The following is a 57,671-nucleotide window of genomic DNA, read 5'->3' as shown; positions in this document are numbered from 1 at the left end:
CTGAAAAATTTAAAGCAAACTTTTAAAGGGCAAAACTTTGATGTACTGCTTAATATGCAGGTGGCATTAAGGGCCGGGTTTGTTGCACGTTGTATTCCTGCAAAAGTTAAAATAGGCTTTGATTGGGCGCGCTCAAAAGAACTGCATAGCCTATTTATAAATAAACGCATTGCAGCGCAGCCACATGCGCACGTGTTAGAAGGGTTTAAAGGCTTTGCTAAAGCCATTGGCGTAAATGATTATCAGCCAAGTTGGGAAATGCCTTATACACAGCAAGATCAAAACACAGCCGATGAATTACTCACTGCAGAATATTTATCTAATAAGCTGTTTGTTATCTCTCCAGCAGCAAGTAAAGCGCAGCGTAATTGGCTTCCCGAACGTTATGCCGCGCTTGCTGATTATGCCCATCAGCAGGGATTTAAAGTGGCCTTGACCGGCGGCCCTACCGAGCTGGAAATAAACCTTGCCAATAATATTATTAAACACAGCCAACACAGCATTTTAAACCTAGTTGGTAAAACTAAGCTTAAAGAATTGTTGTGCGTGTTAAAACGCGCCAGTGTAGTACTAGCCCCAGATACTGGCCCTGCCCATATGGCAGTAACGGTAGGCACTCCTGTTATTGGGCTATATGCCCATTCAAACCCAGCGCGTACAGGGCCGTATTTATACCAAAACTATGTGGTTGAGGTATATCATCAAAACTTGCTTAAACAAACGGGTAAAACAGCGCAGCAGCTGCCTTGGGGCACACGTATTAAAGGTGACGATTTAATGAGCCAAATTACCATTGATGCGGTAAAAGCTATGTTTGATCATGTTGTGCAAAAAGAGTCGTTATAATGAATCAATCACAAAAAAATAAAGCGCTATTTTTAGATAGAGATGGCGTAGTAAACGTTGATCATGGCTATGTGTATCAAAGTGAGCGGTTTGAATTTATCGAAGGAGTATTTAGCACGTGCAAGGCATTTTATGATGCCGGTTATAAAATTATTATTGTAACTAATCAGTCAGGTATTGGCCGTGGTTATTACACCGAGGCTGACTTTATAGCACTGACCAGCTGGATGAAAGCACAGTTTAGCGCACATCAGATATTGATAAGCGACGTTTATTTTTGCCCTCATCATCCTAAAAATGCATTGCCTGAGTATTTAAAACAGTGCGCTTGCAGAAAACCAGCCCCTGGTATGCTACTACAAGGTATTAGTGAGCATAATATCGATCCGCAGCAAAGTATTATGGTAGGCGATAAAAAAAGTGATATGCAAGCTGCAGAACAAGCTGGCATTGCCACGCGCGTATTGGTGCACTCTGGCCAGCAGTTTGATGACAGCGCCAAACAAACTGCAGATTTTATTTTCAATTCAATTAATGATTTACCAGCACTTTTATAAATTTAAATACGCCCCCCAATTCAGGCACTGTAAACTGGCAGGAATTGCTGCCAAATTTATAATTTGCGATGAACTGCAAACAGTGCATTTTATTCGTTAAACTTTTACAATACCCCACATAATAAACAGTAGCTTTGTTTTGCTGTTTAACCTGTTAAATAAAATGGAGACTAAAGATGAGAGCATCTGCTTTTTTTAGCCAGCTACAACAGCAAATTGAAGACGTAAAAACTGAAGGTTTGTATAAAAGCGAGCGTATTATTTTATCGCAGCAGCAAGCTCAAATTGAAGTTGCATCAGGCAAAGTAATTAACTTTTGTGCTAATAATTACCTAGGCTTAGCAAATAGCCCTGAGCTAATAAAAGCAGCGCAAGATGGCTTAGACGCACATGGTTTTGGTGTGGCCTCAGTACGCTTTATTTGTGGTACGCAAGATATTCACAAAACGTTAGAGAAAAAAATCAGTGAGTTTTTAGAAACTGAAGATACTATTTTATACTCATCGTGCTTTGATGCTAATACAGGTCTGTTTGAGACTATTTTAGGCGCAGAAGACGCGATTATTTCGGATTCACTTAATCATGCTTCAATTATCGATGGCGTACGTTTATGTAAAGCTAAGCGTTTTCGTTATGCTAATAACGATATGGCTGACCTTGAAAAGCAGCTTATTGCCGCGACCGAAGCAGGTGCTAAAACTAAGCTAATTGCTACAGATGGCGTGTTCTCTATGGATGGCGTTATTTGTGATTTAGCCACTGTGTGTGATTTAGCTGATAAATACGATGCATTAGTAATGGTTGACGACTCGCATGCTGTGGGCTTTGTTGGCGAAAATGGTAAAGGCACACCAGAGTATTGTAACGTGCTTGATCGCGTAGATATTATTACCGGTACCTTAGGTAAAGCATTGGGCGGTGCATCAGGTGGTTATACATCAGGTAAAAAAGAAATTGTTGAGTGGTTGCGTCAACGTTCGCGTCCTTACTTATTTTCAAATTCATTAGCTCCGGCAATTGTGACTGCATCGATTAAAGTGCTTGAAATGCTAGAAAGTGGTGGCGAGCTTCGCGCTAAGCTTTGGTCAAACGCTAAATACTTCCGCGAGCAAATGGAAGCAGCTGGCTTTACCTGTGGTGGTAAAGATCATGCCATTATTCCAGTTATGCTAGGCGATGCTAAAGTTGCATCATTAATGGCTGATAAGTTATTAGTTGAAGGTATTTATGTAACCGGTTTTTCATTCCCTGTTGTACCTAAAGGTCAGGCACGTATTCGTACCCAAATCTCAGCTGCACATAGCATTGAACAACTTGATACCGCCATTGCTGCCTTTACCCGTATTGGTAAAGAAATGGGCGTTATTTAATTTTATTGTAAACCGCGCTATAGCCGCGGTTTTTTAGTTGAGTGTGAATTATGAAAGCATTATCTAAATTAAAAGCAGAACCGGGTATTTGGATGACAGATGCGCCAAAACCAGAAGTTGGCCATAACGACCTGCTAATTAAAATTCGTAAAACTGCAATTTGTGGCACCGACGTTCATATTTATAAGTGGGACGAGTGGGCGCAAAAAACTATTCCTACACCTATGGTTGTTGGCCATGAGTATGTTGGCGAAGTGGTCGATATGGGCCAAGAAGTACGTGGTTTTAAGGTTGGCGACCGAGTATCTGGCGAAGGCCATATTACGTGTGGCCATTGTCGTAACTGTCGTGCAGGGCGCGTACATTTATGTCGTAACACCACAGGTGTAGGCGTAAATCGCGAAGGTGCATTTGCTGAATACTTAGTTATACCAGCGTTTAATGCGTTTAAAATTCCTGATAATATTTCAGACGAATTAGCATCAATTTTTGACCCTTTTGGTAATGCCGTACATACCGCGCTGTCGTTTGATTTAGTCGGCGAAGATGTATTAATTACTGGTGCAGGCCCCATTGGTATTATGGCAGCAGCAGTGGCAAAGCACGTAGGCGCACGTCACGTAGTTATTAGCGATGTAAACGAATACCGCTTAGAGCTAGCACGCAAAATGGGTGCAACACGCGCTGTTAACGTAGCCAACGAAAAGCTTGAAGATGTAATAAAAGAGCTAGGTATGACTGAAGGCTTCGATATTGGTCTTGAAATGTCGGGTGTACCAAGTGCTTTTAATTCTATGCTAAATAATATGAACCATGGCGGTAAAGTTGCCATGCTAGGTATTCCACCATCAGATATGGCGGTAGACTGGAACCAAGTGATTTTTAAAGGCTTAGTGATCAAAGGTATTTATGGCCGTGAAATGTTCGAAACCTGGTATAAAATGGCAAGTCTTATTCAATCAGGTTTAGACTTAAACCCAATTATCACTCATCAATATTCAATAGACGACTTTCAAGCTGGTTTTGATATGATGATTTCAGGACAATCAGGCAAAGTGATACTAAACTGGGATTAATTTAGTTTAATACGGTTTTATAAATGGTATTAAAAGGGCGGCTTGAGTCGCCTTTTTTATTGATTTAATTATTTTTAAAAGAGATTTCAATGGCATTTAAACATATATCAATAGCACAAACTCTTGAATTATTAGATAAAGAAGACGTAGTAATTGCAGACATCCGCGATCCAAATTCATATCAAGCGGGGCATATTCCAGGTTCTGAAGCGCTTTCGAACGCTAACATTGCACACTTTATGATGGAAAAAGAGTTTGATCAGCCAATAATTATTGTTTGTTATCACGGTATGAGCTCGCAAGGCGCAGCAAGCTACTTAGTGGAGCAAGGTTTTGAAGATGTGTACAGTATGGATGGTGGTTTTACAGCATGGGAAGCGGCCTACAGCGAGAAAGTTGAACGATGATAGAGCTTGGCAGTTTAAATAATCCGCGTGCTGCACAAGGCTTTATAGACTATTTAAAAAGCCAAGACTTGCAAGGCGAGTTACGCTCAACAGATGGTAGCACAGTAATTATTAGCGTTTTACCTGAGCACTTTCATCAAGTGCAACCGCTTTGGGCTGAGTTTACGCAAAATCCTAATCATGCCCGCTACCAGCAAGCATCTTGGGAAGTTGGAAGCACGCAATCACCGCTTAAGTATCAAGGGCAATCGCTGAATTTAGTGGCGCGATTTAAAGCGCTTAGCTGGCTTAATCAAACGGTTAGCATTTTAAGTATTGTTATTTATATTGCATTTTTATTGGGTGGATTTGAAACAATATATACCACGTTGCAGTTTAATCCTGCCGAGCCATTAACGTGGATTACCCCTGCTATAGTGCACTTTAGCGCCATGCATATTGTATTTAACTTAGTTTGGTGGGTGTCGCTTGGCGATAATATCGAAAAACAATGTGGCAAGCTCAGCTTAATCGGGCTGTTTGTGGTAAGCGCCTTAATCAGCAATTGGGCACAATATTTAATGGTTGGCCCTAACTTTGGTGGCCTAAGTGGCGTGGTATACGCGCTGCTTGGCTTTTGCTGGATCCACAGCGCCTTAAACCCTAAACAACCTGCATTAGTAAGTACTGCAATTATTGGTTTTATGCTAATTTGGTTGGTGCTCGGTTTTGCGGATGTGTTGTTTATAGGGATGGCTAATTGGGCGCATTTAGGCGGGTTAATTAGCGGTATGGCTTATGCCGTTACCACGTCTATATTAAAAACTAAAAGCCACAATTAATGATATAAATACTTGGTGAACAAGACTTCACGGATGATCTCTTGTCCCGTTTCTTCTTTTAATAAGCTTTTAAGTTTTGCTGCACTTTTTACTCTTATTTCTTCACGCCCACTGAGCGATTTTATTTTATCTTCAGGTTCTTTAGATAAAATTTCAACTAAGGCGTCGCGCAGCAATGGCGTATGGTGCTCTACGGTTGCAATATCTGATGCGTTATTTAGCATTAAATCGATAGTAATGCGCACATAGCCCATTTTTTTACTCGATGCGCCAATATAGTTGGTAATAATGTCTGGCTCAAAACCAAAGTAACCCACAGTCGAATCTGCTCGTGCGGTTAAGCTTACTAAACTTGCGATAAGTACAAAAAGGCCGGCGAATACTGTTTTTTTCATGTTAAATGCTGTTTTTTATAAACGTGTTGTAAATAGTCTATACCTTATAGTGCCTAATATACAGCGCAGAGCAACTATTAGTGGCAGTAAATCGTACTTTTTCAAATGCTTTGGCAATGTTATTATTCAACTGATTTTTATTAAGTAGAGCAATTGTGATTACTTTCCCTGTTTCATTATCTGCCGATTGGCAATGTGCCTCACTGTTTAGTGATTTATCGAGTGCAGAGCAAGAGTGGTTATTTGAACCGCATTCATTAACAGCCAAATTAAAAAGTCGCTCACAGTGTTTTAGTGTAAAAGTACTTAGTGAGCAAGAGTTTGAGCTTAGTGCAGAGCAACAACAATTATTAGGCTGTACGCAAACTACTGCGCTTAACCGTGAGGTACTTTTACTTTGCGACAATAAACCGGTTGTATATGCGCAAAGCTGGTTGCCAGCAAGTGTAAACGCCGCAAATAATAAATTACATAATATGGGGGAGCGACCATTAGGCGATGTGATTTTTCAAGATCCACAATTAACCCGCACAGATATAGAAATTGCGCGCTTTAATACCCAGCATTCATTACAACAGCTTGTTGCACAATTAAAGTTACCATCGCAAAGTTTACTTGGCCGTCGCAGTCTATTTTCGCTTAAAGACTATAAATTTTTAGTGTGTGAAGTGTTTTTACCAGGAGCGTATTTGTACTCATGAAATTAGCGCGTTTAACCCCAAGCCATATTCCTTATTATATTGCGCTCATGCGTATAGATAAACCAATAGGTACTTTACTATTACTTTGGCCAACATATTGGGCGCTGTGGTTAGCAAATGCAGGAATGCCAAGTTTAACTAACTTTATAGTATTTACGCTGGGTGTTGTGATAATGCGCAGCGCCGGATGCGTTATTAATGATTTTGCCGACAGAAAAATAGATGGTTCGGTTAAACGTACAATGCAGCGGCCATTAGTTTCAGGACAGGTTAGTAGTGGTGAAGCGATTAGTTTGTTTATATTATTAATAACAGTCGCATTTTTACTGGTGTTAATGCTTAGTGTAAATACAATATTACTCTCTTTTGGTGCACTTGCTTTAGCGTTTTGTTACCCGTTTATGAAGCGTTATACACAATTACCGCAAGTGGTGTTAGGCGCAGCATTTGGTTGGGCTATTCCTATGGCTTTTATGGCGTCAATTAATGCACTTCCTATACAGGCTTGGCTGTTATTTATTGCTAATATTTGCTGGACGGTAGCCTACGACACTATGTATGCCATGGTCGACAGAGATGATGACTTAAAAATAGGGGTTAAATCTACCGCTATTTTATTTGGTAAATACGATCGTCACATTATAGGGTTACTTAATTTAGCCTTTATAGCGTTAATGCTCGCTATAGGAGCACTTAATAATATTGGGCTGAGTTATTGGCTTGGTCTTAGTGTTGCTATTGTATTGTTAGTTTACCAACAAGTGCTTATTCAACAACGCGCACGCACCGATTGTTTTAAAGCGTTTTTAAACAATCATTATGTAGGATTAGCCTTTTTTATCGGCTTATTGTTTTCCTACCCTGTCGCATTTTAATAACAGGGTAGAGTATTGTTAGCGGGGTGGATCAATAATGCCACTGATTGACGTGTTTTTTCTGAACCAACCAGCAATCGAGTAGCGTTCATCAACCGCAGGTAGCACTTCATGAACAAAGCGTTCGCTTTCAAATAATACTAAGGTGCCAGCTGTTGGCCTAATAGTAATTTCAATGTCTTTACTTTTAGGTTTATAAATAACTAACTCGCCGCCTTGCTGTGGCGTGTTTAAGTATAAAACGGTGGTAAAAACACGGTTAGAACGACCTTTAAAAGCATCAACATGCTTTTTATAAAAATCACCTAAAGTATATTTTGCGTAGTGGCATTCATAATCAAATAACCCCATAAAAAAACACCGGTTAAGTGTTGTTCTAATGCCTTCCATCGCAGTTTGATAATTTTTTTGGGCTTGCGAACTGCCATCAAACCAGTATGTTTTGTCTTTGCGAATAGTGCTATCAATTTGCTGATTATTTAAGCGGCCAATTCCAGCTAAGCTAAAGTGCGGGTTTATCCGGTAACAATCGGCCATTAAATCAGACATTAAGCCTTCATCAATGGCGTTTTCAACAATAGCGTAACCATAAGCTTCAATATGATCTAAATATATTTCTGAGGTAATAAAGTTGCCCATTGATACTAATTATTAAAATAAAGAGCTGCTAGTCTAGTGCAAAGCAACTTAATAGCCATCATTTATATGTTTAAAGGCACTTATTTTATTTATTAATTTACCGTCATAGCCATTTTTTTTATCAGTGATAACAGGTGCTCTATATGCTCACCCACTTCAATTTTTTGACTCGTTTGTACTATAAGTTGCTCACGGCTTAGGTCTTTATTGGTTTTTAACTGAATAAGATTACTATTTTCAGCAATAGCATTGGTGTGCTCAATGCCTGCTATTGCAAAATGATCTGACTTTTCAAGACCTGCCATTACTTGCTCTATGCTGCCAACTTTAATGCTAGATGATTTGTTTAATCCATCAATGGCTTCATTAAGCATAAGTTGTACGGGTTTAGATTGTGAAAAACAACCAAACATAGGGTAGTGATCTAGCTCTTGTTTGCTAATGTCGGCTTTATGCGCAAGAGGGTGGTTTTTAGAAACAAATAAAATTAGCTGATCAGGTAAGTGAATATCACTACCAATGCTATTAATGGCTTGCGAATAAACACTAATATCTATTTCGCCCTGTTGCAGTTTACGCGAAAGTTCTTGTTTATCTTGGAGTTGCATTTCAATTTTAATATGCGGATATTGATTTAAAAATTGCCCACACGAAATAGGTACAACACTACTTGCTTTGTTGGTGTAGCCAATAATTAGCTTTTTTTCAATAGTGCCATTAATAGATTGAAAAATACGCTGCTTAGTTAATGCCAACTCACTAAGCGTATTTTTAGCATAATCAAGAAAAAGTTCACCAGCATCGGTAAGGTGTACCGAGCGAGTAGAGCGTTTAACTAACTCGTAGCCTATTTCTTCTTCAAGAGTTTGAATGCTACGTGTAAGCGCCGACGTGCTTATTTTAGTTTGTTCTGCGGCTTGTCTGAAGTGGCGTAACATGCCAAGTGCTATGAATTGTTCCAGTTGTTCAAATCTCACTTTATAGTCCCTTTTTATAAGTAAGTCGCATATACGCGAACATAGTAATATTACTTATTAATCTATTAAAATTAATAAGTAATATTTAAATGCGATTGTAAATTTATAATAAATTTCAATCAGCATATCCCTCTTTTAGTATTAATTAAAGAGTGAAATTGTTAAATAGTATTATCCTTTAGGTTAATAACTAATAGTTTGTTATGTGTTTTAAGCTTTTATTATGCAAGTAACATATAAAGTAGCTTTGCCTTAAGGGTTAATAAACCACTGTGCAAAAATTATTATTTGAAACTATAAGCTTTTATTCAACAAAGTTACGACTAACCCGGTTGCTCAATGGTTTATTTTCAATGCTTTGCAGTTCTATTTCAATTGCATCGCAAGAAATATGAATTTCAAATAACGAGGTTAATAACGATAAACTTAAGCAAGTAAGACTAACGCCAAATAAAATAATTCCAGTAGTATTGAGCTCTATAAATAACGCAAACATGGAAAGTGTGCATAGTAAAAAAGATACAACTCCATATACCTGCATGGTTCTTATAAGTTTTATACGCTTTCTTAAATTGGTTATTTGCGCAACAACAACCGGGCGAATTGATTCACCTTCACGGGCGTTTAATCCTCTAATTAATTGCGCTATTACTAAAAATCGGTTTGTATAGGCAAGTAGTAACAATGAAATAGCCGGAAAAAGTAATCCTGGAGTTGTAAGTGTCATATTTATTCCTGCAAGCTGGCTAGTTTATGAATTAACACATTAATGAAAGGCATTGTAAACACAAATAAATGAGGTGAAAATTGCAAAATACTAATAGTGATAACTTAACCGCTGACCCTTTCACATGGATAACAATATATCGCGCTGAAAATAGTTTAGAAGCGAATATAATTAAAGGCTTAATCTTAAATGATGGCATAGAGTGTCAAATTAAAGGTGAAATGCTGCAAGGAGCTTTAGGAGAAATACCGTTTGATCAGGCTCAAGCCAGTGTGCAGGTTTATGCGATAAAAGAGCGCCATGCGCGACAAATATTGGTAAACTACCAGCAAGTAAAACAATCAGCTCCAGATTGGGTGTGTCCTAATTGTAATGAGCATAATGGATCAACATTTGAATTTTGTTGGTCATGCGAGACGTTAAAAAATGACAAAAGCAAATAACTTTCAGCGTATTAGAGAGCTAAACTACTTACAAAAAGCAGTGTTAGCCAGTGCCTTAATTGAACGTATGCTACCTAACTATGGCCTATTTAGTGAAGCAACAGGGTTTGGTGACGAAACCGTTTTACGCAGTGCTTTAAATGTTTGCTGGGAGAAAATACTGCTACCAAAAAGTAAGATTGATCTTGAAAAGCAAATCGAGAAAATAGAACCCAATGTGCCTGAGCTAGCTGACTTTGATATGTTTGGTACGTATCCGGCAATTGATGCCGCGACCGCATTATTAAGTCTTATGCATGGTTTAATGGCGCAAGATGAGCAAGAGCTCATAAATATAAGTAAAATATCGCAAGCAACGGTTGCCCGCTTTATTGAGTATCAAATGACTGTTGAAGGTGAAGTTGCCGATAACAAAGCAATACGCGAACACCCACTAATGCAATACGAAATGGATGTATTAGGTGAGCTAATTGATTTTGTAGAAGCCATGGGCCGTGTGACCTCTGATAATGTTAAAGAACTTAAAAAACATGTGCTTGCTGATGGGCAAACCAATATTGGTTTAACATTATAAAACGTAAATAATTTAGTTTAAAAAGCACCTAAATAGGTGGCAGGAGAAAAACAGTGCGAATTTTGGGCATTGAATCGTCATGCGATGAAACCGGTATTGCTATATACGATGACGAAAAAGGTTTATTGGCGCATCAATTATATAGCCAAGTAAAAGTACACGCAGACTATGGCGGTGTAGTGCCAGAGCTGGCATCACGGGATCATGTACGTAAAACGCTGCCCCTTATCGACGCTGCATTTGCACAAGCGGGTTGCGGACCTGAAGATTTAGATGGCGTTGCGTATACAGCAGGCCCTGGTTTAGTTGGCGCACTTTTAGTCGGTACCTCAATTGGTCGCTCTCTTGCTTATGGTTGGGATATTCCTGCTGTAGCAGTGCATCATATGGAAGGGCATTTATTGGCGCCCATGCTTGAGGAAAATGTTCCTGAGTTTCCGTTTATTGCTTTGCTAGTATCGGGCGGACACACCATGATGGTTAAGGTAGCCGGTATTGGCCAGTATGAAGTGCTGGGTGAGTCGGTTGATGATGCAGCAGGCGAAGCATTTGATAAAACAGCAAAATTACTAGGACTTGATTACCCCGGTGGCCCACGTTTAGCTAAAATGGCAGAGCAGGGGGTGGCTAAGCGATTTATATTTCCACGTCCGATGACAGACAAGCCTGGTCTAGATTTTAGTTTTAGCGGTTTAAAAACAGCAGCGTCTATCACTATTCGTGAAAACAATGATGACGAGCAAACTAAAGCCGATATAGCACATGCATTTCAAACCGCGGTTATCGATACCTTGGTAATAAAATGCAAACGTGCACTTAAGCAAACCGGTATTAAACGACTAGTAATTGCTGGCGGCGTAAGTGCTAATACGCAGTTACGTTTGCAGTTGGAGCGTGTAATGCAAGGCATGAAAGGGCAAGTGTATTATCCGCGTACCGAATTTTGTACCGACAATGGCGCTATGATTGCGTACGCAGGGATGCAAAGGTTAAAAGCAGGGCAATTTGCTACCCTTGATATGAAAACTAAACCGCGCTGGCCAATTGACAGCCTAGAAGCTATTTAATAGCAGTTAAATATCGCTTTTTTCATCAGTGGGTGCTTTTTTAGCGCCCACTTTTGGCTCGTTACCACTAAATAATCGTGCGATATTAGAGCGATGCCTAAAAATAATTAGTACCGTAATAAAGGTAACGGGTAGCGTATAAAGTGGCTTTATTAACCAAGTGTATAAAGGTGCAAGCGAAACCGCAATTAAGGCAGCAAGAGAAGAGTAGCGTGTTATTGCTACCATAATAAACCAAGTACAAATTAATAAACCCGCCAAAGATAACCCTATAGGTAATAAAGAACCAAAAGCAGTTGCTACCGCTTTGCCCCCTTTAAAACCAAAAAATAATGGGAACATGTGCCCCAAACAGGCGGCCACAGCGACTAAACCAAGCGCAAGCGGCTCAAGATCTAAAAAGTAGGCCCCCCAAACGGGAATAGTGCCTTTTAAAACATCAAATATCAGTACTAAACAAGCGGGTAGTGCGCCCCCCAGCCGGTAAACATTAGTTGCCCCTGGATTATTAGAGCCATTACTACGCGGATCGGGGAGTTTAAATAACCGCGAGACGAGTATGGCCGACGAAATCGACCCAAGTAAATAGGCTAAAATAAACATTAAAGTGGCTAACACGTGCTTCCTTATTTTTTAATTGTACTTTTTCGGCTATTATTGACGTCAAAATTTATAAACTGCTTTAATTACTAACTAGTATAGCTACCTTGTTATTGTAGAAGTAATTTATATGTATTTAAACACTGATTAAAGTATATACAGTATTAATTTAATTGATACATTATGCAGTTAACTCAGTGGCTTGTTACTGTCATTAGGAGCATTAATGGACAAGGTATTTATATCGCAATTACACGTCGACACTATTATTGGAGTGTACGACTTTGAAAAAGAAAGTAAACAAAGCCTTTACTTTGACGTTGAAATGTTAAGTGATATTAAACCTGCAGCTGCAAACGATGATATTAACTTAGCACTCGATTATGCAAAAGTAAGTGAGCGGATCATTGAGCACAGTACGGCAAAACCGGTAGAGCTGCTCGAAACCTTAGTTGAGCAATTAGCGCATATAATTTTGACTGAGTTTAATACCCCACAAGTTACTATTCGAGTAAGTAAACCTGCAGCCGTTGCTCAGGCGCAAACTGTGGGTGTTGAAATTACGCGTACTAAGGCAAGCATTTAAATGGCGCAAATTTATATCAGTTTAGGGTCAAATATTAATAAGGCGCATTATATGCGCTGTGCGCTTATAGCGCTCAAGCCGCACTTTAACGACTTAGTGCATTCCTCAGTATTTGAAAGCGAAGCGGTTGGATTTGCTGGTAATAACTTTTATAACTCGGTGGTTGGTGCTACAACCGATATGCCATTAGCAGATGTATGTAGCTTACTAAAGCAAATTGAGCGCAATAATGGCCGTACTGCAAACGATAAAAAGTTTAGCCCGCGGACTCTCGATTTAGATTTACTATTTTATGATGATGTAATTTGCGACTCTCCCGCACAATTACCACGTGACGAAATTACAAAAAACGCCTTTGTATTACAGCCCCTAGCTGAAGTGGCCCCGCATTTTTATCACCCTGTTGCACAGCAAACCATTGCCGATCTTTGGCGCGAGTACAACAACCCTCAACAAAAACTATGGAAGGTGGAGTTTTCTAACCCATGAGTATTATTGAAATTATTGTTTTAGCTCTTATTCAGGGGTTTACTGAATTTTTGCCTATTTCTAGCTCTGCGCACTTAATTTTACCATCGCAAATATTAGGCTGGGAAGATCAAGGGTTAGCATTTGATGTTGCAGTACACGTAGGTACTTTAATTGCAGTAGTGATTTATTTTCGTAAAGAAGTAAGCAGCATACTTAGTGCGTGGTTTAAGTCGTTTGGTGCGCAAGGTAGCACAGATGACAGTAAATTAGGCTGGTGGATAATTTTAGGCACAATTCCGGCCGCTATTTTAGGTTTGCTTTTAAAAGACATGATTGAGCTTTATTTGCGTAGCGCATGGGTGATCGCGGTTACCACCATTATATTTGGTTTATTGCTTTGGTATGCGGATGCAAAAGGTAAGCAAATTAAAACGATTTATCAGCTAAATTGGAAAACCGCGCTTATTATAGGCCTAGCACAAGCCGTTGCGATGATCCCAGGTACATCACGTTCAGGTATTACTATGACCGCGGGTTTAATGCTTGGCATGAATAAACAAAGCGCTGCACGCTTTTCGTTTTTACTGGCAATACCTATCATTTCAATGATGGGACTTTACTATACCGTTGAGCTTGCACTAGGGGATCATCTAGTTGACTGGAGCACCTTATTATTAGGTGTTGTGTTGTCATTTTTATCGGCTTATGTCTGTATTTATATGTTTTTAAAAGTAATAGAACGCATGGGAATGTTGCCATTTGTTATCTACCGATTATTGCTAGGGGTCGGGTTAATTGTATTTTTAACGCTGTAATTAATATTTTTTACTCGTTTAGTTTAAGCGTTTAAAAGCCTTCCTAGTGTGGAAGGCTTTTTTGTCAGTGATACTTTTAACGTTAGTGGCTTAATTATTAAGTTACTTAGGCGTTTTTGGCAACAGTGAAATGCGCATGCGCAATGGTAACGAAGCACGAATTTTGGCATTATAGCGCCATTAAACTTTGCTGTTGTGCAAAGTAAGCACACGATTAAAGGAAAGTAGATGCATATTCATATTTTAGGTATTTGTGGCACCTTTATGGGTGGAATAGCTGCGATTGCTAAATCGCTTGGCCATAAAGTAACTGGGTCTGATCAAAACGTTTATCCACCTATGAGCACGCAGCTTGAAGATCTCGGAATTGAGTTAACCCAAGGCTACGAGGTAACCCAATTAGAGCCAGCGCCAGACATGGTGGTTATTGGCAATGCTATGAGCCGAGGCAATCCATGTGTTGAATATGTACTTGATAAAGGTCTGCCTTATACATCTGGGCCTGAATGGCTAAAACATAACTTATTACAAAATTCATGGGTACTTGCTGTTGCTGGTACACATGGTAAAACCACCACAGCGAGTATGCTTGCATGGATTTTAGAGTATGCGGGTTTAAAACCGGGCTTTTTAATTGGCGGCATAGTACAAAATTTTGGCGTGTCGGCCAAAGTAGGCGAAACCCCCTTTTTTGTTATTGAAGCAGACGAATACGACACTGCATTTTTTGATAAGCGCAGTAAGTTTGTGCATTATTTACCGCGAACACTTATTTTAAATAATCTTGAGTTTGATCATGCCGATATTTTTGAAGATTTAAACGCGATTAAAAAACAATTTCATCATTTAATACGTACAGTACCACAAAGTGGCAAAGTTATTTGGCCAAAGGATGATCAAGCACTTAGTGATGTAATAACTCAAGGGCTATGGAGCGAAAGTGAAACCTTGGGTATTGATTGGAATTATGAACTAATAAAAGCCGATGGCAGTGAGTTTAAAGTGCTTTTAAATAATGAAAAACAAGGCACCGTTAATTGGCAGGCAATGGGTGAGCACAACGTTAAAAATGCTATTATGGCAATCGCAGCTGCGCGCCATGTGGGCATTGCCGTTGAGCATAGTATAGCGGCACTTGGCGAGTTTATTAGCCCTAAACGACGCATGGAGCTCAAAGCCGATATTAATAATATAAAAGTGTATGACGATTTTGCACATCATCCAACGGCTATTCAAACCACATTAGCAGGGCTGCGCGCTAAAGTAGGCAGTGATAAAATAATTGCTATTTTAGAGCCGCGATCAAACACCATGAAAATGGGCGTGCATCAACATACATTGCTTGCCTCGTTGAGTGATGCTGATGAGGTACTGCTTTTTGAGCCAGAAAACCTAAGCTGGTCGCTGAGCGAACAAGCGGCTACAGCCGGTATGCAGTGTTTTACCAGTACCCAGGTAATTATTGATACCGTACTTGATAATATAGCAGCTAATCAACATATTTTAATAATGAGCAATGGTAGTTTTAATGGCCTGCATCAGCAACTAGTCGATGCACTGGCTAATAAATACAGCGGAGAATAATTTGCAATTTAAAGACACAATTACCTTAGCATTTAGTGGCGCGTCGGGTGCGCCTTATGGCTTGAGATTATTAGAGGTATTAATAGAGCAGCAATTTCAGGTGTATGTGCTTATTTCAAGTGCAGCGCGAGTGGTATTTGATATTGAATCTGGTATTAAGCTCTCAGGTAATGAAACCAAAGCCAGTGAGCAATTAAGTGCGCTATATAACGCCAAGCCAGAACAGCTAAAAGTATATGGTAAAGACAACTGGTTTAGCCCGGTAGCCTCAGGATCAGCTGCCCCTAAAAAAATGATAGTGTGCCCTTGTAGCGCGGGCACGGTTTCGGCTATTGCTGTAGGTGCATCTGACAACTTACTAGAGCGCGCCGCTGATGTGGTAATTAAAGAGCGTGGCCATCTTATTTTAGTGCCACGCGAAACACCATTTAATCAAATTCATCTGGAAAACATGCTTAAGCTTTCACGCTTAGGGGTCACCATTATGCCCGCGTCGCCGGGTTTTTATCATCAGCCACAAAGTATTGCCGATTTAGTTGATTTTATGGTGGCGCGAATTTTAGATCATTTAAACATTGAACATAACCTAACAAAGCGTTGGGGTTATGGTGAGGGCAAGTCATGAGTAAGCAACAAATTGCTTTAAATATAGCAGGCCTTACTAAGGTTTATACTAATGGGGTTGAAGCTGTAAAGGGTATTGATTTACAAGTGCGTGAGGGCGATTTTTTTGCCTTACTTGGCCCTAATGGAGCGGGTAAGTCGACCACAATTGGTGTTATTTCATCACTGGTAAATAAAACTAAAGGTAAGGTAGAGGTGTTTGGTTGCGACATAGACACCGACCTAGAGGCTGCTAAAGCGCATTTAGGCTTAGTGCCGCAAGAGTTTAATTTTAGCCAATTTGAAACCCTAACCCAAATATTAGTAACTCAAGCGGGTTATTATGGTGTACCACGCGGCGAAGCACATAAACGCGCCGAAAAATATTTAACCCAATTGGGGTTACTAGATAAAAAAGATAAACAAGCGCGTACGCTTTCAGGTGGCATGAAACGCCGTTTAATGATTGCTCGCGCACTTATGCATGAGCCTAAATTACTGATTTTAGATGAGCCAACGGCTGGTGTTGATATAGAGCTGCGTCGTTCAATGTGGGATTTTTTACGCCAAATTAATGAGCAGGGCGTCACCATTATTTTAACCACTCATTACTTAGAAGAAGCAGAGTTATTGTGTAAAAACATAGCCATAATAGACAATGGCTTGATTGTTGAAAACACCACAATTAAAGCACTGTTATCTAAGCTTGATAAAGAAACCTTTATTTTAGATTTAAAAACACCGGCTAAGCCAGTTACGCTTGAGGGTTATAAATTTACTATGGACGACGAGCATACTATTGAAGTTGAAGTGGCTAAATCGCAAGGCTTAAACGCTGTATTTAGTGCGCTAACTGAGCAAGGTAATACCGTATTGAGTATGCGTAACAAAGCAAATAGATTAGAAGAGTTATTTGTTGGATTATTAGAACAAGGTCGAGGCAAGTAAATGTTTAAATATGGCGTAGCCTTAAAAAGTATTTGGATTAAAGAGTGTATTCGTTTTTTACGTATTTGGGTGCAAACCTTAGTACCTCCAGCAATTACCATGAGTTTATATTTTGTTATTTTTGGTAACTTAATAGGCTCACGTATTGGAGATATGGGCGGCTTTAGTTATATGGAGTTTATAGTACCTGGACTGATAATGATGTCGGTTATTACTAACTCTTATTCTAATGTAGCCTCAAGTTTTTACTCGACTAAATTTCAAAAAAGTATTGAAGAGCTACTTGTAGCCCCAGTGCCAAACTATATTATTGTGCTTGGCTATATGGGCGGTGGTATGACGCGCGGAATAATGGTGGGCTTTATTGTTACCTGCGTATCGTTATTGTTTGTTGATATTCAAATTCATAATATTTTTATCATTATGGCTACCGTTATTTTAACCTCTGCAGTATTTGCACTCGGTGGCTTAATAAATGCTATATATGCAAATAGCTTTGACGATATTAGTATTATTCCTACCTTTATTTTAACGCCGCTAACTTATTTAGGTGGGGTGTTTTATTCAATTACATTACTGCCAGAGTTTTGGCAAAATGTATCACAAGTAAATCCTATTATTTATATGGTTAACGCGTTTAGGTATGGGTTTTTAGGCGTGTCGGATGTTGATTTAAGCTTGGCACTTGGTGTTATTTTAGTATTTATTATCGCGTTATTTACCTTAGCGCTGACATTAATTAAAAAAGGTGTGGGGCTAAGACACTAATGACTGATGCAAATTCGCGTAGTATTGTATCTAATCAAGCGGGTATTCACGAAAAGCTGGATGACATAGTTAGCAAGCATTTAAACGCAGAGTTTAAAAAGCCAATAGCAGCGCATACACAAACAGCGTTTGATGAGGTGAATGCTAAAGTACAGGCGTTTAAAGGCCCACTTATTTTAGATTCGTGTTGTGGTGTAGGAGAAAGTACCGCTAATTTAGCTAAGCGCCATCCCGATGCGCTGGTAATTGGTATTGATAAGTCGTCGCACCGGTTAGATAAGCACGATGTAGAGTATAAACAAACCGACAGTGGGCAATATATTTTGGTGCAAGCAGATTTAAACGACTTTTGGCGTTTAGCCGTGGCTGCAAACTGGCAACCTAGTCACCATTATTTGCTTTACCCCAATCCGTGGCCTAAATCTAAACATATTCGTAGGCGTTGGCACGGCGCGGCTATTTTTCCGTTTATTGTAAAGTTAGGCGGTAAATTAGAGGTTCGCAGTAACTGGGATATTTACGTTAAAGAGTTTGCCAGAGCACTTGAACTAACCGGTAATGCTTGTCAGGTTTCTGCTTATGGGGCAGATGAAGCAATCACCCCATTTGAGCGGAAATACTGGGCCAGTGGCCAACAAAGCCACCGCTTAGTTATTAATTTAACTCAGGGTTGATTAACTTTACTACTCAAATAATGGATTAACATGTGGCGCTGGGTGGGCAATGAAATTACCCTGCATTAGCGTCACATTTACTTTTTTGAGTGCCGTAGCAATAGCTTTGTTTTCTACCATAGAGGCAATTAGTTGAATATTTTGCTGCTTTGCAAAATTGGCCGTGTAATTAACAAATAGCGCCGTGTTCTCATCATTAACTATTTGCTTTATTAGCATGCCATCTAACTTTATTGCGTCAATTTCCAATTTTAAAATATTGAGTGTATTTGCAAAGTCATTGCCAAAACTGTTAATCATCACCTTGATCCCCTTACTTTTAACCATAGTTATAAATGCCCTTACGCTTGAATAATTGGCGATAACTTGTGGTTCAAATAAAACTAAAGTGATATTTGCAGGGTACGGATAGCGCTGTAACTCGTAAGCAATGTATTCATTTATGCTAGGGTCTAATATATCTTCAATAGTAATATTTAAACTCCAGCTAATTTGTGTTTTACGAAAGCGGCTAAGGCACTGTGAAAATAATGTACGGGTTAATAAGCCATCCATACGCAAGCGTATTACGGTATTTGAAAATGCATCGGGTTTTAAAATTTCGCCCTGTGAAGTCACTATTCGTGGTGTGCACTCGTAGTGTAGTGTTTGTTTAGACTCTATATCAATAACAGCCTGAAAATAGGGCACAACGCGCTTTTGCTCAAACGCTTCACGTACTTCTTTTGCTATTTCTAAATTATATAAATACAGCGACTTTGAGTCATTTATAGCCTCAGAGTAATTAACAACACTAAGGTTACCTTGTTTTGCCTGTAAAGCCGCAATATGGGCATTTTTTAGCAGTAACGACTTGTTTCCTCGGGCAATACCTGCACATAACGTAATGTAAATAAAGGGGTTGGTTAAAAATGGCGTATTAAAATTATATGATTGGATTAAATTACTTAGCTCTTCGTATGGGGTTTCTTTGGGGGTTAGTAACACCAGTTTATTGGTTGCTACACGATAAATACGATAATTTACATTGCTGTGCTTTTTAAAGTGTATTAGTAATTTTTTCATTACTTTGTCACCCACTTTAGTACCGTAAAAGCGGTTTATATTTTCAATTTCGTTCACCCAAATTATGGCCATTTGCATATGGTGAACAGGGGTATTTAAAAAATATTTTTCAAGCGCAATATGATTAGCAAAACCACTACCAGAGTCTCTCATGGCAGCGCGTTTAGTCGCGTAGTTATACATAATCAGCAACAATATAATAATAACTAAAAAAAAGCCGCCTAAAACAGCCGATGTTGAGGCGCTTTGCGCTAACTTATTATTAATAGTTTTAAGGCTTATATCGGCAGCAGTTAAATATGTAATGCCATTTTTATCAATATGCGGGATAAAAATAGTTTTAAAGTCGCCCCATTGATCACTCGATATTTCAAAAACAGGCTCAGTAGATAAAAAGGCACCAATATTAGCTTTAGTTGCCTCTGGGTATAAATCTAAAAACTGGGTTACCTTGCCACTATTTTGATCCTCTTGGGTGTAGCTAGAGGCGCTAAAATGAACCTTGCCATTAATTAACACCATAGAATACACGTAAGCAATATCGAGTGCTTGTGCAAGCTCAGAAAGCTGCTTACTTTTACTTTCGTAAGTTGCAAAGCTAATAGTTTGGGTTTTATTTATTTTACTGTGATAGTCATCGCCCAAAATATATTTAACGCTGGTGGCTGCATTAATAAGGCGATTATCGAGAGTGTTAATTACATCACTGCGAATGGTGCTATAAGTATAATAAACACAGATAATTAAACTGATTAAAAACAGCATAAAAGCGCTTATTAACCCATTTATTCTTAGTTTTCCTTGTAGCATATAATTCCCTTTTTATTGTTAAATTAATTATACGCAAAAAAAAAAAATGCCCAATGACTTAATTGATTTTGAATTAAAAAGATAAAAAACAGCCAAAATTAGTATTATTTGTCATGTCATTTAGCGTTTTTATGGCTTTAAGCGAGACATTTTCTTAATATTGCAGTAAAGTTAGCGCAATTATTAAAAACCCTGTTACTAAAATAGCACCTTAATTTAGTGTGTTTAATAGAGTAGCAGGCGTTTTAGCCACACACTAGGTATTAAGATGGATCAAAAGCGTTTTGCCGTCGCCTCTAAAGAAAGCCTTAAGCGTATATTTACTGTACCTGAAGCGCCAGACTCAACTTTAAGCAAAATAGAGCTTGAAATATCGAGTAATTTAGCAGGTTTTTTAAACGAAAACATTGCGGCAATTGAAAAACCATTACACGAAATTGAAAAAGACTTTCAGTCGGCGATGATCCCAGAGGATCCAACGTTTGTATCTGCTTATGCGCAAGATATAATGGAGCAGCTGGTTGCACACTCTGTGCACACCGCAGCGCCTAGCTTTATTGGCCATATGACTTCTGCTTTACCTCATTTTTTACTACCACTGTCAAAGCTAATGGTAGGGCTAAATCAAAACCTAGTAAAAATAGAAACCTCTAAAGCTTTTACCCCACTTGAGCGCCAAGTGCTTGGAATGATGCATCATTTAGCGTACGGGCAACAACACGAGTTTTATGCTAAATGGATGCACAGTGCAAAAACATCATTAGGTGCATTTTGCTCAGGCGGTACTGTAGCCAATATTACGGCGTTGTGGATTGCGCGAAATCGCTTATTAAAACCTGATGGCGATTTTAGGGGAATAGGCGCACAAGGCTTAATTGCTGGTATGCTGCATTACGGCTATAAAGGCTTAGCTATTTTAATTTCTGAGCGAGGCCATTATTCGTTAGGTAAAGCGGCTGATTTATTAGGAATTGGTCGTGAAAACTTAGTGGGTATTAAAACATGCGAAAACAATAAAGTAGATGTTAATGCCATGCGCGAAAAAGCCTTAGAGCTTGAAGCGCAAGGTATTAAAGTAATGGCCATTATTGGAGTAGCGGGTACCACAGAAACCGGTAATATCGATCCCCTTGAAGCGATGGCAGATTTAGCACAAGACATTAATTGCCACTTTCATGTTGACGCTGCATGGGGCGGGGCAACTTTGTTATCTAATACCCATCGCCATTTACTCAAAGGTGTTGAGCGCGCAGACTCAATTACCATTGATGCACACAAACAAATGTATGTTCCTATGGGAGCTGGGCTGGTGTTGTTTAAAGATCCAACCGCTACCGATGCAATTGAACATCATGCAGAGTATATTTTACGTAAAGGCTCAAAAGATTTAGGTAGCCATACACTTGAGGGAAGTCGCCCGGGTATGGCAATGTTAGTACATGCTTGCTTACGTGTAATTGGCCGTAAAGGCTACGAAATGCTAATCGATCGTAGTATTAAAAAAGCCCATTACTTTGCTAATTTAATTAAAGCAGATGAAGATTTTGAGCTGATCTCAGAGCCAGAGCTGTGCTTATTAACGTATCGTTATGTGCCTAAGCAAATAAAGCAGGCAATTGCAGATGCTGATCCACAAACACGGATTGATATTTTTGCCTCACTTAATCGCTTTACTGCAAGTATGCAAAAACGGCAACGTGAATCAGGGCGATCATTTGTATCACGTACGCGTTTAACGCCTACTCAATACGATAATCAGCCCACCGTGGTATTTAGGGTAGTACTTGCTAACCCACTTACATCAGGCGTTATTTTAAAAGAAATTTTAGCAGAACAAAAAGAGTTGGCTAAAACAGATCCGGTATTTAAAAAGTATTTAAGCAAGTATATGTAATTAAAATATTAGCTTAAATAAAAAAGACGCTATTTAGCGTCTTTTTTATTTTTATAATCGCAATTAAGAAAAGCTAAAACAACTCGCTTTAATTATATTAGTGATAATTTGCTGTGAAGGCTTAATTTTTTCCATTGCTAAAAATTCATCAGGTTGGTGCGCTTGGTTTATAGAGCCGGGGCCCATTACTATGGTTTCACAACCAAGCTGTTGAATAAATGGCGCTTCTGTACAGTAGTTTACTGCCACCGCTTTTTGCCCCGCTATTTTTTCGGCTAGTTTAACCAAAGCGCTATCGGTGCTACCAGTAAATGCAGGAATTGGTTCGTGTAAATCAATTACGCTTACGGCATTAGGGTATTGCTGGTTTATTTCGTGAGTTGCATCAAGTACTAACATTTGCAGCTCTTGCACGCTTAAGCCCGGTAATGGGCGCATATCTATATGCATTTCGCAGCAACCACAAATTCTGTTCGCGTTGTCGCCGCCATGAATATTACCAAAATTTAAGGTTGGATAGGGTATTTCAAAGTGTTCTATTGAATATTTATGCTTTAACTGTTCTTTTAAGATCAGTAGTTTTGTAATCACTTTGTGCATTACTTCGATGGCGTTAACACCACGTTCGGGATCTGAGCTATGGCCTGAGCGTCCGACTACTCTAATTGCGGTACTCATATGCCCTTTATGTGTAAATACTGGAGTCATATCAGTGGGTTCGCCAATTATACAGCGATCTGGTTTTAAATTTGGATGTTTACAAATTTGTTGAGCACCGGCCATTGTTGTTTCTTCATCGGCGGTGGCTAAGATCAAAATAGGCTGAGTTTGCTGTTTTTCATCAAGTTCACTAATAGCTTGCAGTACAAAAGCAAAAAAGCCTTTCATATCAATACTGCCTAAGCCATATAGTTTATTGTTGTGCTCGGTTAATTTAAATGGATTATGATTCCAGCGGCTATCGTCAAATGGCACTGTATCGGTATGGCCTGCGAGCATTAATCCACCATCGCCTTTACCGCGTTTAGCTAATAAATTATAGCGACCTTTGCCGCCTTCTAATTCAATTATTTCACAGCTAAAGCCTAAGCTTTCACACCATTGTGCCAGTAATTCAATAACATTTTTATTACTCATACACAGGCTATCTTCAATGGCACTAATAGAAGGCGCTGCAATTAATTGTTGGTACATAGAAATAAATGAAGGCAAAGACATAAAAAATCCAAAATAAGTAATCAATTTAATTGCATAACAATATAAAAGTATTTATGATGAATATCAATTCACTTTTTAAGCATAAATATTTTAAAAGTAGCGACATGAAAATAATACGACGATAATCAACATTCATTAATTAATTAAAGTCTTAATTAGCCCCAGAGCTAGTTTAAGCGAACAACATGGATAAGTAGTAACTAATTTTAAATAACGAGTAAACAATGAATGTAGTGATTATTGGCGCAAGCGGTTATAGCGGCGCAGAACTAGCAAGTTTAGTTGCTAAGCACCCTAAACTAATTTTAACTGGCTGTTATGTATCTCAAGGTAGCTTAGATAAAAATAAACTGCTGAGTGATTTATACCCCGAACACTTAGGGCTACTCGATCAGCCTTTACTGCCTCTTAGTGAATCTGCTTTTAGCGATATAGAAAACAGTGCCGATTACGTGTGCTTATGTACCGATCATAAAGTAAGCGTAGATTTAGCGCCGCGTTTTTTAGCCATGGGTAAAAAGGTATTTGATTTATCTGGCGGGTATCGCCTTGCGAGCAATGACGACTACGTTACTTATTATGGCTTTGAGCACCAACATCCAGAGTTATTAAATCAAGCTGCTTATGGTTTGGCTGAGTGGAATAGCGATGCTATTGCCGCGGCGCAATTAGTAGCCGTAGCGGGTTGTTATCCTACGGCTGCGCTTAATGCACTTAAGCCTTTGCAGCAGGCCGATTTATTAACAGAGCAAACAATTATAATTAATGCGGTATCGGGTGTAACCGGCGCAGGGCGTAAAGCTAGTATTGGTACCCATTTTTGCGAAGTGTCGCTTGCCCCCTATGGTTTATTTAATCATCGTCATGGCCCTGAAATAGAGCAACACCTTGGTCACAATGTTTTATTTACACCCCATTTAGGTAATTTCCCGCGTGGTATTTTAGAAACTATTTATGTGCAATTAAAGCCTAATGTCACCATTGAGCAAGTAACACAAGCGTACCAAGTACTTGCCGATGAGCCGTTAATTCGTTTACTGGGCGATAAAATCCCCTCAATTAAAGGCGTAGCTAAACAGCCATATGTAGATATTGGCTGGCAGCAACAAGGCACACAGTTAATTGTTATAGCTGCCATTGATAATTTATTAAAAGGCGCTGCAGGACAAGCTTTGCAGTGTATTAATTTATCAATGGGATTGGCGCATACCACAGGCTTAAAAGGATCGTTTTAAATGAGTAAAAAAACCTGGGTAATTAAACTTGGCGGCGCTGTACTTAATACAGAAAACGCGGCTAAAGCATTATTTTCAGTACTTAATGAGCAGCACAACGCGCAGTTTGTCATTGTGCATGGCGGAGGCGCGCTTGTAGATACTTGGCTTAAAGACGCTGGTTTTGCCAGTGCAAAGCATCAAGGTTTACGTATTAGCCCTAAAGAGCAAATGCCGTACATAGTGGGTGCGCTTGCAGGTTGTGCTAATAAACAATTAATGAGTGCGGCAATTAATGCTGGCCATAAACCAGTTGGTTTAAGTTTGTATGAAGCTGGTGTTACTGCCACGCAAAAACTAAAAGCATTATGTTTAGTGGGTAAATGTACCAGTAACGATGATTCGATTATTAACGATTTACTAAAAATTGGCCGTATGCCAATTGTCAGCTCAATTGGTTTTGACTTGCAAGGGCTTTGGTACAACGTTAATGCTGACGAAGCCGCCGCTGCAATTGCCAACAACTTAAACGCAGAACTAATATTTATGACCGATGTTGAAGCAGTGCTTGATGCAAATAAGCAGCCTTTACATCAACTAGATACAAAACACATTGATACTTTAATAAATGAAGGAGTAATTGTGGGCGGGATGGAGGTCAAAGTTAAGACCAGTCTTCACGCTGCCCAACACTTACGACGCGGTGTGTATATTTCCAGCTGGCAAAAGCCAGAAAACTTAACAGCTTTGCTGCAAGGCAAGCATGTCGGAACTAAAATTACACCATAGGTTTATTATGTTTGAGAATTTTTTAACGGGTTTAGAATTAGACCAACAAGGCGCACTTAACTTATTAAAGCTAGCGCAAGATATTAAAGCAAACCCTAAAAAATACAGCCAAGTATTGGCTGGTAAGTCAGTGGTTACTTTATTTGAAAAACAAAGCTTACGTACACGTTTATCGTTTGATATTGGTATAAATCGCTTAGGCGGCCATGCCGTGTATTTAGATCAACAAAATGGCGCGATGGGTGCACGTGAGTCAGTAAAAGATTTTGCTCTTAATATTTCTACCTGGGCAGATGGTATTGTAGCGCGCGTAAATCAGCACAGTACATTAACCACATTAGCGCAGTATTCATCGGTGCCAGTAGTTAATAGCTTGTGTGATTTATATCATCCTTGCCAAGCACTTGCTGATTTTTTAACACTACAAGAAGTGCATGGCGATGTGAGTCAATTAAAGTTAGCTTATTTAGGTGAGGGCAACAACGTAACGCATTCATTAATGTTGCTTGCTGCAACATTAGGTACAGACTTTGTTGCCGTTACGCCTAAAGGATGTTCTCCAGATTCACAAGTTCTGAAAAAAGCGGAACAAATAGCAGCAATGAATGGTGCGTCAGTAATGGTGAGCGACAGAGTAGAAGCTGCTGTTGGTGCAAACGCAGTATACGCCGACACTTGGGTATCAATGGGCGACACCACACCACTTGAGTTAGTAAAAGAAAAATACATGCCTTATCAATTAAATAAAGCATTATTAGAGCAAACCGGTGCAACAACAGTGTTACATTGCCAACCGGCACACCGTGAGTTCGAAATTACCTCTGAGGTAATGGACGGTCCAGCGTCAAAAATTATACAACAAGCCGAGAATCGTATGCATGCGCAAAACGCTCTGCTAGTTACATTATTAAATCCAAATTTTGTTAAGGAACACCTATGAGTTCATTTAAAAAAGTCGTTTTAGCCTATTCAGGTGGACTTGATACGTCGGCCATTGTGCCATGGTTAAAAGAGAATTACGGCTGTGAAGTTATTGCCTTTGTGGCCGATGTTGGCCAAGGTGCAGAGGAGCTTGAAGGCGTAGAAGCTAAAGCTATCGCATCGGGTGCTTCTGAGTGTTATGTAGTTGACTTAAAAGACGAAATGGTAAGTGATTACATTTACCCTACGCTTAAAACAGGCTCAATTTACGAAGGTACTTATTTATTAGGTACGTCTATGGCGCGCCCAATTATTGCTAAAGCACAGGTAGAAATTGCGCGTAAAGTGGGTGCCGATGCACTTTCTCATGGTTGTACAGGTAAAGGTAACGACCAAGTACGTTTTGAATCGTGTTTTGCAGCGCTTGCGCCTGATTTACAAGTAATTGCGCCATGGCGTGAATGGGATTTATCAAGCCGTGAGTCATTACTAGATTACTTAGCTGAGCGCGATATTCCATGCTCGGCATCGGCTACAAAAATTTATAGCCGTGATGCAAACGCATGGCATATTTCGCACGAAGGCGGCGAACTTGAAGATCCATGGTGCCAACCAAGTGAAAAAGTGTGGACCTGGACAAACTCTCCAGAGCAAGCGCCAGATAAAGCTGAACTAGTAACACTAAATGTAGTTGAAGGTGAAGTTGTTGCAGTAAATGGTGAGCAGCTTAAACCTTATGATTGTTTAGTTAAATTAAACGATATTGCATCGCCTCATGGTGTTGGTCGTGTTGATATTGTAGAAAACCGATTAGTGGGTATGAAATCGCGCGGTTGTTACGAAACCCCAGGTGGCACCGTAATGATGGCGGCACTGCAAGCCATTGACGAACTGGTGCTTGATAAAGCAAGCCGTAAGTGGAAAGAAGTACTAGGCGGCGAATTTGCACATTTAGTGTATGACGGTCGTTGGTTTACACCACTTAAAGACTCTATTTTAGCTGGTGCTGAAGCACTTTCTAAAGATGCAACAGGTGAAGTTGTGCTTAAGCTATATAAAGGCCAAGTTACAGCAGTGCAAAAGCAGTCGCCACACAGTTTATACAGCGAAGCGTTTGCTACCTTTGGTGAAGATGATGTGTACGACCAATCACACGCAGAGGGCTTTATTCGTTTATTCTCGCTTTCAAGCAGAATAAAAGCATTAGCTAAAAAGTAATTTTTACGCCCCTTGTTAAAAGGGGCAATATCGGGTTTGGAGAGATTTCATGGCATTATGGGGCGGGCGTTTTTCTACGGGTCCAGACGAGGCGTTTAAGCAATTTAACGACTCTCTTCCTTTCGATTATCAATTAGCAGAGCAAGATATAATAGGCTCTGTTGCATGGGCTGGTGCACTTGAGCAAGTTAATGTGTTATCAAGTGACGAGCACCAAGAGTTAGTTGCAGCATTGTACCAATTGCTTGAAGAAGTAAAAGCAGATCCACAAGCGGTAGCAACTTCAGGCGCAGAAGATATTCATTCTCATGTTGAAGCTGCGTTAATCGAAAAAGTAGGTGATTTAGCTAAAAAATTACATACAGGGCGCAGCCGTAATGACCAAGTAGCCACCGATTTTAGATTGTGGTGTCGCGATATTGCTGATCATATTTTAAAAGCCATTGCCCAGTTAAAGGGTGAGTTTGTTGCATTAGCAGAGCGTGAGCTTGGGACTATTTTACCAGGTTATACGCATTTACAACGTGCACAACCGGTATTGTTTAGTCACTGGTGTATGGCTTACGTAGAAATGCTAGAGCGTGATGAAAGCCGCCTGCAAGATGCTAAAGCGCGGATGAACTTTTGCCCACTGGGCAGTGGTGCATTAGCGGGTACGGCTTATCCAATTGATCGTCAAGCATTAGCACAGGGTTTAGGCTTTACAGGAGCGACTAAAAATAGCCTTGATGGCGTATCTGATCGTGATTTTGTAGTAGAGCTATTAAGTTGTGCGTCTATTTCGATGATTCACTTATCGCGTATGTCAGAAGATCTTATTTTTTATAACTCAGGCGAAGCCGGATTTATAGAGCTTGCGGATAATGTGACATCGGGCTCATCGCTGATGCCACAAAAAAAGAATCCAGATGCACTGGAACTAATTCGCGGTAAAACCGGACGCGTTTTTGGTGCATTTAGTGCCATGATGATGACCCTAAAAGCACTGCCACTTGCTTATAATAAAGATATGCAAGAAGACAAAGAAGGCATATTTGACGCTATGCCAACGTGGCTTGCCTGTATTCATATGGCACAAGCGTGTATTAAAGGTATTAAAGTAAAAGGCGAACGTACACTTGCAGCGGCAAAAGGTGGCCATGCAAATGCAACTGAGCTTGCAGATTACTTGGTAGCTAAGGGCGTACCTTTTAGAGAAGGGCACCATATTGTGGGTGTACTGGTACAATTGGCCATTAGTGAAGGTAAAACGCTTGAAGACTTATCGCTTGAGCAATATAAATCGGTAAGTGACGTATTTGCAGATGATGTTTATCCGGTACTAGAAATTGACGCCTGCATTAAAGCGCGTCAAGCACTTGGCGGAACATCAATTGAGCAAGTAACCAGCGCTATTAAAGCTGCGAAAAAAAAACAGCAAATAACGGTTCGTGATGCTAATTTAGACGATGTTGAATCGATTGCTAAGCTAGTTCAACATTGGGCTACGGTAGGCGAAAACCTACCACGGGCTAAAAGTGATATGGTGCACTCGATTAACGAATTTGCTGTAACCGAAATTAACGGCAAAGTATCGGGGTGTGCCTCACTGTACATTTACGACACAGGTTTGGCGGAAATACGTTCTTTGGGTATAGACCCACAAAGCGCAGTGTCAGGACAAGGGCGGCAGTTAGTTGAACATTTATTAGCGAAAGCCAAAAAATTGGCGTTAAATAGAGTAATAGTGCTAACCCGAGTCCCAGATTTTTTTGAAAAACAGCGTTTTAGCTTTTGTACCAAAGAAAGCTTGCCAGAAAAAGTAATGAAAGATTGTGAGCTTTGTTTACGTAAAGAAAACTGCGATGAAGTCGCAATGGAATATATTTTAAAGCTAAGTAATAAAGCGGAGATCCCGTGTAAATTCGTGGCTTAAACTCCCTAGATGTAAAAAACGTACGGGTTACCCTCGTGCGTTTTTTTATGGGTAAAAAACACTAATTTAAGTTATAAATATAAAGTTTTATGATTATTTCAAGGTGTTAATTAAAAGTTGGCACAGTGGTTGCTTTTGTTGTAAGTGTAAAATGTAGTAACAGCTTAGATAAAAACGTTGCTGCTAAATATAAGGTAAATTTAATTACCCTCTTTAAAAGGTGTAATACAAGATTTCGCCAACAATACAAAAACACTTACAAGGAATAATCACATGCAAGTTTCAGCTAACAGCCAACTACAAATGCAAGCATACAATAAAACGCAACAATTAAAGCCAGCAATGGAACAAACTGCTAGCCCTAAAACCCTGCAATCTGATACAGTAAGCTTCTCTCAAGAAGCTATGGCGGCCGCTGGTGCAGACCTTCAGCGTGGTGGGATTATACTTCCAGGTGGAAATCCTAAACCTAAGTGATTCATAAAGGTATTTGATGTTTATAACTGAGTTTTTTGGTTTTTTTTCGCTCTCAGCCCTGGTTATGTGGGGGTTTTTGATGGCCTTTTTTTTTAATCTCTTTGTATATAGCTTAGACGTTAAACGAAATACTACCTTATTACTCAGTTCACTTATTATGGTTGTTTCTTATTCTTCATCAGATTATTTTCTTACTTGGTTGTCAATTTACAATATTACCTATTTAGATTGGGCTTTATACGATTTTGCTACTTTAATATCTCTTTTCTTAGCTTATAAGTTTATTAAAATAACAACCCCTTCTTTCTTGTATTTAGTATGTGGCCTTTTCATTAATATGTTTTTACTGTTAATAATGCATATTGATGTATTTATCAACAAAAATGATCACCCTTGGTTTTTTTGGGACATATATACATTTGGTGTTACAACTATTGATTTCCTCATGATCATATCTCTAATTGTTGATCGAGACTTCCTTGGCTTACACAAGATAAAAAACAAAATTTTGTCTTTATTCAAAAAACCTAAAATAAACTATACCCCTTAACTATATGTATGTAGACTTTATTCTAGCCGATTATATAAGTGCATTTATTCAATGGGGCTTTTTAATGGCTTTTTTGTATTGCTTAGCTTCGAGTATAAATAACACAAATAAATCACTTTTATATATTGCAAGCATTATGCTTTTCTCGTATTCGATGAGTGAAGTACTTTATATGTTAAGTAATGTATACCTCAATTTTACCCTTTATGATTTATTAACAATTACAGTATTATTAGTTGTTTACTTTAAAACCTCTTCAATAAAAAATTGCCCCGCTATTAATTATATTGTAATCGGTTTAGCGTTCAATTCTTTGTTAATGTTAGTGATGTACTATGACTTATATATACTTGAAAACATTGACGAGTGGTGGCTTTGGAGTGTTTATTCAATTGGCGTTAACGTTATCGATTTACTTATGATTGCAGTGCTTTTTATAAATAAAGACTTTTTGGGTTTGATTGAGCTCAAACGCTTTATTTTTAATCGTAGTGTATTACAGCAGAATCAAATTGACCATTAGTGAAGCAATAGGCCAATCAATAGGCGCTTTTATTTTATGGGGCTTTTTAATGGCGTTTTTGTACACGTTAGTATCAAAAATTAATAAAAAAGACAAAGGTACTATCCAGCTCGCTTTTATTATGATGACTTCATATTTTTTAAGTGCATTCCTCGATTATGAAACAGTGACACTTATAGATTGGGCAACATACGATGTGCTGACAATTGGTGTAATTATTGTGTGGGGTGTATTGATTAAAAAGCCTAAACCAATTGCATTTATGTATTTAATCGTAGGACTAAGTATCAATGCTTGTTTGTTTTTTGCTATGTATTACGATATTTATGTTTTAGAACAAACCGAAGTTTGGTGGTTGTGGACTTTGTACGCAATAGGGATAAACGTTGTTGACTTATTGATGGTGCTAGTATTAATTATAAATAAAGATTTTTTAGGCCTAGTATGGGTATGTAACCAAGTTAAAGCGCGCTATATGCATAGAGCTAGCGCACTTAAGTAATGCGCTCGTTAGCTTATTTACTGTAGCTGCAACCTAGCTTTTTATTAAGTGCAGCCATTACAATAGGGTCTACAAATTCGCTTACATCACCATTATGGCGTGCCACTTCTTTTACTAAGGTTGACGAAATAAACGAATTTCGCTCTGACGGAGTTAAAAATACACTTTCTAAATCTGGGTTTAGGCGTCGATTCATATTCGCTAGCTGAAATTCATAATCAAAATCAGAAACCGCTCTTATGCCTCTAATTAATACATTAGCATTGTGATCGCGTGCCAAATCAGCAAGTAACCCTGAAAATCCTATCACTTTTACATTATCTATATGGGTTAAAAGAGTATTAGCTAGAGCTACACGCTCATCAAGGCTAAAGCAAGGCTGTTTACTGGGGTTATGAGCAATAGCAACGATAACAGTATCAAACATTTTTGAGGCACGTTGAATTAGATCTGTGTGTCCGTTAGTTAGCGGATCAAAAGTACCTGGATAAATTGCAGTGATTTTCATAAAGTATCGCTATGTATTATTTTTAGCATTAGTGTAACAGTGTTTTTTATACAAATCAGCCTAGTAAGTGGCTTTAATTGTCACGACTAAGCTATTACACAGAGTGTTTAATTATGCTGTTTTTGTTTATACTAGACAACTTATTGTACGAATTGTAACTTGTTGAATAAAATAGAGTGTTAGTATATGAATACCAAGGATAAAATAATACACACCAGTATTTCATTGTTTAATGAGCATGGTGAGCGAGCGATATCAACTAATCATATAGCCTCGCATTTAAACATGAGCCCGGGTAATCTTTACTACCATTTTAAAAATAAAGAAGACATTATTCGCCATATTTTTGCGCTGTATAGTGAGCACTTGAGCACTCACTTTAAACCTATAAACAAAAATGATGATGCATTTAGTCAGTTAACGGTATATCTAGATTCGCTATTTGAACTGATGTGGCGCTACCACTTTTTTTACGACAATTTAGGCGATATTTTGGCGCGAGATACGCAGCTTAAGCAGGCTTATATTGATTTTCAACTAGAGCTGTTAGAGCAGGTGCGTAAAATAATACTTGGTTTACGTGATAGTGAAATGATTGCGATTAATGAGCAAGATGCGCTCGAACTTGCACATACGCTTAAATTAACAGTTAGTTTTTGGACCCCTTATATTAAAGCCCGCAGGCTCAGTGGCGCACTTGCCGAGCAAGATATTTATCATGGTATTTTAAAAGTATTAACTTTATTTAGAGCCTACAGCACAGATAAAAGTAGCGATAAAATGAACCAGTTACGCGAAAAATACACGCAACTTGCTCACTCAGCCCCAAGTATTCCGGCTGCTCTTAGTTCCTAGGCGTTAATTTTTTTGCTATAATCGCGCGCCCAATGCCTGGGAGCGCGAATTCCCGCAGTCTAAGAGTGAACTATGCTTAAATTTATCGTCAAACTACATCCTGAAATTGCCATCAAAAGCCGCTCGGTTCGTAAACGCTTTACCAAAGTGTTAGAAAATAACATTAAGATTGTACTGCGCCGTATTGACGAAAAAGTACAAGTTAGAAACAACTGGGACAATATCTCAGTAGTTACCCTACTTGAAGGTGAGCAAACACGTGCCACTTTTATTGATAGCCTAGCGCGAATTCCGGGTATTGTGCAGTTTATAGAAGTAACCGAAACGAGCTTTGAAACGCTTGACGATATTTTTAAAAAAACCATTGAATTAGTTGGTCACACCATTGAAGGTAAAACGTTTTGTGTACGCGCTAAACGTATTGGTAAGCATGACTTTACTTCAACGGAGTTAGAGCGTTATGTGGGCGGTGGACTAAATCAGCATGTTGCCGGTGCAAGCGTAAAGCTAAGCCACCCAGAAGTAACGATACGCCTTGAAATAAAAGACGAGAAAGCTTACATAGTATCGCATACTCACCTTGGCATGGCAGGCTTCCCGCTGCCAACACAAGAAGATGTACTATCGCTTATGTCTGGCGGTTTTGATTCGGGTGTAGCCAGTTATCAAATGATCCGCAAAGGCGCTCGTACGCACTTTTTGTTTTTCAATTTAGGCGGTGCGGCGCACGAAATTGGTGTTAAACAAGCGAGCTACTACTTATGGAATAAATACAGCTCAACTCATAAAGTTAAATTTATTACCGTTGATTTTGAACCAGTAGTAGCAGAAATATTAGAGAATATTGAAAACAGCCAAATGGGTGTGGTGCTTAAACGCATGATGATGCGCGCAGGCAGTAAAGTGGCCGAAAAATTAAATATTCAAGCTTTGGTAACCGGTGAAAGTATTGGTCAGGTTTCTAGCCAAACATTAGCAAATTTAAGTGTCATTGACCGCGTAACCGAAACCCTTATTTTACGCCCGTTAATTCAACACGATAAACAAGAAATTATTAATATTGCACGTCAAATTGGTACGGCCGAAATGGCCGAAACGATGCCGGAATACTGTGGTGTTATTTCTAAAAAGCCAACTGTTAAAGCTAAAATAGAAGTAATAAAAGCAGAAGAAGAGAAGTTCGACTTTGATATTCTTAATACCGTAATAGAAAACGCACGAGTAATGGATGTGCGCGATATTGATGTAGAAGCTAAGCAGGAACTAAAAGAAGCTGAGTCGGTTGCCGATTTACCAGCTGGTGCAGTGGTAATTGATATTCGCTCTCCAGAGGAAGAAGAAGCAGCACCACTGGAAATTGATTCTATAGAAGTGGTGCATTTGCCGTTTTTTCGCTTAGCAACTAAGTTTGGTGATTTACCAAAAGATCAAGACTATTACTTGTATTGCGATAGAGGTGTAATGAGCCAGTTACAAGCGCTTATTCTACACGAACAAGGCTTTACTACGGTAAAGGTATATCGCCCGTAAAAGTTAACTATTTAAAAAGCGTGGTTTATACCGCGCTTTTTTTTGCTGCAATTTTAGCTAAAAGTTCATCGTTAAAAGGGGTTTTTATATTATAAAGCTTGCCTTGCTCGCTAATGTACCCACAAATTGCCATTATTTCAGTTGCTCTATTGTGAGCAACATCTTGTTGCATAGATGAGAAGTTCTCTGCGGTACGTGCCATCACATCATACGCACTGCTCAGTGCATTGATTAACGTTACATCAAGGTTTTTTGCCTTAGCAATATTACATGCTTCGGTTAGCAGGTTAATTATAATTGAGCAATATTGAGGCTCGCGCAACTGACCATTTTTAATGTTATGTAGCGCACTTAGCGGATTTATTGCTATGTTAACTAATAACTTATTAAAACGTAGCTGCTCAATATTCATAGACGCATTTAAAAGGGGGATCGCGGTTAATTGATCCGCCATAATTTTGCTATTTTTAACACCTAAGTTGTTACATCCGCCAATTATACTTTGCCCATTACCAGTGTGCTGTACTATATATTGGTTTGATTTAAACCCAGCCATACTCGTTGTTAAAAAATAAAGCGCTTGGTGTTCATTGAGCTCACATTTTAACTGCTCTACATTACCCATACCGTTATGCGAAAGCACAACAGAGCAATGCTGAGGCAAAAACTGTTTTACTTGTGCAAATGCGCTTTGCACTTGAAAGGCTTTTACCGTAAATAAAAACACATCAAATTTAGGTAAACTATTAAGCTCATTTAATGAAATAAAAGAGGCATTTATTTTTTGTGAAGCACTGTTGTCACTACTGTAAAAGCGAGTGTTACTCGTACTTTTTCGGGTTAACACGCTTACACTATGCTGCGCACTTAAAAAGTGGGCTAATAATAAGCCTATTGCGCCGTCGCCAATAATAAGAATTTTAGCCATGAGAGTTCTTTTTACGTGGGGTTAAAATTGCTTTGATTATAAAGTAGCTTGCTGCGCCGGCAAAATCTGCAATAAAATCTGCGATTGATGCTTGCCTATATGGAAGTGCGTCTTGCATTATTTCTATTGCAGCACCGTAACCGGCTAATAAAAGTATTTGTGCGTATAAAGGGAGTTTAAACGCTTTATCCATTATTATGGCAAGGATGAAAAATATCCCAAAGTGGGCTACTTTATCAACATGAGGAAACAGGTTGCCAACCCCTTTTATTTCTTTCGCAAATAAAAAGGTAAACACCACAATACTAATTAAAAAAATTGCTTGATAAACACGCCTTGTCACAACAAATCCTAAAATCGCTTAAAAAAGAAACCGTAGTATATCAAACTAATTTAGTATCGCACCTGAACAAGATGCATAAAAGTGTAAAGATTTATAGTTTTAGCGTTATAATCGCTTTAATAAATTAAGTATAAAATTAAGATAAAATAGTTAGGAGAAATCAATGCCTTCATTTGATATTGTATCTGAAGTAGAAATGAACGAAGCTAAAAACGCAGTTGATAATGCAAACCGTGAACTAGAAACTCGCTTTGACTTTAGGGGAGTTGATGCATCGATTGAGCTAAATGATAAAGTAATTAAGCTTAAAGCCGAAGCTGACTCTCAGGTTATACAATTATTTGATATTTTAGCGAGTAAAATTTCTAAGCGTGGTATGGATGTATCAAGCCTTGAATTGCAAGATATTAGCCGAGCGGGTAAAAATGTTTTTCGTAACGTTGGTTTAAAGCAAGGTATTGAAAAAGAGATGGCTAAAAAAATAGTTAAAGCCATTAAAGATTCAAAAGTTAAAGTACAAGCCGCCATTCAAGGTGAAGAGGTACGCGTAACAGGTAAAAAGCGAGATGATCTTCAAGAAGCTATGCAAGTAGTACGTAGCGCCGATTTAGGCCAGCCATTTCAGTTTAAAAACTTCCGCGATTAATAAAACAGATTACAGATATTATAGAGATTAGGAGGCTAATTTTTAAAAAATTTGTGTTAAAAAAGCCAAGCTACAGCAATGAAGTTTGGCTTTTTTGCTATTAGTAACTTGATATGTAATCTAACTCTTTTACAGTGATTGTTGAGGGTTTATATCGTTAAAAATCAAACTTTGGCTATATAGACGTCTATTGACATTTATAAACAAAATACTCACAATAGCGACCTATTTTCAAGGTGCTTGCTTAATACCTTTGTATACGTTTCAAAGTATTGAAATTAACAGCAAGATAATCGGGAAGTTGGTGCGTTTTCAAGACGATAACAACCCCAACACTGCCCCCGCAACGGTAAAGTATTAGCAGCTATTATAGTGTTGACTGAGTCCGGAGACCGGCCTTGAAGTAATCTTACTTATTAACATCTTTGCGGTGGGCAAAGGTAGGGGACATCATGTTAAATAAAACCGCTCTAGGTGTGGCAATTTCGGCTGCACTTTCATTTTCAGTATCTGCAACAGTGCAACCAATCGAAAAAATTACCGTTACAGCTAATAAATTCGAACAACCTATTAGTAATGTGCTGGCCAGTGTTAGCGTAATTGACCGTGCTGATATTGAAAAAAGTAATGTGCGAAACTTACCTAGTTTGTTGGCTTCTCAAGCTGGTTTTCAAATTAACTCAAATGGTGGCTTTGGCCAAAATTCAGGTGTTTCGCTACGCGGTTCAAGTTCACGCCATACCCTTATTTTAATTGATGGTGTTAGAGTTGGCTCGGCTACTCTTGGCTATAAAGGTATTAGTAATATTGCCCTTAATACTATTGAGCGTATTGAAGTTGTTAAAGGTTCTCGCGCTGCTGTTTATGGCTCAGATGCCTTAGCTGGGGTGATTAATATTATTACTCGTAAAGCTGATAATATTCGCTTAGATGCTACTTTTGGCAGCAATGCTTATCAAAGCTACCAAATGGCGGGTGGAACAAATATAAATGATTTAAGTGCATCATTTAACGCTGGAATTGAAAAAACCGATGGTTTTGATGTACTGCAAAACCATGCACCAGATGAAGACGCTTATGAGAACAAAAATATTGGCTTCAATATCGCTTATAACGATGACTATTTAGGCAAGCTAACCGTACAAACTCAGTATAATGAAGGTTATGCTCGTTATGATAATCAGTACAGTGCAGCAGACAGCAGTGATGAAAGTAATGATTTTGAAAACTACCAAGTATCATTAGGGTGGAATAAAAGCTACGAAAATCAAATACACCATATAGCATTCGCATTTTCTAGCGATAGCCAAGATAACACCAGTGAAGGTGTGGTTAGTATGTACGAAACTAAGCGAAATCAAATTGATTATACTGGGCAATATATTGTCTCAGATGAGCTTAATATTAATGGTGGCTTGAACTGGTACAAAGATAAAATAGAAACCAACGCAGGTAATTATGATAAAGATAGCCGTGAGGTTTTTGCTGGCTTTTTAGGTGCGTATTACGATGATAATACGGTTTTAGCTAATATCGCAGTTCGCCAAGATCATGACCAACAATTTGGTGATAAAACCACGTATACAGCAGCGGTAGGTTATCATTTAAATAAGTTTGCTACGTTTAGAGCAAGTCAAAGCACGGGCTTTAAATCGCCTACCTTTAATGATATTTATTTTCCAGGTTCAGGTAACCCAGACCTAAAACCAGAAACGTCTGAGAATAAAGAATTAGGTTTGTTGTTAAGTTATCAAGATATTGCTTTAGAAGTGTCTATTTTCCGTAATGATTTTGACAATAAAATAGCGTGGGCACCAACACCTGCAGGCCCTTGGCAGCCAACAAATATAAACGAAGCGCGCCATGAAGGCATTGAGTTTAGCTTTTCGCAACAACTAATGGGTTTTGAGCATGCATTTAACTTCACTTACTTATCTGCAGAAGATTTAGAAACGGGCCAAGAGTTAGCTTATGTATCAAAAAATACCTTTAACTGGTCTTTAAATAAAGGGTGGGGAGATTTTGATGCGGGTATCGATTTGCAGTATCGTGGCGATAGGAAAGGTAAATTAACAGATTTATCTTCATATACATTATGGAACCTAGTCGGTAACTATCAAGCAACTGAGCAGTTAAGCTTTTCTTTACGGGTCGAAAACCTGTTTGATAAGCAGTACGATGAAGTTGATGCCTATGGTATTGATTTAGATGGCGATTATATAAATGATGAATTTTATTACTATAACACCGCTGACCGACGCTTATTTATTGGTGCTGCATACCAGTTTTAATATGTGCTACGTAGCTTAAACTTAAAAGCTCGCTAAATTAGCGAGCTTTTTTGTGCGTTACAAAATGGGTTTAATCAGCTAAAAACTCTTTAAATTCGGTTTCGAATTTATGCAATTTAGGGGCAATTAAAATACTGCAATAGCCTTGGTTTGGATTTTCGTTGTAATAATCTTGATGGTAATGCTCTGCTGGATAATACGTGGTGGCAGGGCTAACCTCAGTCACTATTGGCTCGCTTACCTGGTTTTGTAATTGAGCGATCACCGCGTTAGTAAGTGTTAGCTGTGTTTGGTTGTGATAATACACAACACTGCGGTATTGTGTGCCTATATCGTTACCTTGGCGGTTGAGCTGGGTGGCATCGTGCAAAGTGAAAAACATTGCTAGTAATACTTCAAAACTAATAATAGTGTCGTCAAATTCAATTTGCACTACTTCTGCATGGCCGCTAGTGCCTGAGCATACTGATTTATAGGTAGGAGTGTCTGTGTTGCCACCAGTGTAACCCGAGCTTACATTTAATACGCCGTTCACTCGTCTAAATGCGGCGTCTATACACCAAAAACAGCCGCCACCAAAGGTAGCGACTTGCGTTGTTGAACTCATAAATACTCCAAAATAGCTGTAAGTTTAGATTATGCAGAGCATAAGTCTAAAGCGTCGTAACAACAAGGTTACGACGCTATTAGGAGGTTAGATCTCTTCGAATGGCTTTTTAGCGGCTTGTTTATCAAGTTTTTGCTGCAAAAACTCAGGTGACTGTGTATTGCGCGCAAGTGCATAGTAAGCAGCAGGTACTACAAACAGAGTCAGTAGGGTTGATACAACAACACCGGTAAACACTACAACACCAATTACCATACGGCTTTCTGCACCCGGGCCCGAGGCTAAAACCAGAGGTACCGCACTCATTACAGTGGTTAATGAGGTCATAATAATAGGGCGTAGGCGCTGCGTAGCGGCTTGTAAAATAGCTTCGCTAAACTCTACGCCTTTGTCGCGTAGTTGGTTAGTAAACTCAACAATTAATATGCCGTTTTTAGCACTTAACCCTATGAGCATCACAATACCTATTTGGCTGTAAATATTGAGCGTAAGTCCTGTGGCCCACAAGCCAAACATAGCACCCATTAAGCCAAGGGGTACGGTAAGCATTATTACAAATGGGTGCATAAAGCTTTCAAACTGTGCCGCTAGTACTAAAAAGGTAACCGTAAGTGCTAAAATAAACACGTAGGTCATGGCCGAAGCACCTTCATAAAACAACTGCGACTCGCCTTTGTAGTCAATCGCGCCATCTATGTCGTTTTCTTCCATGGCCACTTTGTTTAAAAAGTTAAGTGCTTGCTCAAGTGTATAACCATCGGCTAAGTTGGCGCTTAAGGTAATTGCACGCATACGGTTGTAGCGGTTTAAGCGCGATGCGGTAGCTTCTTCTTTTAAGCTAATTAAACTATCAAGCGGGACTAGCTCGCCACTGCGTGATTTAAGATAAATGTTTGATATATCAGTAGGGTTGGCAAAGTCTTCTTTAGTGCCTTTTAAAATAACGTCGTACTCTTCGCCGCGATCTATAAAAGTAGTAACACGACGCTGACCTAGCATAGTTTCGAGTGTACGCCCTACATCAGATACTGAAATACCTAAATCGGCCGCTTTGTTTTTATCTATGCTGACTAAAAACTGTGGGAATGTTTCTTTGTAATCATGATCGATTCTAACCAGTCCTGGATTTTTCTCAGCGCGCTCTATAATACGGTCGCGCCAATCGGCTAGTTGTGCGTAATCGTTACCTTGTAGTACAAACTCGATTGGGCGTGATGAACCACCGCCGCCAATGCCTCGGCGCATAATAGCAAAGGCTCGCACGTCGGTAACTTCCTGCAGTTTAGTGCTTATTTCGTCCATTATTTCCCAGGTAGAACGTTGGCGTTTGTCCCAATCGGCCATACCTACAATTGCTACACCGCCACTGCCGCCCCAGCCTGGTACGCGCACAAGTACGCGGCTTAGCTCGCCAGATTCAGAGTAAGGCATTAAGCGATCTTCAATTTTACTCATGTTAGCGGCATTGTTCTCATAACTGGCGCCTTCAGGGCCACTCATCATAACAAAAAAGGTACCACGGTCTTCTTTAGGTGTTAGCTCAGAGGGTATTTGAGTAAATAATGAATAACTTACAAAGCCAGCTAATAATAAGCTGATCATTAAGCCCCATTTACGGGTCATGTTAGAGGCAAGCGAGTTACGGTAACTAAGCTCTACCTTAGCAAAAAAGCGGTTCATCGACTGGCTAAATTTACTTTCTTTTTCAGAGGCTTTTAATACTTTAGAACATAACGCAGGTGAAAGAGTAAGTGCTGTAATACTTGAGAAAAACACTGCGGCACTTACCGCCATAGCAAATTCAGTAAATAAAGCACCAATACGGCCATCCATAAATACTAAGGGTACAAATACCGAAATAAGCACTAAAGTGGTGGCAATAATTGCAAAGCCCACTTCGCGCGCGCCTCTATAAGCGGCCAATAAAGGAGGCTCGCCAAGCTCTATGCGGCGATGAATGTTTTCTAACATAACAATGGCATCATCAACCACTAAGCCGATTGCTAGTACCAGTGCAAGTAAAGTAAGTAAGTTAATGGAATAACCCATAGCGAGTAAAAACATAAAACTACCCACTAACGCCACCGGCACAGTAACTGCAGGGATTAAGGTGGCACGAATATTACCTAAAAATATAAAAATAATTAATACAACTAAGCCCATAGAAATAGCAAGGGTGCTGTATACCTCATTAATCGATTCTTTTATAAAAATAGATGAGTCGTAACTATCCTCTATAGTGGTTCCTTCGGGTAGGTTACGTTTTATTTTTTCAAGTTCGGCGCGGGCGTTATCAACCACAGTTAAGGTGTTGGCTTTAGCTTGCTTTACAATGCCTAAACCAATCATATTGCGGCCATTACCACGAAATAAACTCTCGTCATCGGCGGCTTCTAGTTGTACATCAGCCACTTCACTTAAGCGTACTAGGTAACCGTCATCACCGCGTTTTATTACTAGGTTTTGAAAGTCGCGCTGATCTTTATAACTGCGGGCTGTACGTACAGTAAAGTCACGGTCAACCGATTCAATTTCGCCAGCGGGTAACTCTACGTTTTCGGTGCGTAGTGTTTGTTCTATATCGCTCGCAGTAATACCGCGAGCAGCCATTGCTTGGCGGTTTAGCCAAATTTTCATGGCGTATTTTCGCTCACCACCAATGCGTACGTTAGACACACCATCAACTACGGCTAGGCGATCAACAATAAAACGCTGTGCGTAATCAGATAATTGCATTGAGTTCATGGTTTCGCTGTTTAGCACAAACCATACAATAGGGCTTTCATCGCTGTTAGACTTAGATACCTCAGGCGGGCGAACTTGTTCAGGTAGGCTATCTGCGGCGCGGGCAACACGCTCACGCACATCGTTAGATGCAGCATCTATATCGCGCTTAATATCAAACTCAATCGTAATATTGGAGCGGCCATTACGGCTCGATGAGTTAATACTTTTAATGCCTTCAATACCCGAGATACGGTTTTCGATGACTTGGGTTATTTTGGTTTCTATGATCTCTGCAGAAGCACCTGTATATTCGGTACTAATATTAACAATAGGTGTTTCAATATCAGGGTACTCACGCAGTGGCAGCATGCTAAAAGCAACGAGCCCAAAGGTGAGTAAAAGTAGGTTTATTACAATCGCAAAAACAGGGCGTTTAACGCTAATATCGGTAATTTTCACGGGTTATCCCTTCACGCTAACTTTACTGCCAGAGCGAATTTTTATTAGCCCCTCAGTTATAATTTGCTCACCATCGGTTAAGCCTTCATCAACAGCAACCCAGCCGTTATTTCTGCCCGCAATATGCACTTCAACACGATTAGCAACACCGTCCAAAATTTGAAATACGTAATGTTTGTCTTGTAGCGGAATAATTGCTTTTTCTGGAACCATTAATGCTTGGTTACTACTTAGCTCTAACGCTGTTTTAAGTAGCATACCAGGGCGAAGCAAACCTGAATTATTTGCAAAACTGGCGGTTACTTCTACGCTACGCGTTACCGAGTCAATACGCGAACTAATATGCGTTACTTTACCGATAAAGGTTTGATCTGGATAAGCATCATTTTGAGTGAGCACTTTCATGCCGGTAGCTAATTGCGCTAAATATTTTTCAGGTACTTTAAAGTCTACCTTAATGATACTTATGTCATCGAGCGTGGTAATAATTGAACTGTTATTTACATAGGCACCAATCGATATTTCACGCTTGCCCAACATGCCAGAAAATGGCGCGGTAATGGTCATTTCAGCTAGCTTGGTTTTAGCACTTTCTAATTGTGCTTGCGTGGCATCAACTCGTGATAATTGCTCTTCAAGTAACGATTTTGCTGTTGACTGAGAACGTGAAAGTTCGGTAAGTCTATCGAGTTGGCGTTTTTCTTCGCGTAAATTAATATTTAGCTCTTTTACAGCAATTTGTTCTTGTTGGCTTTGCAGTTGTACTAGCTTTTGGCCTTTGCTAACTAGGTCGCCATCTTCAAAGAAAATATTAGTCACGTAATCACTTTGTGCGCTGGTAATATATACAGCTTGGTTAGCGCGAGCGCTACCAATAGCTTCAATCATTACTGCATTTTCTTGCGAGGTAACAGTGTGAGCAGACACTTGCGTGGCCATTTGTGAAAAATCTGCTTGTTCACCTTGGCTAGCGGGTAAATATAAATAAACGCTAAATATTACGAGTAGCGTAATAATAAATGGAAAAAGAGCTCTACCTGATTGTCTTGAGTACATTGCTTTAATACCAAAAAATAAATTATAACTATTGTACGAAATAACACCGAGAAAAGGCGGTATTATGTCCCATTAATTTGTGAATTAAGCGTAAAAGTTATAATAATTAATTAAATAAACTCATGCTTGAGCTTTAAAAGGTATTTTATGAAGTTAAATACGTCGTGCAAAAAATGTTTAATGCTCAGAAAAATAGCATTGTGGGGCATTATTATGTTCATTTTTTACAGTGTTTATTATCAATATGGATGAGTTTAACGCTATGCAAATTAAGTATCGTGCGCAGGGAGCTAAGCATGGCATAGAAGTATTAATTGTTGGTGCGATTGGTTTGTTATTCATTATGCTGTTTAATTTATTACGCCCTGGTGAAATTAGCATTCTAGAAATTTTTTTAGTTAGTTTGTGTATTGCAGCAATAACAATTGGTTTTTTTAAAACCCAAGAGCCATTTTATAGCTTAGTGTTAACCACTGAGCAGTTAACTTATCAGCACAAATATGGTGTTTGGCATTTAGCTCATAGTAATTTTAAATCAAGCGGAATACCCAAAATAGCAGTAGGGCTTGAGCACTTAGAGCTTAACGTGGTAGGAATTAAGGTAAACGATATGGATGAGTTTTTAACGGGTTTAGCCCCAAGAATCGCAGGGAAATTATTGATAGAGCAGCGTCATTTATTTATGCAACTAATTCAAAAGAATTGCAAAAATGGCGATTGCCCATCAGAATGGCTGGTAGAGGATACACAATATAGATCTAAAAATGGAATTAGCTATAATGGGTTAATAGCAATGTTTGCCAACAGGGCTAAGCATTTGCAGTTACTAACAGGCTATGAGCTATTATTACCAGCGAGTGTATTAGATAGAAATATTTGGGAATTTAGTGCTAACTTAAATGCATGGCAGCGCGACCCCCTTAAATTTATAGCGTCGCAAGTAAGTAATTAAAACGCGGCAGTAGGAATAATAATGAGCCAAGAAAGAGCTTTTTTAAAAAGTGGTCGTAATACCATAATACATAAAGACAAAAAACTTGATTTAGTCATTGTTAATTCTGAGATCCACCCTCGAATTAAAGTGACCCAAAATGGCTTAGAACCATTTAAAGAAGAGCTGCCAAAAAACCGCCGTGACGCAAAAGAGCGTTACTTAGAAGTTGTTTATGTTGGTAGCGCCGATGTGTTTGGCGAAGAAAAACGATTGTTATTTATTCAAGCTCTTGATGGGCGGGAATACAAGGTTGATTACAGTAAAATAGGTACTAAGTTATTTGTACGTATTCATCAAGATAGTTATTTATAGTACTTAGTGGCACTTTTATTGCTTTAAATAATTATTAATTATTTTTTGATATAAAAAGGTGCTTAGTATGAGAGCAATTGCGTTAATCCCGTTATTGTCGTGTGGGCTATTGGCTGCATGCGGAGGTGGGGGGAGCTCTGATGATGGTGATAACACTCAAGCTTCAGTATTTGCAGGTAACGATTTGCAAATTATTGAAAAAACCGATTTTACTATTACTGCAAAAGGCTCACCTACCGAGGGTACGTTTACTTGGCAGCGCGTAAGCGGCCCCATTGTTGATGGATTTCCGCTCGATGGTGCAGTGCAAACTATTACCGCGCCAGATGTAAAAGCAGACAGTGAACTGGTGCTCAGAGTAAGCTATCAAACAACCGGTGGTGGTTTAGTACATGACGATATTAGTATTTTTATTACTTCAAACAATCAATTACCCCAAGCTGTAATTACTCAAACAGCACCGCAAGTATTGCCATCGGTTTATAACGATACCGTAACGCTAAGCGCAGCAGACTCAACAGATCCAGATACAAATGGTCAAATTAATAGCTACTTGTGGCAATTAATATCAGGACCAGCCCTCAATATTAATAGTTTTACTAATTCTACCTTAAGCTTTAGCCATCCACTGCTTGAAAACCATACAAATTTAAAGTGGTCATTAACGGTTACCGATGATGAAGGGGGAGAGTCAACCTCTGAATATGACATGACTTTAAATAAAACAGCACAAGTTGTTATTGCCAATGCCGGGGCTGATCAGCAAGTTAACGAGTTTGATAAAGTAACCTTAGATGCAAGTAACAGCGCTGCCGCAACCAGTACTTATAAATGTGACTGGCAACAACTAACCGGCAAAGCGGAAACATTAGCTAATAGTAATCAATGTATTACTACTTTTTATGCCTCAGACATAGACACTAACGCCACTTTAAGCTTTGAAGTAATGGTTACTGATTCAAAAGGGCGCACCGCAAACGATAGTGTATTTGTAGATGTTGCACCTAAAGCGCTTGGGTTAATAAACGATACAGGTGTAGGGGAGTGTTACAACAATACTCAACGTATAAACTGTGTTAGTAAAGACTTTCCAAATCAAGATGCTGAACTTGGTCGAGACAGCTTTGCGAATCGTTTAGCCAAAGTAGGGCAAGGTAATTTAGCGTTTGATTACACCAAACTAAATGAGTTTGCCGATGAAGTGGCTGATGACGCACAAAATTTTAGTTGTATTCGCGACAACGTAACCGGTTTAGTGTGGGAGGTTAAAAGCCCTGTGTCAGGTGTGGTACCTAACACTACATTACGCGATGGGCAAAATCTTTATACATGGTACCTTACTGAATCTGCTATTCCTCAAGTAGGCGGAGCAAGAGGCGCAGCTAACTCCAGTTGCCCAAGCAATACTGATTGCGGATTGCAAAGCTATATACAAGAAGTAAATGCGCTAGATTTTTGTGGTGGCACAAATTGGCGAGTACCCACTTACACCGAGCTACTAAGCTTAGTAGATTATGGCAAGCAAGGGCAAAATGTATTAATAGATAAGAGTATTTTCCCTAATACGCCTGCGGTTAGTTTACTGGGTCACTTGCGTTATTGGACCTCTCAAACAGCGGTTGATGGCACCAGTTTATCGCAAGCTTATATTATAGATATGAGCGATGGTAATGACCTTGCTTATCCAAAAGGTAATATTGCTTATGTTCGTTTAGTTAGAAGCCGTTAGGGGAAGTATATGAAATTTAAATTAATAACTACATTTGCGGCAATGAGTTTAAGCTTTAACGTAATAGCTGGGGTTTGTTATGACTCTGTTACGCAAACAACACCAACAGAGCGATTTACAATAAATCCCGATGGCACAGTGTCAGATAGCAAAACAGGTTTAATGTGGCAGCGTTGTAGTTACGGACAAGTGTATAACAATGCTACAGCAACATGCGAAGGCTCTACACCATCATTAACCTGGCAAGCTGCATTGCGAGGCGCAGTTAACGATACAACGGCAAGTTATAATGACTGGCAAGTACCAAATATTAAAGAGTTAGCAAGTATTATTGAACACAGATGTACAGAGCCAAGTATTAACGAATCGGTGTTTTTGGGCACAAAGCTACAAAACTATTGGACCAATACCTCAGGTGTAAATACGATTAATTCTGCTTGGGTTTATCAGTTTGACAGTGGATTAAATAGTTTGCACGCTAAAACCAGTAGTGTTTATTTGCGCTTAATGCGTTACGAAAAATAATCCAATATAAGTAAATGCACAGCTAAGTTGAAAGCAGTGCTTTTTACATTAATTTACGTTATTTCAATAATAAAAGAGCCTGAGTGTTGTCACTAAGGCTCTTTTTTTGCCATTATGGAGGGGATTTATTTACCAAGGAATACTCAGGTGTATTTAAGCTATTTTGGTTTGCATGAAAAACCCTTTTCAATCTCGCCTAATCCCCATTATTTGTTTTTAAGTGAGCGACATAAAGAAGCGTTAGCGCACCTTACCTATGGACTAGGTGAAGACGGCGGCTTTGTATTATTAACCGGCGAAGTGGGTACCGGTAAAACAACCATTACTCGCAGTATGCTAGAAAAACTGCCAGAGAATACTCAAGTTGCGATGATCCATAATCCGGCATTATCAGAGCTTGAGCTCTTGGCGAGTATTTGTGATGAGCTTAAAATTAATTATGATGCACAAAATGCGAGTCTAAAAAGCCTTACCGATGTTATAAAAAAGCACTTAGAAGCAAATAATAAAGCGGGTGGGCATACCATACTTATTATTGACGAAGCGCAGTTACTTGCTCCCGATGTACTAGAACAACTGCGCCTACTAACCAACATAGAAACCGATCATAAAAAGCTATTACAAATAGTGCTGGTGGGGCAACCTGAGCTGCAAGTATTATTAAAACGAAATGAGTTAAGGCAGCTTGCACAGCGTATAACAGCTCGCTATCACTTACTGCCTTTAACACAAGGACAAACGGTGGCATACATTAAGCATCGTTTACATATTGCAGGCTGTGATAAAGGTATTTTTTCGTTGGAAGCAATGCAAAGCGTTCATCAACTTACCGGTGGCGTGCCACGATTAATGAACTTAGTGTGTGAGCGGGCGTTAGTAGGGGCATTTGCAAAACAGCAATTAACAATAGATAGCGAGATTATAAAAAAATCTGCTCTGGAATCATTACCACCCGATTTCATTGCGGCTAATAATACGCCACCTAAAACCGTGCCATATTGGCTATATTGCTCTGCTTTTGTCGCTTTATTTGCAGCCGGCTTAGGGCTTTCATTTATTTTATAGTTAGGTGATTAATGTCTTATTTATTAGATGCGTTAAAGCAATCGCAACAAGCCGATATAAGCGCCGAGCAGTATGACTTACAGGCACAGCAGGCTAAACAGCAACAAGCTCTAGTGCGATACCGCCGCTTGGCGTTTGTGATTGGTGGCAGCTTAGCGGTTAGCTTTAGTGTTGCTGGTGGTTTTGTTAGTGGGAAATGGCTACAAAACAGCTCATTTAATAGTAATAATGAGCAAGTTAGCACTACAGCAATATTAAAAAATACTAATGCCGATAAAGAACCAACAATAACAACCAAATCGGATATAGATAATACAGCAAGATTACAAACTGCAGAGCAAAACATAGCTGTATTAGCGGCGCAACCATCAGCGCCAAAAACGGCCCCGCCAGAAGCAGTAAATACAGCAACTTCAATTCAAGGTCAGTTAGTGTATGTACAAACCCCCAGTGGTATTGTACAAATGTTACTTACGCCGCAAGGGCAATATATTCCAATAATGGAAAATCAAGCCACACTTCAGCAAAACCTAAACCCGCAAAATAGTTTTGCTCAGGGTACGTATGGGCAAGGCGCAATTAATCAGCAGGGATATTCACAACCACATTATAATCAACCTAGCTTCAATCAAACTAGTAGCCAGGCAACACAAGCTGCTGGGCAGCAACCTCAAACAAATATGCCTTCATCGGCATCGCTTGATTTAAGTAAGTATAAAGTGCTTGGTAAACCGCTCGATTCGCAAGGCTCTACAGCACAAAAAACTAAAAGACCTGCGCTTGGAAAGAGCCCAACATTACTAGAAACAGCTTTTGATCAAGCTATTCAAGATACAGAAAAAACACAAAACTACGAAGTAACGCAAGCAACGCGCAGCTCATCACGAGTGCAACCAATAGAGCTGTTGCCAGATGGATTGCAAGCCATGTTACCGCCACTTAAATATCAGGCGCATATATATTCCTCTGCACTCGATAAGCGTTGGATCAAGCTCAATGGTCGCGAGCTTTTTGAGGGCGATAGTATAGGTGCATTAACAGTGCGAGAAATAACACCAGAGCAAAGCGTACTTGATTTTGACGGCTACGAATTTAGCTTAAAGGCGCTACAAGATTGGCCGCAATAGCGGCTAATTAGGGTAAAATTGAATTTTTATAAAAGCGTTGTAAGTCAATTTTGTATTCGTCAGCTTTAACTGCCGACTCAAGCGTATCTTGACTTTTTTTATGTGCCAAATCTATGTCTTGCACTTGGGTGTAGCGCCCATGCTTTGCACTATAGAAAGTTTTAACAACGGGCTTTAGTGGGCTGGCAGGGTTGCTCTGTGTCACCAGTCCCACTTTTTGACTCGAGAGCTTAACCAGTGTGCCTACCGGGTGAATACCGATACACTGAATAAATTTAGTTAATAACTCACTATCAAAACTATCAGGGCAACCTTCTTTTAATATTTTAAAGGCTTTTATCGGCTCCATACCCGCTTTATAAACGCGCTCAGCTGTGAGTGCATCATACACGTCAACAATTGACGCCATACGCACATACTGGCTTATTTCATCGCCTTTTTTACCAAACGGATAGCCTTTACCATCTAAGCGTTCATGGTGCATACCGGCAATATCAACAGCTATACCTTTGAGCCCTGCAGCTTGTAAAATTTCTTTACTAAAGCGCGCATGATTTTTCATTATTGTAAATTCTTCATCAGTAAAACGTCCCGGCTTATTGAGTACTGCATCAGGAATTTTTATTTTGCCAATATCATGCAGTAGCGCGCCAGTAGTTAGCTGTTCAATAATATCTTTATCTATATTCAAATGCTTGGCAAAAATACTAATTAAAATAGAAACATTAATAGAGTGCTCTAACAGGTAGGCATCTTTTTGGCGCATTTGAGTAAGACAAGCAAGTGCATCTTGATTTCTAAATACCGAATCCATAAAACCACTAGCAAGATCTCTAAAAGGCGCTATGTCTATATCTCGGCCTGCTTTTATATCTTTAAATGCTTTAATTTGTAGAGATTTAGCTTCATCGTAGAGCTTTTTAGCTTTGCCCATTTCTTGTTCAGCACTGTGCGTTTTTTGCCAAGGATCGCGCTTTGCAACAGGGGAAGGTGTATTGGCAGGCTCTTTCTCAGGCACTGATTCGATGAGGGTTTTATCTGGATCTATTTCAATTTCTAAAATACCGACATTTTTTAACTTATCGATGCCTGCCTGGGTTTTAACCCAGCCTTGGCTTTTTATTTTAATACGTCCGGTTTGCTTTGTTACGCTTTGTACAAACATGCCAGGTAATAACTGCGAAATTGGAATGACTTTCAATTTAATTCACTTCATATAAGTATTCTACTGGTTAAAGTAACAAAAATATTACAATTAACATAGTAAAAAAGGCACCCTAAGGTGCCTTTTCATACGAATAAGTAATTAGTGCTAAACTAGTTACTCATCATCTTCAACAAGCGTCATCAGCGATGTATTACCACCCGATGCCGTTGTATCTATACTGATGGTTTTTTCAGTTACTAAACGTTTAATAAGCGTATCGTAATATTCAGAGCTGATCACTGGCAAAATAGCACCTTTACGCTGCGCTAGCTGCTGGCTGAAATAACCAAAGCGAGAAGAGCGTGCTGCAACCACAGCGCCGGCTAAGTGCGGATGTGCCAATATAGCTTGTAACTGATTTGGTTTAGCTACTTGGAACACGCCTTCGGCAACACCGGTGGCAATAAATTTATCTCTAAAGGCAACCGCTTCTTCATAAAATATTTCAGAAGCAACAGTAATTACCGTATTACCCGCAGCAATTGCAGTAATGATCGATAATGCCCAAAAGTTAAACGATGTGCTCTTATCGGCGTAACATACAACACAACCACGTGCTTCAAGGTGCAATGTATTAGACTCACCCGTTGGCCCTGGTAATGTAGTAAATTTACGCATGTGCTTTTCTAAGCGATTAAGTTGTGCACGTGCATCGGCAAGTGTTAGTGCTAAATCGTCAGCTAAGTCGTCAATAATTTCAACTGTGGCTATTTTAGCAAGCAATTGACGCACCGCAGATACACGGTCGTTTAATGGTGTTGAGCGCCAAATTTTTTCATCGCGCATAGAGTTAATCATTAGCTTTTCTACTTGCTCATTTGCACCGCTGTAGTGGTGTAAATCCAGCTCGTCTGGCGTTAGATTGGTCATTTGCACGTTTTCTGGCGATGCTTTTTCTTTTACTAAACGTTGTAAGTAGTTAGGGCCACCGGCTTTAGGGCCAGTACCAGATAAACCACGGCCACCAAATGGTTGCACACCAACAATAGCGCCAATCATATTACGGTTAACGTATACGTTACCTGCACGCGACATTTTAGCTAGGTATTCACAGCGCTCTTCGATACGCGAATGCACGCCCATAGTTAAGCCGTAACCTGTGTTGTTTATTTGATCCATAACACTGTCTAGTTCGCTCGATTTAAAGCGTATAACGTGTACACATGGGCCAAATACTTCACGCTTAAGTACCGATAAGTCTTTTATTTCGTATAAGCGAGGAGCAAAGAAGTACGCACCATTTACTGTGTTATCTGGAATTTTACACTCGTAATGTAATGTCGCATTACCTTTTAAGTACTCAACGTGATCGTTTAAGCTTTTCAGCGCTTTTTCATCAATTACCGGGCCTACGTCAGTAGATAGTAACGATGGGTCGCCTATATGTAATTCAGCCAGTGCACCTTTAAGCATTTCGATTATGCCATCGGCAACGTCTTCTTGAATAAATAATACACGTAACGCTGAACAGCGTTGCCCAGCACTTTGAAAACCAGAACTAATTACATCGTCAACCACTTGCTCAGGGAGTGCTGTTGAGTCAACGATCATACAGTTTTGGCCGCCTGTTTCAGCAATTAACGGTACTTGAATATCGCTACGCGCCGCGAGTGTTTGTGAAATAAGCGTGCCTGTTTCAGTCGAGCCAGTAAACATAATTGCTTGAACGCGTTCATCCGGAACAATTGTTTTACCTACGTCACTACCGCGGGCTATTACCGCTTGCACAACATGCTCAGGTAAACCTACCGACAGCATAAGTTCAATGGCACGCAGCGCAATTAGGCTGGTTTGCTCAGCTGGTTTTGCAATAACGGTATTACCGGTCACAATGGCAGCGGCTACTTGGCCTAAGAAAATAGCTAGCGGGAAGTTCCATGGGCTAATACATAAAATAACACCACGAGCTTCAAAGCGCTCATCTTGCGATAGCTCTTCAGCGCGGGCTGCGTAGTAACGACAAAAATCAACCGCTTCGCGTACTTCATCAATACCATCTTTAGCTATTTTACCGGCTTCTTTAATACAAATAGCCACTAGTTCGTCATGATGACGCTCTAAAATATCGGCAACACGGCGTAATAAATTAGCACGTTCTTTTACCGATGTTTGTGACCATGATTCAAAAGCGCTTTCTGCGTTGGCTAGCAAAATTTGCATTTCATCGCTAGATTGCAGTTTTATATGGCCAATTACTTCTTTGTGGTTTGCCGGGTTTTTAACTGCCACAGAGCCTTCAGGTACTTGGCTTGGCTCAATTAAGTGCTCGTTAAACCACAGATCAAGGTTTTCTTTAAACGGAGTGATCACGTTTATATCGGTTAAATCCATGCCTTTTGAATTGGCACGCTCGGCGCCATATAAGTCAATTGGCATTTTAATTTGCGTATTGTATTTATTACGTAAACCTTGCAGTGTTTCTACCGGGTCAGGTAATAGTGACTCAACTGGCTTAGTGGTATCTACAATGGCATTAACAAACGATGAGTTAGCACCATTTTCTAATAAACGGCGTACTAAGTAAGCCAGCAGGTCTTCGTGTTGGCCCACTGGTGCGTATACGCGGCACTGAATTTTTTCCTCGGTAACGATTTGGTCAAATAAAGATTCGCCCATACCGTGTAAACGTTGGAATTCAAAACCGGTGTTATCACCTTTAGCCACTTCTAATATAGTTGCTGCTGAGTAGGCATTATGGGTAGCAAACTGTGGGTAAAGTACATCACGTGCTTCGAGCATTTTCATGGCACACGCTTTATAAGACACGTCGGTGGTTGCTTTGCGAGTAAATACCGGAAAATGCTCTAAACCATCTTGTTGTGTGGTTTTTATTTCAGTGTCCCAATAAGCGCCTTTAACTAAACGCACCATCATTTTACGACCCACACGGGTTGCAAGTTCAGTTAGCCATTCAATTACAAATATAGCGCGTTTTTGATACGCTTGAACCGCTAAACCAAAGCCGTTCCAACCTGCTAGGTCGTCATCACTAAATACCGCTTCAATTACATCTAAAGAAATATCTAAACGGTCTGCTTCTTCAGCGTCAACAGTAAAGCCAATGTCATATTGTTTAGCTGCTAGCGCAAGCTCTTTAAGCTTAGGCACAATCTCGGCCATTACGCGTTCTTTATGCGTAAACTCATAACGAGGATGAATAGCAGAAAGCTTAACTGAAATGCCTGGGCTTTTTATTGGGCCACGGCCATTTGCCGCTTTACCAATAGCATGAATCGCGTTCATGTAGCTGTCAAAGTAACGCTGCGCATCTTTCATGGTGCGCGCGCCTTCGCCTAGCATGTCGTATGAATATACATAACCTTTTTGTTCTTTATCGGCAGCACGTACTATTGCTTCGTCAATGGTACGACCCATAACGAATTGCTTACCCATAATTTTCATCGCAAAGTTTACTGATTTACGAATAACAGGCTCGCCTAAACGACCTATGGTTTTTTTAAGCATACCAAATTGCTGTTCTTTGGTTTTATCTGTGTAGTTAACCATTTTACCGGTTACTAATAGACCCCAAGACGATGCGTTAACAAATAACGAATCGCTGCTGCCTAAATGAGAGCTCCAGTCGCCCTTTGCTAATTTGTCACGAATTAATGTGTCTTGAGTTGCTTTGTCTGGTACGCGAAGCAGGGCTTCGGCTAAGCACATTAATACTACGCCTTCTTCACTAGAGAGTGAAAACTCATTTAATAGTGCATCAACACCGCTTTGACCATCTTGGTCTTTACGAATATTTAAAACAATTTGGCGAGCTCTTTCCCAGGCACGACTTCGTGCTTTAACACCTACTTCAGCAAGTGGTAAAATATGATCGATAACCGCATTTTCGTCGATGCGGTAGAAGTCACGGATTTTTTGTCGAATTGGACAAGTCGTTGTCAAATCGCTATTGAATAACATAAGCAACCCTCAGGAGTGTTAAAACTTAAGGTAAAATTAATTACCACTAAATATTCGTTGGTGTAAGGCGTGCATTCTAATTAAAATTCAGCAGAATATGCTGGTTAAATTTGGCGTTTTACGCTAATTTACAGGGCATATTTTCTACTTATCCGTATAAAGTTCTGTTATGACGAGTCCAAATAGATTACGCCTGCTTGATCGTATCGATTTAGCTATTTTAGACGTTCTGCAACAGAACGGCAGAATTTCAAATGTTAACCTCGCAAAGCAGGTTAATTTAAGCCCCAGCCCTTGTCTTGATCGTGTAAAGCGTTTAGAGCAAGAAGGCTATATTGAAGGCTATGTTGCAAAGCTTAGCGAAGCCAAGCTTAATCAAAGCTTAGTTGCACATGTACAAGTGTCGCTGGTGACTTCAAATACCGCGGTATTTAAAGTGTTTAGAGAACACATTTTAAAAATTAGGCAAGTAGTGGAGTGCGACATGGTTGCTGGTGGCTACGACTACTTGCTGAAAATCAGGGTATCAAACATGGACGAGTACAGGCAAGTGCTTGGCGACTTAGTTGATATACCTGGAGTGGGAACGCATCACACCTACATGGTAATTGAAAAAATAAAACAAGATCCGGGTCTGCGCCTAGATTTGTAATATAAACTGCAGGCATAAAAAAAGCATCTAATGATGCTTTTTTTATGCGACTAATTAAGTTGTCGTGTTATGCCCAGCCTTGGTAGCGCTTACGGCGAGACAACACAATCGTTAATATAATACCTAAAAACAATCCTAAAAATGCAATAGCACCGCCATAAGTAAGTAATTGGCGTTTTTCTTTAGAGCTAGTAGCTTGCTTTAAAGTGCGCTCTTGCTCAAGTGTAGTTTTTAATTGAGTTATTTGTGTAAACAATTGTTTGTTTTGGTTTGTTAACTGCACGTTTTGCTCTTGCAACTGCGGTAATTCAACTTGTGCTTGGCGCAGTTCATTTTGTATTGAGCTCATTTCATCACTTAACGTTTGGTACTGCTTATGTAAGCCAGCTGTTTGTGTAATGTATTTAGCTTCAACCCAACCTTCACGATCTTTATCATCCTTAACTTTTAAAAAACCGTTTTCTTCACTCGATAATAAGGTCAGTTGTGTGCCTGCATCAATAGAGCCGAGTAAACGATAGTTTTTGCTCGCACCAGAGCGCATAAACGTATAAAGATTGTCAATTATATAAGCTGTTTTTGCATTGGTGGGGGCTGCTGTTTGAGCTTCTTCTGCTTGGCTCGCAAATGTTGAGGCTGTTAAAAACAGCCATAATAAACAGTGTTTTAGCATTTATTTACCTTGTTAATCTAACCGTGTCCGTTTAGAACGTGATTTTATATTTCACATAAGTATAGCGATAATATGGATTAAATAGCGCAATAGCAAGGTTGATATTGTAACCGGTGTTATTTTATTAGCGGCCCATTTTGACTAAAATATTTGCAATATGGGGCGGCTTTGTTTATTTTGACCACTTATTAATTTTAAGGGTAATCCGCATAACTAATGGATACTGAGATAGAACTAAAATTTTTGGTATCAGATGCCGTCATTCCACTGATCCCCTCATTAATTACACAATTTGCAAAAACAGTTACTAATAAGCCATCTCGAAGTTTACAAAATGCTTATTATGATACGCCAAGCCGTGAGCTTAGAGCCCTTGATATTGGCTATAGAACGCGTTGTGCTGATAATAAATGTGAGCAAACAATTAAACTCGCCGGTGAGGTTGTTGGGGGCTTACATCAACGCCCTGAATTTAACTTACCAATAGAGTCTAATCGTCCAGATTTAATGGCATTTGACCCATCTATTTGGCCTCATGGCATGCAAGCCAATGTTATTGCAGAAAATATACATCCGATTTTTAGTACCAACTTTATTCGCCGTACTTGGTTAATTGAGACTCAAAACGGTGCAAAAATTGAAGTAGTGCTTGATAAAGGTGAAATTGCCGCAGCGGGTAAAGTTGAGGTGATCAGCGAGCTTGAAATTGAACTTGTTGAGGGCAGCCGTAATGAATTATTTGCGCTAGCCGATAAATTAGTAAGCCAAAACTGTATTCGCTTAGGTTTGTATTCAAAGGCCGCAAGAGGGTATCGCCTTGCTGACGACACGCCACTGCAACCAAGTAAGTCTATTGGGTTTGTTAAACTCAAAGGGCAAGTAACCCAAGAGCAAGCATTAATAGAGGCTATGGGTTTTGGTATTCGTTTTGTGCAAAAGCACGAACAATGTTATTTCGATAAGCCAAGTTTAAAAACATTAAAGCGAGTAACCGACGGTATAAGCTTAATTCGTCATAACTTTTGGTTGTTTGACGACATTGTTAGCAAAGAAAGTACTGAGCATTTACGCAACGAATTAAAGTGGTTACTCAGCGAGTTAGCGTGGGTTGAAAATGCAATTCAATTAAAAACCTATACTTCTAAACGCCACGCTTTTTATAAAAAAATAAACAACGCACCGGCATTAACACAAGTTATTAATGACCTAAAAGAGCTACAGCCTAGCATTGACGACATTTATGCGCTGTTTCATAGTGCACGCTATAATCGTTTAATACTGTCGTTAACAACCTGGTTAATAGACAAACAATGGCGCAAGTTTTGGGATCAAAAGCAATTACAAAACGCTGACCAATCGGTAGCCAGCATTGCTAACCGTTTGTTTGATAAAGATTGGCGAAATTTGCATAAGCTGTTACCTAAAGAACAAACTTTAACCGCGAATGATTACCTTAATATACGCACACAATTAGAGAACAGTTTACTAAGTGGTAATTGTTTAGGTGCGTTATTTGATAAAGAAGAGCGCTTAGAGTTTAGACTCCCTTGGCTTGATATTTCTCATGGTATGTACGAGCTTAGTACCCTTGACTATTTAAAGCAGCTTTGCGGTGGTCAAGAAGATGAAAAGCTAGCTAAAATTCAAACATGGCTAGCACAAAAAACAGAATACTTGGTAAGTGCAATGGAGCAAAGTAGATTGGCTTCGTTCGATATAAAGCCTTATTGGCTTTAGATTTACAGAATATGATTAAATAAAAAAGGCTCATTACGAGTAATGCCAGTCAGTTAAGCTGACTGGTATTTTTATTTTTGTTAGATGGGTATTTTGATGGTTTGGGTTTTAACCATCTTTTATAGCTTCTTTCTTCACGCCTTTGTGGCAATTTAAAGTAAC

General features: G+C 39.4%; 55 protein-coding genes and 1 riboswitch (1 of these 56 running past the window's edge). Of the genes, 39 read left to right on the top strand and 16 right to left on the bottom strand.

Annotation, left to right across the window (positions count from 1 at the left end):
* The 6 genes from H5079_RS14400 to glpG all read left to right on the top strand — a co-directional run.
* Positions 1-846, top strand: the 3' portion of a protein-coding gene (locus H5079_RS14400) for a glycosyltransferase family 9 protein (RefSeq protein ID WP_011328975.1). The gene continues 213 nt to the left of window position 1, outside the view; only the last 846 of its 1,059 coding nucleotides appear in the window; the start codon falls outside the window, past its left edge; its stop codon occupies positions 844-846.
* A complete protein-coding gene (gmhB, locus tag H5079_RS14395; RefSeq protein ID WP_011328974.1) occupies positions 846-1,403 on the top strand; it encodes a D-glycero-beta-D-manno-heptose 1,7-bisphosphate 7-phosphatase in 558 nt (185 codons plus the stop codon). The genes H5079_RS14400 and gmhB overlap by 1 nt, the downstream gene beginning before the upstream one ends.
* 176 nt (positions 1,404-1,579) lie before the next feature.
* Positions 1,580-2,773, top strand: coding sequence for a glycine C-acetyltransferase (locus H5079_RS14390; protein WP_011328973.1), 1,194 nt, complete (start codon positions 1,580-1,582; stop codon positions 2,771-2,773).
* A 50-nt stretch (positions 2,774-2,823) separates the two neighbouring features.
* Positions 2,824-3,849, top strand: coding sequence for an L-threonine 3-dehydrogenase (tdh, locus tag H5079_RS14385; RefSeq protein ID WP_011328972.1), 1,026 nt, complete (start codon positions 2,824-2,826; stop codon positions 3,847-3,849).
* A gap of 89 nt (positions 3,850-3,938) precedes the next feature.
* Positions 3,939-4,256, top strand: a complete 318-nt coding sequence (gene glpE / locus H5079_RS14380) for a thiosulfate sulfurtransferase GlpE (RefSeq protein ID WP_011328971.1) — start codon at positions 3,939-3,941, stop codon at positions 4,254-4,256.
* Positions 4,253-5,077, top strand: coding sequence for a rhomboid family intramembrane serine protease GlpG (gene glpG / locus H5079_RS14375; RefSeq protein ID WP_089368665.1), 825 nt, complete (start codon positions 4,253-4,255; stop codon positions 5,075-5,077). Before glpE ends, glpG begins: the two co-directional genes overlap by 4 nt.
* On the opposite strand, the gene H5079_RS14370 is transcribed toward glpG, so the two are convergent.
* Positions 5,074-5,472 (bottom strand): flagellar basal body-associated protein FliL, encoded by a 399-nt coding sequence (locus H5079_RS14370; protein WP_011328969.1) that lies wholly within the window; start codon positions 5,470-5,472, stop codon positions 5,074-5,076. The two genes, glpG and H5079_RS14370, sit on opposite strands and share 4 nt — an antisense overlap.
* Before the next feature lie 155 nt (positions 5,473-5,627).
* Between H5079_RS14370 and H5079_RS14365 the strand changes: the two genes are divergently transcribed.
* Positions 5,628-6,173, top strand: coding sequence for a chorismate lyase (locus H5079_RS14365; protein ID WP_011328968.1), 546 nt, complete (start codon positions 5,628-5,630; stop codon positions 6,171-6,173).
* Positions 6,170-7,048: a 4-hydroxybenzoate octaprenyltransferase gene (ubiA, locus tag H5079_RS14360; RefSeq protein WP_086994012.1), complete on the top strand. Its 879-nt coding sequence runs from the start codon at positions 6,170-6,172 to the stop codon at positions 7,046-7,048. Before H5079_RS14365 ends, ubiA begins: the two co-directional genes overlap by 4 nt.
* An 18-nt stretch (positions 7,049-7,066) precedes the next feature.
* On the opposite strand, the gene H5079_RS14355 is transcribed toward ubiA, so the two are convergent.
* From H5079_RS14355 to H5079_RS14345, 3 genes are all read right to left on the bottom strand, one after another.
* Complete coding sequence (locus H5079_RS14355) at positions 7,067-7,687, bottom strand: 2OG-Fe(II) oxygenase (protein ID WP_041454529.1); 621 nt, start codon at positions 7,685-7,687, stop codon at positions 7,067-7,069.
* Positions 7,688-7,779: 92 nt separating this feature from the next.
* The gene (locus H5079_RS14350) at positions 7,780-8,664 is read right to left on the bottom strand and encodes a LysR family transcriptional regulator (RefSeq protein ID WP_041454528.1); all 885 of its coding nucleotides are present in this window, start codon (positions 8,662-8,664) and stop codon (positions 7,780-7,782) included.
* A 304-nt stretch (positions 8,665-8,968) separates the two neighbouring features.
* Positions 8,969-9,391, bottom strand: coding sequence for a DUF2721 domain-containing protein (locus tag H5079_RS14345; RefSeq protein WP_011328964.1), 423 nt, complete (start codon positions 9,389-9,391; stop codon positions 8,969-8,971).
* A gap of 80 nt (positions 9,392-9,471) precedes the next feature.
* On the opposite strand from H5079_RS14345, the gene H5079_RS14340 reads away from it, so the two are divergent.
* The 3 genes from H5079_RS14340 to tsaD are packed head-to-tail and all read left to right on the top strand — an operon-like array spanning position 9,472 to position 11,475.
* Positions 9,472-9,834 (top strand): DUF2007 domain-containing protein, encoded by a 363-nt coding sequence (locus H5079_RS14340; protein ID WP_011328963.1) that lies wholly within the window; start codon positions 9,472-9,474, stop codon positions 9,832-9,834.
* Positions 9,818-10,408 carry a YjaG family protein gene (locus H5079_RS14335; RefSeq protein WP_011328962.1) on the top strand — a complete coding sequence of 197 codons (591 nt, stop codon included), beginning with the start codon at positions 9,818-9,820 and terminating at the stop codon, positions 10,406-10,408. The genes H5079_RS14340 and H5079_RS14335 overlap by 17 nt, the downstream gene beginning before the upstream one ends.
* Positions 10,409-10,461: 53 nt before the next feature.
* Positions 10,462-11,475: a tRNA (adenosine(37)-N6)-threonylcarbamoyltransferase complex transferase subunit TsaD gene (gene tsaD / locus H5079_RS14330; protein ID WP_011328961.1), complete on the top strand. Its 1,014-nt coding sequence runs from the start codon at positions 10,462-10,464 to the stop codon at positions 11,473-11,475.
* 6 nt (positions 11,476-11,481) lie between these two features.
* On the opposite strand, the gene plsY is transcribed toward tsaD, so the two are convergent.
* Positions 11,482-12,093, bottom strand: coding sequence for a glycerol-3-phosphate 1-O-acyltransferase PlsY (gene plsY / locus H5079_RS14325; RefSeq protein ID WP_182684350.1), 612 nt, complete (start codon positions 12,091-12,093; stop codon positions 11,482-11,484).
* A gap of 208 nt (positions 12,094-12,301) precedes the next feature.
* On the opposite strand from plsY, the gene folB reads away from it, so the two are divergent.
* The 8 genes from folB (at position 12,302) to H5079_RS14285 (ending at position 18,524) form a co-directional block, all read left to right on the top strand.
* Complete coding sequence (gene folB, locus H5079_RS14320) at positions 12,302-12,661, top strand: dihydroneopterin aldolase (RefSeq protein ID WP_011328959.1); 360 nt, start codon at positions 12,302-12,304, stop codon at positions 12,659-12,661.
* Positions 12,662-13,150 carry a 2-amino-4-hydroxy-6-hydroxymethyldihydropteridine diphosphokinase gene (gene folK / locus H5079_RS14315; RefSeq protein ID WP_041454526.1) on the top strand — a complete coding sequence of 163 codons (489 nt, stop codon included), beginning with the start codon at positions 12,662-12,664 and terminating at the stop codon, positions 13,148-13,150.
* Complete coding sequence (locus H5079_RS14310) at positions 13,147-13,947, top strand: undecaprenyl-diphosphate phosphatase (protein ID WP_011328957.1); 801 nt, start codon at positions 13,147-13,149, stop codon at positions 13,945-13,947. The genes folK and H5079_RS14310 overlap by 4 nt, the downstream gene beginning before the upstream one ends.
* 228 nt (positions 13,948-14,175) lie before the next feature.
* Positions 14,176-15,531, top strand: a complete 1,356-nt coding sequence (mpl, locus tag H5079_RS14305; protein WP_182684349.1) for a UDP-N-acetylmuramate:L-alanyl-gamma-D-glutamyl-meso-diaminopimelate ligase — start codon at positions 14,176-14,178, stop codon at positions 15,529-15,531.
* 1 nt (position 15,532) lies between these two features.
* The gene (locus H5079_RS14300; protein ID WP_041454762.1) at positions 15,533-16,156 is read left to right on the top strand and encodes a flavin prenyltransferase UbiX; all 624 of its coding nucleotides are present in this window, start codon (positions 15,533-15,535) and stop codon (positions 16,154-16,156) included.
* Positions 16,153-17,082: an ABC transporter ATP-binding protein gene (locus tag H5079_RS14295; RefSeq protein WP_011328954.1), complete on the top strand. Its 930-nt coding sequence runs from the start codon at positions 16,153-16,155 to the stop codon at positions 17,080-17,082. The genes H5079_RS14300 and H5079_RS14295 overlap by 4 nt, the downstream gene beginning before the upstream one ends.
* A complete protein-coding gene (locus H5079_RS14290) occupies positions 17,083-17,850 on the top strand; it encodes an ABC transporter permease (protein ID WP_011328953.1) in 768 nt (255 codons plus the stop codon).
* Complete coding sequence (locus H5079_RS14285) at positions 17,850-18,524, top strand: tRNA (guanosine(46)-N(7))-methyltransferase TrmB (RefSeq protein WP_086993984.1); 675 nt, start codon at positions 17,850-17,852, stop codon at positions 18,522-18,524. The genes H5079_RS14290 and H5079_RS14285 overlap by 1 nt, the downstream gene beginning before the upstream one ends.
* Positions 18,525-18,533: 9 nt before the next feature.
* Here H5079_RS14285 and H5079_RS14280 read toward each other — a convergent pair whose 3' ends face one another.
* A complete protein-coding gene (locus H5079_RS14280) occupies positions 18,534-20,399 on the bottom strand; it encodes a GGDEF domain-containing protein (protein WP_182684348.1) in 1,866 nt (621 codons plus the stop codon).
* Positions 20,400-20,667: 268 nt separating this feature from the next.
* Here H5079_RS14280 and panP point away from each other — a divergent pair, with 268 nt between their 5' ends.
* Positions 20,668-22,293, top strand: a complete 1,626-nt coding sequence (gene panP, locus H5079_RS14275) for a pyridoxal-dependent aspartate 1-decarboxylase PanP (protein ID WP_086993978.1) — start codon at positions 20,668-20,670, stop codon at positions 22,291-22,293.
* A gap of 63 nt (positions 22,294-22,356) precedes the next feature.
* Here the strand turns inward: panP and argE are convergent, their stop codons facing one another.
* Positions 22,357-23,511: an acetylornithine deacetylase gene (argE, locus tag H5079_RS14270; protein WP_086993975.1), complete on the bottom strand. Its 1,155-nt coding sequence runs from the start codon at positions 23,509-23,511 to the stop codon at positions 22,357-22,359.
* A gap of 224 nt (positions 23,512-23,735) precedes the next feature.
* Here argE and argC point away from each other — a divergent pair, with 224 nt between their 5' ends.
* The 7 genes from argC to H5079_RS14235 all read left to right on the top strand — a co-directional run bounded on the left by argC (position 23,736) and on the right by H5079_RS14235 (position 31,620).
* Positions 23,736-24,746 carry an N-acetyl-gamma-glutamyl-phosphate reductase gene (gene argC / locus H5079_RS14265; protein ID WP_011328948.1) on the top strand — a complete coding sequence of 337 codons (1,011 nt, stop codon included), beginning with the start codon at positions 23,736-23,738 and terminating at the stop codon, positions 24,744-24,746.
* On the top strand, positions 24,747-25,514 hold the full coding sequence (gene argB, locus H5079_RS14260) for an acetylglutamate kinase (protein ID WP_011328947.1): 768 nt from the start codon (positions 24,747-24,749) through the stop codon (positions 25,512-25,514).
* A 7-nt stretch (positions 25,515-25,521) separates the two neighbouring features.
* Positions 25,522-26,454, top strand: coding sequence for an ornithine carbamoyltransferase (locus tag H5079_RS14255; RefSeq protein WP_011328946.1), 933 nt, complete (start codon positions 25,522-25,524; stop codon positions 26,452-26,454).
* Complete coding sequence (locus tag H5079_RS14250) at positions 26,451-27,653, top strand: argininosuccinate synthase (RefSeq protein ID WP_011328945.1); 1,203 nt, start codon at positions 26,451-26,453, stop codon at positions 27,651-27,653. Before H5079_RS14255 ends, H5079_RS14250 begins: the two co-directional genes overlap by 4 nt.
* Positions 27,654-27,702: 49 nt before the next feature.
* Positions 27,703-29,568: an argininosuccinate lyase gene (gene argH / locus H5079_RS14245; protein ID WP_182684347.1), complete on the top strand. Its 1,866-nt coding sequence runs from the start codon at positions 27,703-27,705 to the stop codon at positions 29,566-29,568.
* A 273-nt stretch (positions 29,569-29,841) separates the two neighbouring features.
* Positions 29,842-30,045, top strand: coding sequence for a hypothetical protein (locus H5079_RS14240; protein WP_182684346.1), 204 nt, complete (start codon positions 29,842-29,844; stop codon positions 30,043-30,045).
* 1,062 nt (positions 30,046-31,107) lie between these two features.
* The gene (locus H5079_RS14235) at positions 31,108-31,620 is read left to right on the top strand and encodes a hypothetical protein (RefSeq protein ID WP_231613567.1); all 513 of its coding nucleotides are present in this window, start codon (positions 31,108-31,110) and stop codon (positions 31,618-31,620) included.
* A 13-nt stretch (positions 31,621-31,633) separates the two neighbouring features.
* On the opposite strand, the gene coaD is transcribed toward H5079_RS14235, so the two are convergent.
* Entirely contained in the window at positions 31,634-32,128 is a 495-nt protein-coding gene (gene coaD, locus H5079_RS14230) for a pantetheine-phosphate adenylyltransferase (protein ID WP_011328939.1), read from the bottom strand.
* A gap of 186 nt (positions 32,129-32,314) precedes the next feature.
* Between coaD and H5079_RS14225 the strand changes: the two genes are divergently transcribed.
* Positions 32,315-32,983, top strand: coding sequence for a TetR/AcrR family transcriptional regulator (locus H5079_RS14225; RefSeq protein ID WP_058373949.1), 669 nt, complete (start codon positions 32,315-32,317; stop codon positions 32,981-32,983).
* 72 nt (positions 32,984-33,055) lie between these two features.
* Complete coding sequence (gene thiI, locus H5079_RS14220) at positions 33,056-34,513, top strand: tRNA uracil 4-sulfurtransferase ThiI (RefSeq protein WP_182684345.1); 1,458 nt, start codon at positions 33,056-33,058, stop codon at positions 34,511-34,513.
* A 25-nt stretch (positions 34,514-34,538) separates the two neighbouring features.
* Here the strand turns inward: thiI and H5079_RS14215 are convergent, their stop codons facing one another.
* Both H5079_RS14215 and H5079_RS14210 read right to left on the bottom strand, forming a co-directional pair.
* Positions 34,539-35,441 carry a ketopantoate reductase family protein gene (locus H5079_RS14215; protein WP_086993957.1) on the bottom strand — a complete coding sequence of 301 codons (903 nt, stop codon included), beginning with the start codon at positions 35,439-35,441 and terminating at the stop codon, positions 34,539-34,541.
* The gene (locus H5079_RS14210; RefSeq protein ID WP_011328935.1) at positions 35,434-35,784 is read right to left on the bottom strand and encodes a VanZ family protein; all 351 of its coding nucleotides are present in this window, start codon (positions 35,782-35,784) and stop codon (positions 35,434-35,436) included. Before H5079_RS14210 ends, H5079_RS14215 begins: the two co-directional genes overlap by 8 nt.
* Positions 35,785-35,947: 163 nt before the next feature.
* Between H5079_RS14210 and H5079_RS14205 the strand changes: the two genes are divergently transcribed.
* Both H5079_RS14205 and H5079_RS14200 read left to right on the top strand, forming a co-directional pair.
* Positions 35,948-36,430 (top strand): YajQ family cyclic di-GMP-binding protein, encoded by a 483-nt coding sequence (locus H5079_RS14205; RefSeq protein ID WP_011328934.1) that lies wholly within the window; start codon positions 35,948-35,950, stop codon positions 36,428-36,430.
* A 250-nt stretch (positions 36,431-36,680) separates the two neighbouring features.
* Positions 36,681-36,846: riboswitch (cobalamin riboswitch) on the top strand.
* Positions 36,847-36,882: 36 nt separating this feature from the next.
* Entirely contained in the window at positions 36,883-38,721 is a 1,839-nt protein-coding gene (locus tag H5079_RS14200) for a TonB-dependent receptor domain-containing protein (protein WP_182684344.1), read from the top strand.
* A 70-nt stretch (positions 38,722-38,791) separates the two neighbouring features.
* On the opposite strand, the gene msrA is transcribed toward H5079_RS14200, so the two are convergent.
* The 3 genes from msrA to H5079_RS14185 all read right to left on the bottom strand — a co-directional run bounded on the left by msrA (position 38,792) and on the right by H5079_RS14185 (position 43,570).
* The gene (msrA, locus tag H5079_RS14195; RefSeq protein WP_089368653.1) at positions 38,792-39,328 is read right to left on the bottom strand and encodes a peptide-methionine (S)-S-oxide reductase MsrA; all 537 of its coding nucleotides are present in this window, start codon (positions 39,326-39,328) and stop codon (positions 38,792-38,794) included.
* An 87-nt stretch (positions 39,329-39,415) separates the two neighbouring features.
* A complete protein-coding gene (locus tag H5079_RS14190; RefSeq protein ID WP_182684343.1) occupies positions 39,416-42,514 on the bottom strand; it encodes an efflux RND transporter permease subunit in 3,099 nt (1,032 codons plus the stop codon).
* A 3-nt stretch (positions 42,515-42,517) separates the two neighbouring features.
* A complete protein-coding gene (locus H5079_RS14185; protein ID WP_089368651.1) occupies positions 42,518-43,570 on the bottom strand; it encodes an efflux RND transporter periplasmic adaptor subunit in 1,053 nt (350 codons plus the stop codon).
* 244 nt (positions 43,571-43,814) lie between these two features.
* Here H5079_RS14185 and H5079_RS14180 point away from each other — a divergent pair, with 244 nt between their 5' ends.
* From H5079_RS14180 to H5079_RS14155, 6 genes are all read left to right on the top strand, one after another.
* Positions 43,815-44,522, top strand: coding sequence for a DUF2982 domain-containing protein (locus H5079_RS14180; protein ID WP_179808032.1), 708 nt, complete (start codon positions 43,815-43,817; stop codon positions 44,520-44,522).
* Between the two features lie 21 nt (positions 44,523-44,543).
* A complete protein-coding gene (locus H5079_RS14175; RefSeq protein ID WP_011328927.1) occupies positions 44,544-44,876 on the top strand; it encodes a hypothetical protein in 333 nt (110 codons plus the stop codon).
* A gap of 67 nt (positions 44,877-44,943) precedes the next feature.
* Entirely contained in the window at positions 44,944-46,605 is a 1,662-nt protein-coding gene (locus H5079_RS14170) for a DUF1566 domain-containing protein (protein WP_182684342.1), read from the top strand.
* 9 nt (positions 46,606-46,614) lie between these two features.
* Positions 46,615-47,130, top strand: coding sequence for a DUF1566 domain-containing protein (locus tag H5079_RS14165; protein WP_011328925.1), 516 nt, complete (start codon positions 46,615-46,617; stop codon positions 47,128-47,130).
* Between the two features lie 147 nt (positions 47,131-47,277).
* On the top strand, positions 47,278-48,195 hold the full coding sequence (locus H5079_RS14160; RefSeq protein ID WP_182684341.1) for an AAA family ATPase: 918 nt from the start codon (positions 47,278-47,280) through the stop codon (positions 48,193-48,195).
* A gap of 11 nt (positions 48,196-48,206) precedes the next feature.
* The gene (locus H5079_RS14155; RefSeq protein ID WP_182684340.1) at positions 48,207-49,322 is read left to right on the top strand and encodes a general secretion pathway protein GspB; all 1,116 of its coding nucleotides are present in this window, start codon (positions 48,207-48,209) and stop codon (positions 49,320-49,322) included.
* A 7-nt stretch (positions 49,323-49,329) separates the two neighbouring features.
* Here the strand turns inward: H5079_RS14155 and H5079_RS14150 are convergent, their stop codons facing one another.
* Positions 49,330-50,523, bottom strand: coding sequence for an HD-GYP domain-containing protein (locus H5079_RS14150; RefSeq protein WP_182684339.1), 1,194 nt, complete (start codon positions 50,521-50,523; stop codon positions 49,330-49,332).
* 120 nt (positions 50,524-50,643) lie between these two features.
* Complete coding sequence (gene putA, locus H5079_RS14145; protein ID WP_179808038.1) at positions 50,644-54,447, bottom strand: bifunctional proline dehydrogenase/L-glutamate gamma-semialdehyde dehydrogenase PutA; 3,804 nt, start codon at positions 54,445-54,447, stop codon at positions 50,644-50,646.
* 169 nt (positions 54,448-54,616) lie between these two features.
* Between putA and H5079_RS14140 the strand changes: the two genes are divergently transcribed.
* Positions 54,617-55,099, top strand: coding sequence for a winged helix-turn-helix transcriptional regulator (locus H5079_RS14140; RefSeq protein ID WP_011328920.1), 483 nt, complete (start codon positions 54,617-54,619; stop codon positions 55,097-55,099).
* Positions 55,100-55,166: 67 nt separating this feature from the next.
* On the opposite strand, the gene H5079_RS14135 is transcribed toward H5079_RS14140, so the two are convergent.
* A complete protein-coding gene (locus H5079_RS14135) occupies positions 55,167-55,772 on the bottom strand; it encodes a TIGR04211 family SH3 domain-containing protein (RefSeq protein WP_011328919.1) in 606 nt (201 codons plus the stop codon).
* Between the two features lie 216 nt (positions 55,773-55,988).
* Here H5079_RS14135 and H5079_RS14130 point away from each other — a divergent pair, with 216 nt between their 5' ends.
* Positions 55,989-57,509 (top strand): CYTH and CHAD domain-containing protein, encoded by a 1,521-nt coding sequence (locus H5079_RS14130; protein WP_182684338.1) that lies wholly within the window; start codon positions 55,989-55,991, stop codon positions 57,507-57,509.
* Positions 57,510-57,671 lie beyond the last annotated feature (162 nt).

The sequence above is a fragment of the Pseudoalteromonas sp. SG44-5 genome (assembly GCF_014164175.1).
In the GTDB taxonomy this organism is placed as follows: Bacteria; Pseudomonadota; Gammaproteobacteria; order Enterobacterales; family Alteromonadaceae; genus Pseudoalteromonas; species Pseudoalteromonas nigrifaciens.
Note: the sequence above shows the minus strand (reverse complement) of the source record. Positions and strands in the feature narration are given on the sequence as shown.

What these genes read in the sequence shown, in the direction of transcription:
- gmhB (WP_011328974.1), top strand. Translation starts at nt 846, where the DNA reads ATGAATCAATCACAAAAAAATAAAGCGCTATTTTTAGATAGAGATGGC.
- H5079_RS14390 (WP_011328973.1), top strand. Translation starts at nt 1,580, where the DNA reads ATGAGAGCATCTGCTTTTTTTAGCCAGCTACAACAGCAAATTGAAGAC.
- tdh (WP_011328972.1), top strand. Translation starts at nt 2,824, where the DNA reads ATGAAAGCATTATCTAAATTAAAAGCAGAACCGGGTATTTGGATGACA.
- glpE (WP_011328971.1), top strand. Translation starts at nt 3,939, where the DNA reads ATGGCATTTAAACATATATCAATAGCACAAACTCTTGAATTATTAGAT.
- glpG (WP_089368665.1), top strand. Translation starts at nt 4,253, where the DNA reads ATGATAGAGCTTGGCAGTTTAAATAATCCGCGTGCTGCACAAGGCTTT.
- H5079_RS14370 (WP_011328969.1), bottom strand. Translation starts at nt 5,472, where the DNA reads ATGAAAAAAACAGTATTCGCCGGCCTTTTTGTACTTATCGCAAGTTTA.
- ubiA (WP_086994012.1), top strand. Translation starts at nt 6,170, where the DNA reads ATGAAATTAGCGCGTTTAACCCCAAGCCATATTCCTTATTATATTGCG.
- H5079_RS14355 (WP_041454529.1), bottom strand. Translation starts at nt 7,687, where the DNA reads ATGGGCAACTTTATTACCTCAGAAATATATTTAGATCATATTGAAGCT.
- H5079_RS14345 (WP_011328964.1), bottom strand. Translation starts at nt 9,391, where the DNA reads ATGACACTTACAACTCCAGGATTACTTTTTCCGGCTATTTCATTGTTA.
- H5079_RS14335 (WP_011328962.1), top strand. Translation starts at nt 9,818, where the DNA reads ATGACAAAAGCAAATAACTTTCAGCGTATTAGAGAGCTAAACTACTTA.
- folB (WP_011328959.1), top strand. Translation starts at nt 12,302, where the DNA reads ATGGACAAGGTATTTATATCGCAATTACACGTCGACACTATTATTGGA.
- folK (WP_041454526.1), top strand. Translation starts at nt 12,662, where the DNA reads ATGGCGCAAATTTATATCAGTTTAGGGTCAAATATTAATAAGGCGCAT.
- H5079_RS14310 (WP_011328957.1), top strand. Translation starts at nt 13,147, where the DNA reads ATGAGTATTATTGAAATTATTGTTTTAGCTCTTATTCAGGGGTTTACT.
- mpl (WP_182684349.1), top strand. Translation starts at nt 14,176, where the DNA reads ATGCATATTCATATTTTAGGTATTTGTGGCACCTTTATGGGTGGAATA.
- H5079_RS14295 (WP_011328954.1), top strand. Translation starts at nt 16,153, where the DNA reads ATGAGTAAGCAACAAATTGCTTTAAATATAGCAGGCCTTACTAAGGTT.
- H5079_RS14290 (WP_011328953.1), top strand. Translation starts at nt 17,083, where the DNA reads ATGTTTAAATATGGCGTAGCCTTAAAAAGTATTTGGATTAAAGAGTGT.
- H5079_RS14285 (WP_086993984.1), top strand. Translation starts at nt 17,850, where the DNA reads ATGACTGATGCAAATTCGCGTAGTATTGTATCTAATCAAGCGGGTATT.
- H5079_RS14280 (WP_182684348.1), bottom strand. Translation starts at nt 20,399, where the DNA reads ATGCTACAAGGAAAACTAAGAATAAATGGGTTAATAAGCGCTTTTATG.
- panP (WP_086993978.1), top strand. Translation starts at nt 20,668, where the DNA reads ATGGATCAAAAGCGTTTTGCCGTCGCCTCTAAAGAAAGCCTTAAGCGT.
- argE (WP_086993975.1), bottom strand. Translation starts at nt 23,511, where the DNA reads ATGTCTTTGCCTTCATTTATTTCTATGTACCAACAATTAATTGCAGCG.
- argC (WP_011328948.1), top strand. Translation starts at nt 23,736, where the DNA reads ATGAATGTAGTGATTATTGGCGCAAGCGGTTATAGCGGCGCAGAACTA.
- argB (WP_011328947.1), top strand. Translation starts at nt 24,747, where the DNA reads ATGAGTAAAAAAACCTGGGTAATTAAACTTGGCGGCGCTGTACTTAAT.
- H5079_RS14255 (WP_011328946.1), top strand. Translation starts at nt 25,522, where the DNA reads ATGTTTGAGAATTTTTTAACGGGTTTAGAATTAGACCAACAAGGCGCA.
- H5079_RS14250 (WP_011328945.1), top strand. Translation starts at nt 26,451, where the DNA reads ATGAGTTCATTTAAAAAAGTCGTTTTAGCCTATTCAGGTGGACTTGAT.
- argH (WP_182684347.1), top strand. Translation starts at nt 27,703, where the DNA reads ATGGCATTATGGGGCGGGCGTTTTTCTACGGGTCCAGACGAGGCGTTT.
- H5079_RS14240 (WP_182684346.1), top strand. Translation starts at nt 29,842, where the DNA reads ATGCAAGTTTCAGCTAACAGCCAACTACAAATGCAAGCATACAATAAA.
- coaD (WP_011328939.1), bottom strand. Translation starts at nt 32,128, where the DNA reads ATGAAAATCACTGCAATTTATCCAGGTACTTTTGATCCGCTAACTAAC.
- H5079_RS14225 (WP_058373949.1), top strand. Translation starts at nt 32,315, where the DNA reads ATGAATACCAAGGATAAAATAATACACACCAGTATTTCATTGTTTAAT.
- thiI (WP_182684345.1), top strand. Translation starts at nt 33,056, where the DNA reads ATGCTTAAATTTATCGTCAAACTACATCCTGAAATTGCCATCAAAAGC.
- H5079_RS14215 (WP_086993957.1), bottom strand. Translation starts at nt 35,441, where the DNA reads ATGGCTAAAATTCTTATTATTGGCGACGGCGCAATAGGCTTATTATTA.
- H5079_RS14205 (WP_011328934.1), top strand. Translation starts at nt 35,948, where the DNA reads ATGCCTTCATTTGATATTGTATCTGAAGTAGAAATGAACGAAGCTAAA.
- H5079_RS14200 (WP_182684344.1), top strand. Translation starts at nt 36,883, where the DNA reads ATGTTAAATAAAACCGCTCTAGGTGTGGCAATTTCGGCTGCACTTTCA.
- msrA (WP_089368653.1), bottom strand. Translation starts at nt 39,328, where the DNA reads ATGAGTTCAACAACGCAAGTCGCTACCTTTGGTGGCGGCTGTTTTTGG.
- H5079_RS14185 (WP_089368651.1), bottom strand. Translation starts at nt 43,570, where the DNA reads ATGTACTCAAGACAATCAGGTAGAGCTCTTTTTCCATTTATTATTACG.
- H5079_RS14180 (WP_179808032.1), top strand. Translation starts at nt 43,815, where the DNA reads ATGGATGAGTTTAACGCTATGCAAATTAAGTATCGTGCGCAGGGAGCT.
- H5079_RS14175 (WP_011328927.1), top strand. Translation starts at nt 44,544, where the DNA reads ATGAGCCAAGAAAGAGCTTTTTTAAAAAGTGGTCGTAATACCATAATA.
- H5079_RS14170 (WP_182684342.1), top strand. Translation starts at nt 44,944, where the DNA reads ATGAGAGCAATTGCGTTAATCCCGTTATTGTCGTGTGGGCTATTGGCT.
- H5079_RS14165 (WP_011328925.1), top strand. Translation starts at nt 46,615, where the DNA reads ATGAAATTTAAATTAATAACTACATTTGCGGCAATGAGTTTAAGCTTT.
- H5079_RS14155 (WP_182684340.1), top strand. Translation starts at nt 48,207, where the DNA reads ATGTCTTATTTATTAGATGCGTTAAAGCAATCGCAACAAGCCGATATA.
- putA (WP_179808038.1), bottom strand. Translation starts at nt 54,447, where the DNA reads ATGTTATTCAATAGCGATTTGACAACGACTTGTCCAATTCGACAAAAA.
- H5079_RS14140 (WP_011328920.1), top strand. Translation starts at nt 54,617, where the DNA reads ATGACGAGTCCAAATAGATTACGCCTGCTTGATCGTATCGATTTAGCT.
- H5079_RS14135 (WP_011328919.1), bottom strand. Translation starts at nt 55,772, where the DNA reads ATGCTAAAACACTGTTTATTATGGCTGTTTTTAACAGCCTCAACATTT.
- H5079_RS14130 (WP_182684338.1), top strand. Translation starts at nt 55,989, where the DNA reads ATGGATACTGAGATAGAACTAAAATTTTTGGTATCAGATGCCGTCATT.